The following is a 43901-nucleotide window of genomic DNA, read 5'->3' as shown; positions in this document are numbered from 1 at the left end:
TATGCGGAAGTAGTTCAGTGGTAGAACATCACCTTGCCATGGTGGGGGTCGCGGGTTCGAATCCCGTCTTCCGCTTTGCCAGTTCTATAATGCCGGGGTGGCGGAATTGGCAGACGCACGGGACTTAAAATCCCGCGGTTAGTGATAACCGTACCGGTTCGATCCCGGTCCTCGGCACTTTTTGCACCCATAGCGCAATTGGATAGAGTGTCTGACTACGAATCAGAAGGTTGAAGGTTCGACTCCTTCTGGGTGCATTTTTTCGGGAAATAGCTCAGCTTGGTAGAGCACCTGGTTTGGAACCAGGGGGTCGCAGGTTCGAATCCTGTTTTCCCGATTCTAATATAAATATATTAGCATTCGCGGTGTAGCTCAGCTGGCTAGAGCGTCCGGTTCATACCCGGGAGGTCGAGGGTTCGATCCCCCCCGCCGCGATTTGGCTGGCTGTTTTGGACCTTTAGCTCAGTTGGTTAGAGCAAGCGGCTCATAACCGCCCGGTCGTAGGTTCGAGTCCTACAAGGTCCATCGGGCATTAGCTCTGATGAATCTATACATTTTTATTATGGAGGATTACCCAAGTGGCTGAAGGGGGCGGTCTTGAAAACCGCTAGGCCGTGAGAGCGACGCGAGGGTTCGAATCCCTCATCCTCCTTTTATTATCGCGGGGTAGAGCAGTCTGGTAGCTCGTCGGGCTCATAACCCGGAGGTCGTTGGTTCAAATCCAGCCCCCGCAATTTGGTCCGTTGGTCTAGTTGGTTTAGGACGCATCCCTGTCACGGATGAGATCACGAGTTCGAGTCTCGTACGGACCGTATTTGGCTCGGTAGCTCAGTTGGTAGAGCAACGGATTGAAGCTCCGTGTGTCGGCGGTTCGATTCCGTCCCGCGCCATTGGCATATAATGCGGGTATAGTTTAGTGGTAAAACCACAGCCTTCCAAGCTGTTGTCGCGAGTTCGATTCTCGTTACCCGCTTTATAGTTTTATGGGCCTATAGCTCAGTTGGTTTAGAGCGCACGCCTGATAAGCGTGAGGTCGATGGTTCAAGTCCATTTAGGCCCATTGGAGAATTACTCAAGTTGGCTGAAGAGGCGCCCCTGCTAAGGGTGTAGGTCGCGAAAGCGGCGCGAGGGTTCGAATCCCTCATTCTCCGTTATGACCCGTTAGTCAAGTGGTTAAGACACCAGCCTTTCACGCTGGTATCGTGGGTTCAAATCCCGCACGGGTCATCTTATTATCGCGGGGTAGAGCAGTCCGGTAGCTCGTCGGGCTCATAACCCGGAGGTCGTTGGTTCAAATCCAGCCCCCGCAATTTTGGTCCGTTGGTCTAGTTGGTTTAGGACGCATCCCTGTCACGGATGAGATCACGAGTTCGAGTCTCGTACGGACCGTTGTTAAGGCATTACTGTTGGTAATGTCTTTTTTGTTTGGCTAAAGATCATGTTTCAAACTTAAAAAGGGACGGTGGCAAAATATCTTGCCATCATCCCTTTTACGTTTGAAATTAGTACCAGTTTTAGGTAAGCAGTCAATAACGATACGTATTGAAAATAAATGAAAGGGCGTGAGCCGCGGCTTTTTACGGTTCACGCCCTTTCTCTAGTTATGACATACTTGTTGCACTTCTTCTGCCCACGGTAAAAAAGCCTCAATGTCGCTCCTTTTCTGGTTGGGTAGTCGATCAAACAGGTATTTGAAATACTTATATACATTTAGTTTATTAATTTTTGCTGTTGCAACTAACGTGTAATAAATCGCATTGGCTTCAGCTCCACGAACGCTTTTCGCAAACAAGCAGTTCTTACGAACCAAGGTTGTAAAACGGATCTCTCCTTCTAGCGAGTTATTGCTTAGGGGGATTTGTCCATTTTAAAAAATCCGATATACTCTTGTCCGAAGCTTTAAGGCATTCTTGATGGCTGCACACAGCCGGCACTGTGGTGAAGTGATACTTCCCAAGTACTGGTAAAACCTATCAAGCAACGGCTTCACATGAGTAATTCTTTGCTGCCGCTTTTCCTTTTCAGTTTGATATACTAATTCGTTTTCCTTATGGAAAACGGCCCCGAGTAGTTTTACCGCATGGAGAGCTTTCGAATACTTTAATTGCTTCTTACTCAGTAATTTAGTGATTCGAATAAACTCCCGACGAATATGAACTAAGCACGAGCCAAATCGGGCATTGGGATATAAACGATTACTGTAACCGCCATAGCCATCACACATGATAAAGCCCGGATAGCCCTGTCCGATAATATCGCCAATTACTTTTCCTGAGCGTGTATTACGATAGTGAAAAATCACCATCTGATGACGACTAAATTCGCTCGTGGTCTTGGTTGCCCAAAAATAGCTGGTATTTTTAGCTTCGTCAATGACCTTAAATGGCGTTTCATCCATTTAAATTACGTTTTCACCTTGCATTAATTGGGTTAACCGTTCATACAGTGGCTTCAAGTATGTTTGACTAACTGTAATGATATTAGTGGCGAGTTGACGACCGCTAACTGGCAAGCCAACGGCTTGCCAAAGCTTTACTTGTCGATGAAAGGGTAAAGCTAAGGCAAATTTATATTCAGCTACTTTAGCCAAAACACTACTGGAAACATAACTGTGAGGCAATAATGATTGTGGCATCTGGCTACTAATGATCATATCTTTACCATCTTCGTCACAGTCATTACATTTATAGCTTTCTTGGTATAAATTCACACAGTACAACTCGGCAGGCTTTAGCCGGACTTCACGGCTATACAAATGATTACCAATCTTTTTCATCTGTTCATGGCACTTTGGACAATCCGTATTAGTTAAATGAATCGTCTTATCCACTTGAGGTAAACCATCCAAAAAAGCGGTCCGCTGACCAGAAGACTTGGCTTTCCGGTGACGCACCACTTGTTTTGTCTGCTTTTCAATCACTTCCGTGATTGAAACATTAGAATCTTGCAGCTGAGCTAGTTCATCATCACTAAACAATGATTGCTGACCATCAACTACGGACTCAATTACTTCAGTTTTTTCCCCAAACATTTGGTTTTGTTGAAGCTTAATAATCGCTGTCAACTTATTAACCTGATCCTTCAAGGCTTTGATCTGCTGCTTAAGCTCTCGATTCTCTTCTACTAAGCTCTTACTCATAGTACGTCACCTCCCTTTAAATTATTCTTCGGTAATTATATCAAAGAACAACGGTTTTAAACAGAGGTAATTCAATAAAGGGTACCTGGTTGGGCAGCTTTGATCCGACGAACTGGCAACGGGTTTAATCCTTTCAGTAACCAATCCAATTGCCTGGCTGATAATTCTTTAGCTTCACTACTATGTCTTGGCCAGCTCAAATGACCATTCTCAAAACGCTTATAGAGTAAAATAAAGCCTTCACCGTCCCAAAGTAACCCTTTGAACCGATCATTACGTGACCCGCAAAAGAGGAACAGAGAATTATCGTATAACTCTAGTCCATAGTTTTCCGCGATAACCATCGCCAGCCCATCAATTCCTTTACGTAAATCAGTTTTCCCGCAAACTAGATAAACATGGTCTGGATCGTGCCAGTTAATGAGCATAACGCACCACAGCCTTTACAATCTCGGCCGCAAGGCTGGGATTGGTGCCTTTGAAAATTGTTAATTGGATATTTCCAGCTTTCATTTTAACGACTGGTTGCGATGAAATTTTAACCTTACTAACCGGCTTACCTTTGGCTTTGAAAACGGGTGCCACAATATCATGCTTCTCTTCCATAAAGAAATCCTCCTGTACTGAATCTTATGTTTTCAGTATAGGGGGATTGGTCGACCGCGCCTAGACGTATTGTTATTGACTGCTTACAGTTTTAGTAAATTGACCGATAAACTTCATCATAGTAATAGTTATCGGAACCCATTGTTGTAAAGCTAGTTAAGTTGCTGAAAGATTCACTGTTCTTCCATGCTGTTAGGTCTTCAAAGCTATTCCATGCTGTCAGTAATACAAGCGTAGTACTTTCAGCCTTATTTGCAACAGAAGTCATCAAACCGGCATTCATATTGCCTGGCTTGTCAGCAATCACCTTTTGTAAACTATTGTATAAAACTTGTTGCCGGTCACCATTTACTTGAAATGATTGGTAATAGAATAAACCATCGTAACTACTGTTAAGTGTTTCATCTAAAACGTTTAGTACAACCGGTGTCTTAAAAATAGTATCTTGGTTTGACAGGTCAAATAGTGCGAGCTTGTTGCTATGCGTTGAAGCTTGCATTAATTTAAGCTTACGGTCAGGGTTGTTATCAATGATTCCCTGTAAAATCTGGCGTGAACCAAATGTGAAGCTAAGTTTTGTTAACACGGGAATACCTCCTCAAATAATAGTCAATTTCAATTATAGTACACTTTATCGCGGACATAGAAAATAATTATTAAGGAAAGGTAATTTTACTTACAAAAAGTCAAGGAATTTGCCGAGAACCCTTTTATCACTAGATAGAACATAGTATAATAATATCGTATTAATGAATGTCGTTGTAAGAAAGAGAAAAGGAGGCTTTTACTTAATGGTTACTCTTTATACGTCTCCAAGTTGCACCTCTTGCCGTAAAGCTCGTGCTTGGTTGCAAGAAAACAACATTCCTTTTGAAGAACGTAATATCTTTTCTGAACCCTTATCAGTTGATGAAATCAAGAACATTTTGCGGATGACTGAAGATGGTACGGAAGATATTATTTCTAAACGTTCCAAGGCATATAAGAATCTAAATGTTGATTTAAATGCAATTCCAATGAAGGCATTGTACAAGCTAATTAGTGAAAACCCCGGCTTATTGCGGCGCCCAATTATTATGGACGACAAGCGTTTACAGGTTGGTTACAATGAAGATGAAATTCGTCGTTTCCTACCACGGAAGGTCCGGGAACTCGAGCTTGCAGAGGCTCAACGAAAAGCAGACTTAATCTAAAAAATCAAATGAGACTGGGAAGACAATGAAGTTCTTCCCAGTCTCCTGTTTTTTCCAGCTTTGTTATTATTACAACGCTTTACTTTTAGATGAAAACATTTAAAATGGAAATAAGTATTTTAATTAAGGAGGTGCTGCGTTTTGGAAATGGAAAGAATCAATGAGAATACAATTCGTGTACTAATCAGTAATGATGATTTAGATGCACGAGGGATAACGATTCTGGACCTCCTTGGTGACCACCAGCAGATTGAGGATTTCTTCTACAGCATCTTACGTGAGGTGGATACGGACCACCAATTTACTGACAATGATTCAGTTACCTTCCAGGTTATGCCTACCGGAAATGGACTAGAACTTTTCATCAGTAAAAATAGTGCCAACGAAAAGCTAAATAGTGAGAACAATGAGCAGATTGCTCAGTATATCAAGCAAAATATCGCTGATGCGCGTCAAGCAGCCACTCACGACCAACAGCCTGACAAACGGCAGACAAGTATTAACAGCGATGGTGCAGCTCCGGAAGAGATTCCGGCTGCGCCCCGTTGGCGGGTTGTAATGTTTAGTTCATTTGAAGACCTAATCGACTATGCTGGGATTCAAGAAAATACGGACCTCGTCAGTGAACTCTATAAGTACAACGATCGTTATTACCTGGCTCTATGGTATTACCAGTCGGGCGACAGTGAGAACACGATTAAGGATAACTTGGCGATTGCTTACGAGTATGGTAATCCCACCGCAACATCGGTTGACTTTCTCTCAGAGCACGCCAAAAAAATTATGTCCGGCTCAGCCCTAGAAACGATCTATCATTATTTTAAATAAATTAATACCGTTGGTTTAATCTCCCGTCTTTATTAGGTGGGGGATTTTTTTGTTAGTTGCAAATGAAAATAGTCAATTAGTGATGGCAAATAAGGCACGGGTGGGCAGTGAATATACTTGTCCTACTTGTCACCAGCCAGTCCGGCTCCGTCATGGCAAGAAAATGGTGGCCCACTTTGCACATTTGCCGGGCGCCGACTGTGTAATGAATGAAGGCGAGACAGCAGAGCACTTACTTGGCAAGCAACAACTTTTTGACTGGTTAGTTCTTCACAATTTAGCGCCAGGTCTTGAAGTTTACCTACCACAAATTAACCAGCGCCCAGATATCCTTTTTAATAATGGTGGCGTCCAGACAGCCATTGAATTTCAGTGTAGTCCGCTCAGCGTGCAACGACTAAGGGAACGGAATGGTGGTTACCGGCAGCTAGAAATAATCCCGGTTTGGGTGCTAGGGAAGCCCTACCGACGACGTTTATCACGGGCAAAAATCGCTCAATTTACCCAGGTTTTCGGTGGGCAACCAGCGATCCTTTACTGGAATACACAGCAGGCCCGCTTCGAGTACCAGCAGGGTTACTACTATTGTTCTTTTAGTAAGAAACGGCTAACTGCTGAAAGAATTATTCGTCGACAATCCTTAGCGCTTTCGCGGCCAAATGTTAGGCAAGCAGCCATTAGCCACCTTGTTTTTAGTAGTAATGTTGCACTTTCCTGCTGTCCCTTGGTGTGTCATGATACGGTGCCCAGTTGGCCGGTCACCAACAGTGAACTTATTTATTGGCGGATTGCAGTTGTATTGTATTTAGGACGTCAACCATTATTTGCAATGTGGAAAGCAAGTACGTGGCAACACCTGCTAACCCAGCTTGGTCAACCTTTTTGGCTTGATTTTACCTGTCTGGATAATGGACTAAATCAATCTGCAATTAGTTGCCTAACCACTGATCTTCAGCGGGCCGGGGTGATCAAAAAGTACTCGGACCATTTAGTACTGTGCCGGCATCCAAAATGGTTTAACAGCTTGGAAGCAAAGTTGGCCGCAATCACAGACTACTATTCCGCAATGGCATAGGGTAAAATTAAGTAAAAGGAGGCATGGTGATGAACGAACACACATGTACAATGCTATTAGCAGGAAAAAATGCAACAATCGATGGGTCAACAATTGTTTGTCGGGAAGAAGACTACGGTGATGCCTTTGACCCCCAAAAGTTTGTTTACCTTACCCCAAACCAGCAGCCACATCATTACGAGAGTAAGGGGAGCAAGTTCAAGATCGAATTGCCAGTGGCCCGGTATGGCTATACATCAACACCAGATGCTGATGATAGTGCGGGGGTATTTGGTGCTGGCGGAATTAATACTGCCAATGTTTCAATGACGGCAACCGAAACGATTACCTCTAATCCGCGGATCCGGGCAATCGACCCCTACAATACGGAGGACGGGATTGGTGAAGAGGACTACCTAACCTTGGTACTGCCATATATTTCATCCGCACGTGAGGGTGTCCAGCGGCTGGGTAAGTTATTGGAGCAGCACGGAACGTATGAAGCTAACGCAATTGCTTTTGGTGACCAGCAAGAGGTTTGGTACTTTGAAACAATCGGTGGCCACCAGTGGGCAGCAGTCCGGGTGCCGGATGACTCATACGTGATTGCTCCTAACCGGTTAAATATTGCTGATTTTGACTTCGATTCACCTGATACAATGTGTTCGCCCCAGTTGCAAGAATTAATCGATGACCACCAGCTTAATCCAGGACGGCACGGTTATAACTTCCGGTTGATCTTTGGCAGCGCTACTAACCAGGACCGGGTTTACAACAATCCACGTGCTTGGTATGTCCAATCCCAGCTCGGTGGGGGACGCGCGATAAGTAAGCCAACCGATTACGACCTGCCGTTTGCTTGTGTACCGGATAATAAGCTGACGGTGGAAGTAATTAAGCAAGTGATGAGTTCGCATTACAATGGTACTTCCTATGACCCGTACCAGCAGGAAGCAGGACACCCGGCACTATTTCGTTCAATTGCGTTAAACCGGAACCTGGAATTGCACATTCTCCAGATTAGAAACGGGGTAGATAAAAAGATTGCCGGCGTTCATTGGCTTGCATTTGGTCCTAATACTTTCAACGCTCTTGTGCCATTTTATGCTAACGTCAATGACACACCTGCAGCATACCGTGATACCAAAGCGCAATACACGCCGGATAATATGTACTGGCTGGTTCATACTTTAGCAGCACTTGGTGATCGTGATTACCGCCGGGCCCAACCATTAGCTGAACAGTGCAGTGAAGATGTGCTGGCACTTACCCGTCAGTTACAAGTTAAAACTGACAAGACCATTAGTAGTGATAATTGCCAAGCGGAACTAACTGCGGTTAACCAACAAATGGCTTCTATCGCCATGCAGAAGCTGACGGACCTGCTTGGTAAGTTTGTTGCGCAGGCATTCCATGATGAACGACTACAATTTTAAAAGAAAGAGCTCGTGACAAAACTAAGCTTTATCACGGGCTCTTTCTTTTAGCTCCGAATATTACAGAGATATTGCGTGCCACAAGCCAGGACCTCGGTGTGTCTAGTTACGGACGATTGCTAGGCGTCCTATGCTAGACATACCAGATAGGCTAACTGCGTGTTGCAGGCCCTAACCGAGTTGTGTCACAGCTCCTTATTCATAATTTAATTACTTTTAATAATTCTAAGTGTATGTGGGTGGTATTGTTTGGCGAAATCCTGAACAGATTGGTGGGGGTTGAAAGTATGGTTGCGGTAAGACTCAATCAGGGTCTCATAGTCAAAATGGGGCATGAGATAGCCGTAGTCTGGCTCCTTTGAATCATAAACGATTGCCGTTGCAGTCCTGGTAATACCAAGTGAGTTGGTCATTGCCTGGTCCTTTTTAAATGCTTCTTTGGCAATCTTCGAGTGGCGATCTTCCATAAACATTTCAAGATCAAGACCGCTTTTATCAGCAACGGTGCGTGCTAACTCGTCGGAATAATGCCAGCCCTTCTTGACCATCTCGTTTTGGAGAAGAAGGAGGTAGCGCCGACCACGCCGACCACCCTGGAAGAGGGCCGCCTTGTAGTCCATGATTACCTGGTGTAATGTATCAGCAACTTCTTGCCGGACTGTTAAACTACAGCGGTCCAACTTGTATAACTCAATCGTATCCGTAATGGTCTGCATGTTAAACATTGGGATAAACTGGTAGGAGATCTTAGTATTCAAATTTTTGTCCACCCGGAGAACGTCATTTTCGCACCGAAAACACCGCATTCCTAGTGGGTTCACGAATAAGTGAATCTCAAGCATTACTGCCCCTCCGATCGTTATAAGTAACGTTAACACCTGTTATTGTGACAAATCCCCCCTCTTTTGTAAAGTAATTTGTTTTGGCTGAAATTCTCTGTCCTTAAGCGAAAGTATGCTAAAATAGGATCGAGATTTAACGGGAGGCTAGATTATGATTGAAAACTGGCAGCACTTTTTATTGCCATATCAACAGGCCGTCAATGAATTAAAGGTTAAGCTACGGGGGATGCGGAAACAGTACCAGGATGAAGAACAGCATTCACCCATTGAGTTTGTCACCGGGCGGGTAAAACCGGTCGATAGTATCAAGGAGAAAATGATCCGGCGTCACGTTCAAGAAGACCGCCTGGAACAGGATATGCAAGATATTGCTGGCCTGCGGATTATGTGCCAGTTCGTTGAGGACATTTACGAAGTCGTTGACCTTTTGCGCCAACGGAGTGATATGACGATCCTTGAAGAACGGGATTACATCTCAAACGTTAAGCCAAGTGGTTACCGTTCCTACCACATTGTCATTGAGTACCCAGTACAGTTGATCACTGGTGAAAAACGGATCCTCGCAGAGATTCAAATTCGGACGTTAGCAATGAATTTCTGGGCAACCATTGAGCACTCTCTGAACTACAAGTATAAGGGGGCCTTCCCGGAGGATTTATCGGCCCGCTTGCAACGGTCAGCAGAAGCTGCTTTCCGCCTGGATGAAGAGATGTCTGAAATTCGGGAAGAAATTCAAGAAGCACAAACGCTGTTTTCGTATAAGAAGTCTACACAAAACCAGGATGATGATGGTGGTCAGGACCACCAAAAGGAGTAACAAATGAAAATCGGGATTTACAATAATGAATCAGCTGAGTCACAACGGGTAACCAAGCTTCTCCGTGACGAAATTGAGCGGACGGGGCTGGACCATGATGAAAAACAGCCTGACGTAGTAATTACGATTGGTGGGGATGGAACGCTCTTGTCTGCTTTTCACCACTACATTGACCAGTTAGATCGGATTCGCTTTGTCGGGATCCACACCGGACACCTAGGATTTTATACTGACTGGCGGAACTTTGAAATTGATGACCTGGTTGATAGTTTGGTACAGGATAGTGGTCAGTCGGTTTCCTACCCGCTACTTGATATGCATGCGGTTTATTCTGATGGAACGGTTGAGAGTTTTATTGCATTAAACGAGTCAACAATTCGAAACATCACTAAGACAATGGTCTGTGATGTCTACATCAATAACCAGCTATTTGAAAACTTCCGGGGAGATGGCTTGTGTATTTCCACCCCAACTGGTTCGACCGCTTATAACAAGTCTGTTGGTGGGGCGATCATGGATCCTAATAGCATTGGCTTCCAACTTGCCGAAATGGCATCTTTGAACAACCGTGTATTTAGAACGCTGGGTTCCCCAATTATTTTTGGTGCAGACACCAAGCTGATGCTTCGCCTACGTGACGCAAACGATCACGTGATGACCTGTGACCGTGACCAAATGCGGTTGAAGAATGCGGAAGGTAAGCGGCACTTATTAGAAGTTTCCTACCAGGTTTCCAAAAAGCGGATTTACTTTGCTCGCTACCGTCACACCAACTTCTGGAACCGGGTAAAGGATTCCTTTATTGGCGGTGCCAAGTAATGGAGTTTACATGGCAATATGACCACCAAACACCCCGGAAGTTAAGGTCGGCGTTGCGGATGAGCGGGGTTACTAGTTCGCTGATGAAGGTGGCAATTTTCCATGGCGGTCGGATGCTGATCAATGGTGAACCGAAGTGGGCAATTGACATGGTCCACCAGGGTGACAAGTATTCAATCGTGATTCCACCGGAAGAAGCGAACGATCACGTTGATGAATCGTCGGCGCCAATTGAGATTGCTTATGAAGACCGTGACTTCTTAGTTTTAAATAAGCCGGCAGGGGTGGCGACGGTTCCTGCGCACAATGTTGCGGTAGCTGACAGTCTGGTTAACCGGGTAAAGTATTATTACCGCCAGCAAAATTATGAGAATCGCGTTACCCACGTGGCCACTAGGTTAGATAAGGATACCAGTGGTTTGGTAGTGTTCCCGAAGCACCGGTTTGCCCATGCTGTTTTGGACCGGCAATTGAAGAAACACCAGGTAAAGAAAAATTACTATGCATTAGTTACCGGGCAATTGCATACTAGCCATGGCTACATTGATGCGCCTATCCGTCGTGACCCTGATTCCTTTGTCAAACGCCAGGTTGCGCCGGATGGGAAGCCCTCGGTCACTGAATACTGGTTGGAAGAGGCTGGCGACAACCAGTCCCTGGTTAAAATCCGTTTACACACGGGGCGAACCCACCAGATCAGGGTTCATTTTAGTTTCCTCGGCCACCCCTTGGTAGGGGATGAGATGTACGGAGCACCAGCGGCAAAGGGATTAATTAACCGGCAGGCCCTTCATTGTTACTGGATGCAGTTTTATAGTCCCTTTAAGCAGGACTGGATTACAGTGGAGGCACCGGTTCCGGCCGATTTTAAACGAGCACTTAGAAAAGAATAACCATGCTTTTCCGCGATATTTTTGTAATATTTGGAGCAAAAACAAGGACCCGTGACAAATGAGTTTTGTCATGGGTCCTCTTATTTTTAATCGATTATGACTTAGTTGAAGCGTTGAACACAAACCGGTTCAGGGCAAGCAACATCCTTTTGGAGGAGGGTTAACTTACCGCTGTTTGCATCACGCTTGTAGAGGGTAAGGTTGTCAGTGTTCTGGTTAGAGGCAACCAAGTAGGATTCATCGCTGCTAAGGTTGAAGTCCCGTGGGAAGTCACCTTCAGTGGAGATAGATTGAATGTGCTTAACGGTGAAGTCGGGTTGGACTTCAAAGACAGCGATCGTGTTTTCACCACGGTTGGAAGTGTAGATGAACTTCCCATCCTTTGACATCCGAATGGCTGCAGCACCGTTATGTGCAGTCCAGTCAGCCGGAATCGTCTTGATTGTTTGCAGGTGTTCAAAGCTGGCATCGTTAGCATTGTACTTTAGAACCGCGAGCTTACTGGACAATTCACCAAGGACGTAAACATACTTACCGTTTGGGTGGAAGATCAGGTGACGGGTACCGAAACCAGGTTCAAACTTAAACCGGGAAACAGCAGTCAGCTTGCCATCATCAGCAACGTCATAAACAACAATTAAGTCCATTCCCAAGTCGCAGACGATCAGGCGTTGATCCGGTGTCAGGTCGGCGTAGTGAACGTGGGGAGCTTCTTGCTCTGGTTCAGGACCGGTCTCACCTTGGTGGGTAACGGTGTCAAGGAGTGTCAGCTTGCCATCTTCAGCAATTTTGAAAACTTCAACCTTGGCAGTATGGTAGTTAGCGCTGTAAAGCAGGTGCCGTTTTTCATCAAGGCCAACGTAAGCAGGTGCTGGACCTTCTTCTAAGACCGTGCTGATGGTTTCTGACTGACCGTTTGCTAAGGAATAAGAAGCAACACCGGCTTGGTCATCGACCTGCTTAACGGCGTAAACCCGTTGCATAGGGCCAACCTGCAAGTAAGCTGGCTTTTGAGATGGGATTGCTAACTTAACATCAGTGAGTTCGCCCTTATCGGTATCCAGGGTAACCATGTAGGCGCCCTTACTGTCCTTCTTTGTATATGTACCAATTAAAAATTGTTCGCTCAAAATCAATTCCTCCTTTAAAAATGCTACCTCAATAATACCAATTCATGTTGATTAATTCTAGCTTGTGCTAAACTATTATGGAAGGATTGAGGAGAATAAATTTTATGAAGAAAAGTGAACGCCAAAAGAAGTTTGTCCAAGAAAATATTAATCTTTTTCGCTGTCCAACCTGCCAGGCGCCAATGGCCAGGGTAGTAGACAACAGCATTGTTTGCCAGAATGGTCATCAGATTGACTTTAACCGCCATGGCTACCTCCATTTTTTAACTGGGGCGGCAGAAACGGAATATGGTCGAGAAATGTTTTGTGCCCGGCGGCAGTTGCTGGAAAGCGGCCTCTTTACGCCAATTATTAAGGAGGTAGCAGGGGTGCTTCCTGATAAACCGTTACGACTTTTAGATGTTGGAACTGGTGAGGGAACGCCACTGAAGCAACTAGTGTCCCTCCGCAAGAATGACCGTGACGTAATGGTTGGTTTTGATATTTCAAAACCAGGGATTACCCTTGCAACTCAGTTGGGGCTACGGGCATTCTTCTGTGTTGCTGATTTACGGAAACTTCCGTTCAACGACCAGCGCTTCGACGCACTGGTCGAGTTATTCTCGCCGTCTGACTACCGCGAGTTTAACCGGGTACTGGCACCGGGTGGCTGCTTGATTAAGGTTGTTCCCAATTCAGGTTACCTGGCGGAGCTTCGGCAATTACTTTATGGTAAGAACCAGGCAAAGTCACACTATGATAACCAGCGGGTAGTCAACCTGTTTAAACAGCATTATCCAAATTGTCAGCTTAAACAGGTGAAGTACCAGTTCACAATCCCAAGCGGTCAGCAGGAGGCGTTGGTAGAGATGACGCCTCTGCACTGGGGAAAAGGAGCAAGGCAGCTAACTGCTAAAGAATTAATGACGCTAACTAGGGTAACGGTTGACGTGAGCTTATTGATTGCTAAAAAAGGCGAATAATATTTGCACAATGCATTAAATCGTGTTAAATTATTAGTCAGAAATCGTTTAGCAATTGATATCGAACAGATTCGTTAGTAATTGCTAAGGAGTACTTCATTAAAGCAGCGTTTCGCCGTGCCCACACCGAGACCCTGCTTTTTTTATTTTCTTGAGGAGATTTACTATGACTAACCACATTGTCTTGTTTGAACCACTTTTTCCGGCTAACACGGGGAACATTGCCCGCACCTGTGCCGGGACTAATACTGAACTACACTTGATCAAACCGCTGGGCTTCTCGACTGATGATAAGCATATGAAGCGGGCCGGGCTTGATTACTGGGATAAGGTCAAAATTACTTACCATGATGATCTTCCTTCATTTATTGCGACGGTTCCGGACCTGAATAAGCTATATATCGTATCAAAATTTGCCAATCATGACTACACCGATGTTGATTACACAAGTGATGGTGACCACTACTTCCTTTTTGGTAAAGAAACCACTGGTCTGCCAGAGCAGTTTATGCGTAAGTATCCGGATAACGCAATTCGGATTCCACAAAATGATAACAACATCCGGGCGTTAAACCTTTCAAATAGTGCAGCAATTGTTATTTATGAAGCTTTACGTCAGCAAAACTTTCCTCAGCTGGCCCGGGTACATACCTACCATTTTGATAAGCTGAAGTAAGGAGGGGGGATAATGGCGAGAAAAAGACGCTCATCGTCACGTCGTTCATCCAGTCGCAAGCCGCGGAAAACAAGTAGTAAGAAAGAAGCACGACTAGTCAATAACTTGGTCGGGTTAATTGTTACCCTGTTAATGGTGCTGGGATTAACCAGCTTAGGGGCACTAGGCACCGTAATTGCCAACTGCTTCCGGGTACTTTTTGGCGTAAGCTATCCCGTCGCGATTATTACCGTCATGCTATTTTCACTATCATTTACTTTTTACGCCAAGTGGCCGCGTTTGCGGGCCCGGTGGATAATCGGTTACCTAGTTACTTATCTCGGGCTCCTTTTATGGCTTCACGTCCTAATGGTGAACCAAGTTAACATTCATTCCAATTTTGTAGCGGTAACGTGGAGCAACATTGGTCGGGTTATCTTTAATGGCGACACAACCGTCCCAACTGGTGGTGGGATGATCGGTGCCTACCTTTACACATTAAGTGAGCTATTAATTGCCCGGGTGGGGACCGCCGTTCTTGCCTGGCTCCTCATGATTTTAGGGGTTGTTATTTTATTTGCTTTGCCATGGCGGAAATTCTTAAACCTCGTCGGACTAGCAATCAAGAAGGCTGGCCTGGGCATTCAAAAAGCGGGACGTTCAGTTCGTGATTATGCTGACCAACCGGCAGTTGATCCCAACGTAACAACCGCTGGTAAAGCAGCAACGGATGAGAAGCCGCTTCCTGAACCGGTTGCCGACCGAAAGAAGGCCGTTGAAGTAACGGTGGAAAAGCCGACGCCCGCACCGAAGATCACCGTTGCCAGCACTAACCAGGAAGATACGCCGACTGACGTTACGGATAAACCAGCGGCCGACGATTTACCGATGACGGGGGTAACAGCACAAGAGGACAAGGATTACCAGCTGCCACCATTGGACTTATTGAGCAAGGTAAAGGCGGCAGACCAGCAGTCTGACCTTAAGGACATCAAAAAGAATACCCGCACGTTGCAAACGACGCTCCAATCATTTGGGGTGGATGCAACCGTTGAAAATGTTAACCTGGGGCCGTCGGTGACAAAATATGAACTCCGGCCGGCAGTCGGGGTGAAGGTTAGCCGAATTACCCACTTGGCCGATGACCTTGCATTAGCATTAGCGGCAAAGGATATCCGGATTGAGGCACCGATTCCTGGTAAGTCACTGATTGGGATCGAGGTGCCGAATAAGCAGGTTGCAACGGTCGGCTTCTGTGATATGTTTGAGGCAGCGCCACAAGATGACCACCCATTAAATGTTCCGCTAGGACGGACAGTAACTGGGAATGTTGAAATGGCAGATTTAACGAAGATGCCGCACTTGCTGATTGCTGGTGCAACCGGGAGTGGTAAGTCAGTAGCCATTAATGTTATCCTGACGAGTATCCTACTTAAGGCAAAACCACACCAAGTTAAGCTCTTATTGATTGACCCTAAGAAAGTAGAACTAAGTGTTTATAATGGTATCCCCCACCTGCTGAGCCCGGTTGTTTCCGAGCCAAAGAAGGCGGCCCGGGCGCTGGGAAAAGTTGTTGGGGAAATGGAACGCCGTTACGAGCTCTTTGCTAAGTTTGGTGTACGGAACCTAGCTGGTTATAACAAATTAGTTCGTGATAATAATGACCAGGAAGAAAGCACCGCTCAGCCAACGCTGCCGTTAATCCTAGTAGTAGTTGATGAATTGGCTGACTTGATGATGACCGTTTCTAATGATGTTGAAGATGCAATTGTCCGGATTGCCCAGATGGGGCGGGCGGCAGGAATCCACATGATTCTTGCTACCCAGCGGCCATCTGTTGACGTTATTACGGGATTGATTAAGGCAAATGTGCCATCACGAATTGCATTCGCGGTTTCCAGCGGAATTGATTCACGGACGATTTTAGATACCAATGGGGCTGAAAAGTTACTTGGCCGTGGGGATATGCTATTTGAACCGATTGACCAGAATAAGCCGACGCGGGTCCAGGGGGCCTTTATCTCGGACCATGATGTAGAAGCAGTAGTTGATTTCATTAAGAAGGAACAGCCGGCAGAATATGATGAAAGCATGGTTGTTACGGACCAAGAAATGGCGACTGAGGAGCAAAAGGAGGACGAAGATGAGCTGTTCCCCGAAGCACTGAAATTTGTGGTCAGTGAACAGAAGGCATCGACTTCGTTAATCCAGCGACGGTTCAGAATTGGCTATAACCGTGCTGCCCGGATTATTGATGACATGGAGCAACGCGGCTATATCGGACCAGCTAATGGCTCAAAGCCACGGGAGGTATTTAAGCAACCAGATTCGGAACAAGAAAAAGATGATTAATAAGAACAAGGGCCCGTGACAAAACCAAATTTTGTCATGAGCCCTTGTTCTTATTATTGGATAGATTTAAACGGCTTATTTTGATGTAATGATAAACTTCCTGCTATTTAAAATTTTGACCAGCCGTTCTTCCTGGATGTTTTAGAAGGCACCTAGTGAAGCAACCGCACCGAAAATCAATGAGCCAAGCATGGCAATCAACATTAGCCAAATAGCGACCATTGTAATCTTCTGAAAACGGGTTTTCTTCTTATGTTGCATTAATATCCCTGCCTTTCAGCTTTGTTAACTCCTAGTAGTTTACCGCAAGTTACTATCTGATTTCAAACAGTGAGGAAAGTTTATGGTAAACTAAAGGAAATTAATTTGGGGAAGGAAATAAAGCGTGTCTATTAATTATCAACGAATTCTCCTACAGTTACTAGTTATTTTGATTTATGTGGGAATCAGGTATATCGTCAGCCGGCTCTTTCACGGTAAAAGAAAATTAATTATTTGGCGGATACTAACCACCTTTTTATTCTTTGCCTTAGCGTTTTGGAACTTTGGCTGGTACTGGATTGCCTATCCGGTTGCTATCTGGATGGTACTGGCACTGATCTTGATTGCGGTTCAGGTGGCCCACAACCATGAGTTCTTATACCGGCGTTATTGGCCAGTTTTCTGGCACTATTCAATGTTCATTGCGGTACTGTCATTTGTGGCATCACTTTTTTCCGGATTTCTTCCATTAATTTAATAATAAAAATAATTTAAAGCGATAGTTAAATTTCAATTTGATTATCGCTTTTTTGTTGTAATGCCATGGTGAGAAGTGGGGGAATGTGGTAGACTAGTCCTATGAAGTGGTAAAAGGGGGTGTTAGCATGCTAATGGGTGAATACAAACACGTGATTGACTCTAAAGGCAGGCTAATCATCCCCGCAAAATTTCGCGGACAACTTGGTGAAACATTCGTCATCACCCGGGGACTTGATGGCTGCCTTTTTGGTTACCCCCAAAATGAATGGCAGACACTAGAGGAAAAGCTGAAGACGCTCCCCCTAACAAAACGTGACGCACGGGCCTTTGTCCGTTTTCTTTATTCTGCGGCCACTGAGTGTGAACTTGATAAGCAGGGGCGGGTTAATATTCCTCCCGTTTTGCGCCAGCATGCCTCCTTGAAGAAGGACTGTGTGATTATTGGCGTTTCAAACCGCTTTGAAATTTGGAGCGGTGAACGGTGGTCTGACTACTCAGCTGACACTGCTGATAATTTTGACGAAATTGCAGAAGACTTACAGATTGACTTTTAATGAAGGGAGGGTCCATCGTGGCCTCATTTAACCATGTAACAGTATTATTAAATGAAGCAGTTGCCGGTTTAAACATTAAGCCGACGGGAACGTATGTCGATGGGACCCTTGGCGGTGGTGGACACACTAGTAAAATTCTGGGCGAGCTCACCACCGGCCACCTGTATTCTTTTGACCAGGATGAGACGGCTATTTCTTATAATAAGGAACAGTTAAAAGGTGAGATTGCGGCGGGTAAGTTAACACTAGTGGAGGACAACTTCCGCCACCTGCAAGCAGCCTTACAAAAGCAAGGCATTACAAAAGTTGATGGGGTTTTATACGACCTTGGCGTTTCCTCACCGCAATTTGATGATGCGCGGCGGGGCTTTAGCTATAAGCTGGATGCACCGTTGGATATGCGGATGAACCAAGAACAATCTCTTTCGGCAATGGAAGTTGTTAATGAATGGCCATATGAGCGGTTAGTGAAAATCCTTTACCGTTATGGAGAAGAACGTTTTGCTAAACAGATTGCCCGAAAAATAGAACAACGCCGGCAGGAGCACCCAATTAAGACCACGTTTGAACTAGTTGACGTGATTAAAGAGGCAATTCCGGCGGCCGCCCGACGCCATGGTGGTCATCCCGCAAAGAAAAGTTTCCAGGCGATTCGCATTGCAGTTAATGATGAGTTGGGTGCACTTGAAGAATCGCTAGAACAAGCTTTTACGATGCTGAATGTTGGGGGACGGATCAGTGTAATTACCTTCCAGTCACTAGAAGACCGGTTAGTAAAGACAATGTTCCGTGAACAATCATCAGTTAGTGATGACCTTCCCCAGGGGTTACCAGTCATTCCCACTGAGATGAGCCCCAATTTTAAATTAATAAATAAGAAGCCAATTTTACCGAGTGAGCAGGAATTGGCAAATAATCACCGTGCCCATAGTGCAAAGTTGCGAGTTATTGAGAAGATTAAATAGTAAGGATAGTGTTAAAAATGGGTTCTAATGCAGCGAGAAAGTATGAAGAAGAGGAAACACCGAAAAGAGCGACGCAGGTAACGCCCGCCAACCAACCAGTTCGTTGGAACCGTTTTGAACGGCTACTAATGGTAGTTGGTAGTGCGATTACCCTCCTATTGATTATTACCTTACTTTCTACTAAAATCTCTATTAATACTCGCCAGCACGACCTGCAAGATTTGCAAGCAAAGATAACACAGGTTAAAAATAATAATGCAAGTGACCAGCAAGAAATTGCTGAGTTGACGAGCCAGTCGAATTTGAAGCGTGCTGCCCACAAGTATGGTCTTACTGACAAAAATTCAAACGTAAGGAACGTTAATCGATAATGAATAAAGAACCTCAACGAGCGAAAACTAAGAGAAATAATAATCGGGGAAATTTTGGGAAATGGCTGTTTCTCATTACGATTGGATTGTTTTTCTTATTTTTCGTTCGTTTTGCGTATATTGCAATTAATCGTGACGTGCAGCACGTAAATTTGCAGTCACAAGCAGAACAAATTTATACTCAGCGGCGGACCATCCAAGCTAAACGGGGAAATATTTACGATAGCAAGGGTAGTGCAATTGCAACCGACACCAGTAAATATACCGTTTATGCTGTGTTGGACCATAATCAGCGGTCGACCAGTGGAAAGCCAATGTACGTTGAAAACAAGGAAAAAACGGCCCGGGTATTGGCAAAGTATATAAATATGCCGTATTCAAAGATTCTCAAACGGCTCAATACGAAGAACCAGGCATTTCAGGTTGAATTTGGTACGGCTGGCAGCAACCTGTCAGTTGCAACAATGCAAAAGATAAAGAAGGAAAACCTTCAGGGAATTGATTTCATTGCGACGCCCGCCCGCCAGTATCCAGAAGGAGAATTTGCTTCACAGATCCTGGGGATTGCTTCACCAAAGACCAACTCCAATGGTCAAACAACACTAGTGGGGCAAATTGGCCTTGAAGGGTACTTTAATAAGCAGCTAACCGGTACTAATGGGATGCGGAAAGATAAGCAGGATATCTATGGTTACCGGATTGCTAATTCCAAAGAGGTCACTAAGCAGGCGGTTAATGGGGATGATATATACACAACCATTGACCCTAAGACACAGCACATGCTAGAGACAAAAGTGGGCAAGGTCTACAAAAACGGGCAGCCCAATGCGGTTACCGCAATTGTAATGGATGCTAAGACTGGTCGGATTGTGGCTGCAACCCAACGGCCGACCCTTAATTCTAAAGAACCAGTTTGGCGGAACATGTTTGTTCAGGATGCATACGAGCCTGGATCAACCATGAAAATTCTCGCATTAAGTGCTGCAATTGATTCGGGCCACTTTGACCCCAATGCAACCTTCCAATCTGGTACTTGGGCCATGGGCGGTGGAAAAATCGTCGATTGGTCAAGTGGTGGTTGGGGAACAATCACCTACAAGGATGCGTTTGATATGTCGAGTAACGTCGGCTTTGCTCACGTTGAACAAAACATGGGTGCAAAGACATGGATGAAATATATCCGGCGGTTTGGCCTGTTAAAGAAGGTCAACGTCAATGGTATGGGTAATGAAGTATCCGGCTTCACCCAGTTCAAGGGAATCCTTGAACAAGCTAACACCGCGTTTGGCCAGGGGATCACGGTCAACCAGATGCAGATGTTACGGGCATTTGGTGCGGTTGCGAATAACGGGAAGATGATGCAGCCATACATTGTCAAAAAGATTGTCAATGATAATGGCAAGGTTGTTCAGCAGACAAAGCCAAAAGAAGTCAGTCAGCCAATTAAGGCATCAACTGCCAAGCAGGTTCGAAAGTACATGCAAGGAGTTGTTTACGATAAGAAGGGTCTTGGTCACGACTTCCAAATCAAGGGGCACCGCGTTGCCGGTAAAACGGGGACGGCCCAAATTGGGGGTGCAAATGGTTATAGTAAGGGTGATACGAACTACCTTTACTCCTTTGCCGGAATGGCCCCGGCCAAGAACCCGCGCTATGTAATGTACATTACTCTGCGGCAACCGAAGAACCTAAGCACCTCGGCCACTAAGCAAATGGCTTCAATCTTCAACCCCGTGATGAAGATGTTACTGGAGAAGAATAAGTCAACCAACGCAAGTGTTGTAAAAATGCCAAACGTGGTTGGCAAGAGTACTGATGATGCCAATAAAGCCTTATCCGGTGCTAATATTCAGCCAGTAGTGATTGGCAGTGGCAAGACTGTCCGCAGCCAGTCGGTTACGGCGGGAACAAAATTACTGAAAAACCAGCGGATAATTCTTGATACTGGTGGTCAGTACCGGATGCCGGACATCAGTGGCTGGAGTTCTGCTGACGTCCAACAGCTTGCTAACAAGCTCAACCTTAAATTAAAGGAAAAAGGTAGCGGCTACGTAAGCAAGCAAAGTATTAAAGCAAATGATAAAGTTACCAAGGATCAAACATTAACAGTCACTTATAAGACACAACAATAATTCAGGAGGATTGTAATGAATATATTATCGATTGTACTAACGTTAATTAGTTCATTCTTAATTACCTTTCTTTTAATGCCTTCGTTAATTCGCTATTTCCGGGCAAAAAAGGAAGGACAGCAGATTCGCAAAGAAGGGCCCAAGTGGCACGCAAAAAAAGCTGGAACCCCGACAATGGGGGGCTTGCTCTTCATCATTTCAGCAGTGATTACCGTTTTATGGGTTGCTGCATGGCAAGGATTAATTGATAACACCCTGTGGGCACTGCTCTTTACCTTAGTCGTTTATGGACTAATTGGGATGTGGGATGACAGTATTAAAATCTTCCACCACCAAAATGAGGGCTTTAAGGCATGGCAAAAAGCACTTTGTCAGGTGGTTGCCGCAATGGTCTTTACGGTAATTTACCAGCACGAAGGTTTTCAAATGGGTTTTTGTAACGGTCAATATGGATGGCTTTACGGCTTATTCATCATCTTCTGGATGGTTGGTTTTTCAAATGCGGTTAACCTGACTGACGGTCTTGATGGACTGGTTAGTGGGTTAAGTATTATCTCCTTTATTGCCTACTTAATTATTGCCCTCGTAGGAATCAACAACCCCGGCTATCCGGAAATTGCACTATTCTGCCTAGCCATGATTGGTACCTTGGCCGGCTTTTTCCCGTTCAACCATAAGCCCGCTAAAATCTTTATGGGTGATATGGGTTCGTTGGCAATTGGTGCTTCGCTTGCAGCTGTTTCGCTGCTCTTACACCACGAATGGTCACTGTTAGTGATTGGGATTGTGTATGTTTGTGAAACGGCAAGTGTCATGTTACAGGTCGCATCATTTAAGTTAACGGGTAAGCGGCTGTTTAAGATGAGCCCAATCCACCACCACTTTGAAATGTGTGGTTGGAGCGAATGGAAGATTGACATTGTCTTCTGGATCGTTGGCTTGATCGGTGCAATTATTGCGGTTGCAACAATCTTATTTGCATAAGTTAGTTGAAGGGAAGAATTGGTAAGATGAAAAAAGTCACGAAGTATCAAGGTAAAAATGTTTTAGTCATGGGGTTTGGTATTAGCGGACTCAATGCAGCGCACTTGCTGGTCAAGCTAGGTGCAAACGTTACTGCTAATGATATGAAAACGCCGAAAGACCCGGCCATTATTGATGGACTGGAAAAGGACGGAATTAAGGTCATTACCGGCAGCAACCCATTGAGCTTAGCTGATGATAATTTTGCCGTAGTGGTTAAAAATCCCGGAATTCCGTACGATAACCCGCTAGTTGCTAAGTTTGTGGAAAAAGGGACCCCGATTATTACCGAAGCAGAGCTTGGCTGGGAAATTTTTGCGGGGCACCTGGTAAGTGTTACTGGTAGCAACGGTAAGACAACGACGACGACGCTGACCCAGTTGATGCTGGCAAAGAGTTCGACTCATAATGTCAAATATGCTGGTAACATTGGTGTTTCTTTTAGCAAAGTTGCCGAAGAAATGGGCCCCGATGACACATTGGTCACTGAACTCTCTAGTTTCCAGTTACTTGGTGCGCCAACCATTCACCCCCACATTGCGATCATTACCAACATCTTTTCAAATCACTTGGATTATCACAAAACACGTGAAAACTATATCAATGCCAAGCTAAACATTACCCGCAACCAGACGAAAGATGACTTCTTAATTATGAATTGGGACCGTGATGAATGGCAGGAGATTGCTCGCCGCAGTCAGGCAACGATCGTTCCGTTCTCCCGGCAAAACAAGAGTCACGAAGGTTCTTATGAAGAAAATGGTGATATTTACTGGCGTGGTGAAAAAATCATGGCGGCAAAAGACATCCGCCTGATCGGTCCACAAAATGTTGAGAACGCATTGGCTGCTATAGCGGCGGCAAAGTTAAGCGGCGTTTCCAATGAAGATATTATTAACGTACTGACTACCTTTGGTGGGGTTCGTCACCGTCTTCAATACGTTCTAGACTACCAGGGACGGCGCTTCTACAACGATTCCAAGTCAACCGATATTGAAGCTACCGAGGTTGCACTGCAGGGGTTTGAACAACCCGTCATCTTACTAGCTGGTGGCCTCGACCGGGGTTACACCTTTGAACGGCTGGTGCCTTATTTCAAGAAGCACGTTAAGGGAATTATCGTCTTTGGTCAATGCAAGGACAAGATGAAGGATGCCGCTGAACAGGCGGGCATCCCAACCATCTTGGAAAGTGAAAATGCCATTACAGCGGTTCCGGAAGCATGGAAGATTAGTGACCCTGGTGATGTCATTTTACTTTCACCAGCGAATGCAAGTTGGGACCAGTTCCCAAGCTTTGAAGTGCGCGGTGATAAGTTCATTGAAGCAGTTGAAAAATTAACAGGCGAAAAGGAGAATAATTAATGCGGTTATTAGTTTCTGGTGGTGGGACTGGTGGTCATATTTATCCCGCCCTGGCCTTAATTGAACGGCTAAAGCAAGTGGAACCAGACACGGAAGTCCTTTATGTTGGAACTACCCGCGGACTGGAAAACAAAATTGTCCCGGATGCGGGAATTAAGCTTGAGACAATGCAAATGCAGGGATTTAAACGGTCACTTTCCCTGGAAAATTTTAAGACGGTTTACCTCTTCTTAAAGTCGGTTCACCATGCGAACAAGATTATTCGTGACTTTAAGCCCGACGTTGTCTTAGGAACGGGTGGCTATGTCAGTGGTGCCGTTTTGTATGCTGCAGCCAAGCACCATGTGCCAACCGTTATCCATGAACAAAACAGCGTGGTTGGTGTGACTAATAAGTTTCTTAGCCGCTATGTTGACCAGATAGCAATTGCCTTTGAGGCAGCACGTAGCCAGTTTCCGGCAGACAAGGTCACCATGGTTGGTAATCCGCGTGCACAACAAGTGGCATCACAGGTTGACAGTGATTTTTCCTGGACAAGCTATGGCTTAAAGGATGATGTCCCAACCCTAATGATTTTTGGTGGGAGCCAAGGTGCGCCAAAGATTAACCAAACGGTGGTTGATGCGATTCCTGAATTTAACCAACGGGATTACCAGGTGATTTTTGCAACTGGTCAAAAACGGTATGACCACGTCAAGGAGCAGTTAAAAAACGTAAGGATTGGTTCTAATATTAAGGTTGTTCCTTACATTAAGGATATGCCAGCAAAGATGCCGCGGGTAGCAGCCCTGGTTTCACGGGCTGGTGCGACGACAATCGCGGAAGTGACGGCACTGGGGGTACCGACGATTCTTATCCCGAGTCCTTACGTCACCGCTAACCACCAGGTAAAGAACGCACAGGCATTAGTAAAGAAAAATGCTGGTGTAATGATTACTGAAGACCAGCTTGATGCACGGTCGCTGCTGGTTCAAGCTGATAAAATAATGCAAAACAAAGAACTGCGTGAAGAGATGGCCGCCGCAGCAAAGAAAATGGGGAAGCCTGACGCAGCAGATCACCTGATCAAGGTACTGCACCGGGCAATTGACGAACACCAATAAAATGGAAAGGAGGACTGGACTTGGATAAGGATAAAGTAATTCCAGAGCACCAGCGCTATTCGCAGCTGCTGACAGAACTTGAACAACGAAGTACCAAAAACCTAGAAGCAGCTAAGCCAAAAGAGCGGATTGGCCATAAGGTCCGTGGAATTAAGCTTTACCGTTATTTCACAAATGGTGAACGGGTCCTCAAGTTAATTCTCCTTTTTGGTATCGTTTTGTTGTTGATGTTGTATGTTATTTCTCCCTTGAGTAAGGTTCGAACCATTACGGTGACCGGCAATAGCGAGTTGAGCCAGAAACAGGTGGAAGATGCAACACAGGTTCGCCCGGGACGCTATATTTGGGGTGTCGCCGCTAGTAAGAAGTCGATCAGTCGTCAAGCTCACCAACGTAATCCACAAGTGAAAAGTGTTGCGGTTAAAGTTACTGGTGCCCAGTCACTTCAATTAACGGTAACGGAAAATCCAGTTGTGGGCACGGTTGAAATTGGCCAACGGGATTATAATGTTTTAGCCAATGGTCAGTTGCAATTAGCTAAGAGCGATAAAAGCAAGATCCGCTACCAGCATTTTGCGGGCAACCGTCAAAAGCTGACCAAGACGGCTGTTCAAATTGGCCAATTAAAGCCGGTTATCAGGAATGCAATTTCTTCAGTCAATTATCAGCCAGCTAAGGATGCACCAAATCGGTTGATAATTTACATGCGTGATGGCAATACCGTATATGCAAACATGAACACCGTGGGGAAGAAGATGGCCTACTATCCAGCAATTGCAGCAACAATGAAGCAGGCAGGAGTGGTCGACCTTCAGGTAGGTGCTTATTCTTACAGTTATGGATCACGTGACAAGTGATTTTTCAGAAAACATCACATAAAGCATTTTTGAACTTAGAAATATGTGGTAAAATCAAACATGAATAAAATTAAAATACAAATTTTTTAATTGAGTATAATTTGTTGTTTTAGGAGGGTGCCGTTCAGATGGATAATTCAGAGGTATTTGTTGGATTGGATATTGGAACTACCTCGATTAAGGCACTAGTTTGTGAAAATGTGAAGGGGCAGCTAAAGGTCATTGGCGTAGGGATAGCACCCTCTACCGGACTAAATCATGGTGTAATCGTTGACATTGATAAAACTGCCCAAGCAATTTCACAAGCTGTTGCTAAAGCTGAGGAAAAATCTAATCTAAGCATTAAAAAACTAATCGTGGGCTTACCAGCCAACTATTTACAAATGCAAAAAGTTCATGGAATGATTACGGTTGCTTCGCAAGGACAGTCGCGAGAAATTGTCAACCAGGACGTAATTGATGTCGCAAAGGAGACATTGACACAGAATATACCACCTGAGCGGGCAGTCTTAGACTTGATTCCAACTGAATTTTCCGTTGATGGCTTTGGTGGAATCAAAGACCCACGGGGGATGGTCAGTGTCCGTCTTGAGATGAAGGCAACCCTGTATACTGGTCCTAAGACAATTCTTCACAATACCAAGAAGGCTGTCCAGCGTGCTGGTTACGTGATCAAGGACTTTGTGATTTCACCGATCGCGACTGATTTCAACCTGCTAAATGATGGCGAACAGGATTTCGGTACGGTGGTAATTGATCTTGGCGGTGGTCAAACGACGACTTCAATTGTTCATGACCATCAACTGAAATATACCTTTGTTGACCCTGAAGGTGGTCAGTATGTAACAAAGGATATTTCGACCGTTCTTAATACTTCCCTGAAGAATGCGGAACGCCTAAAGCTTAATCATGGTTACGCCGACCAAAGCTTAGCTGACCCAGAGGCACAGGTTAATGTTAACGTTGTCGGCAAGAATGAACCAGTTCAGTTTACCGAAGAATACTTGTCAGAAGTAATTGAGGCACGGATGCGCCAAATCTTTGAACGGATTCACCAACGCCTACAATCAATTCATGCACCGGAATTACCTGGCGGTGTCACTATTATTGGTGGCGGGGCAGCAATGCCTGGTGTTAAAGAGTTAGCTGAACAGTATTTTGCTGGCAACATTAAGGTATACGTACCCGAACAAATGGGAATTAGGCACCCTGGCTACGCAACTAGTCTGGCTTTATCAATGTATGAAAGTCAGCTTTCCGATGTTGATAAGTTAATAAAGCAAACTATTCAGCAACCTGATATAATAGAAAGCCCAAGGGAAGAAGAACAGCAGCCAGCTACTAATGGTGGACGGCAGCTGGTTCACCAGTGGTCAAATGAGGAGCCCCAGCCAACGCGTTCAGAAAAGAGCCGTTCCAAGGAGAGAAAACGGTCAGAGCCAAAGAAGAGCAAACACTCATTTGGTAGCAAATTAAAGGGCATGTTTGATAACCTATTTGATTAATTCACGGAGGAAAGATTTCTATGGATAACGAGACAAGCACGATGGATAACGAATTTGCTGGCGCACGGATTAAGGTAATCGGTGTCGGCGGTGGTGGCGGTAATGCCGTTAACCGGATGATTACAGAGAAGGTAAAGGGTGTTGACTTTATCGTTGCCAATACTGACCGGCAAGCATTGAACAGCTCAAAGGCTTCAACTAAGATTCAGCTTGGTCCTAAATTGACCAAGGGACTTGGTGCGGGTTCAAAGCCAGAAGTTGGTGAAAAGGCAGCACAAGAAAGTGAAGAAGCAATCAAGAAGGTACTGGAAGGCGCAGACATGGTCTTCATTACTGCCGGAATGGGTGGTGGTACCGGTACTGGTGCTGCTCCAGTTGTTGCTAAGTTAGCTAAGGATAGTGGGGCTTTAACTGTGGGGGTAGTTACGCGCCCATTCTCATTCGAAGGCCCACGCCGGGGAAAGTATGCCGTTGAAGGGCTTGAGAAGTTAAAGTCCAACGTTGATACCCTAATCATCGTTGCCAACAACCGTTTGCTGGAAATGATTGATAAAAAGACCCCAATGATGGAAGCATTTAAGGAAGCTGATAATGTTTTGCGTCAAGGTGTTCAAGGGATTTCTGACTTAATTGTTACCCCTGGTTACATTAACCTTGACTTTGCCGACATCAAGACGCTGATGTCTAACCAAGGTGCGGCCTTGATGGGTGTTGGTTCTTCTACTGGCGAAAACCGGGCTACTGAAGCTACCAAGAAGGCTATTTCATCACCACTGCTTGAACTGTCAATTGACGGTGCCCAACACGTGTTGATGGATATTACTGGTAGTGAAGATATGGCAATGTATGAAGCCCAGGAAGCATCTGATGTAATTAAGCAGGCTGCTGGGACCAATGTTGATATTTCGTTTGGGATGTCACTGGATAAGAACATGGGTGACGAAGTACGGGTTACTGTTATTGCAACGGGAATTGACAAGCCAAAGAAGACTCGTCCAGCCCGGCAGCAACCACAGGCTTCCCGTCCAGCTCAACAACCGGCCCAGGGCAATGATGCTGCACCACAAGGTAACGATAACGCAGCAGCCGACCCCTTCGATGGTTGGAATGACCCAACTGCAGAAGTTAATTCAAATACCAACGAGAAGATTGATGACCAGTTTTCCCATGTTGATAAGCCAGAATTTAATGTTTTCAATGATGACACGGCTAACTCAGATGATGGTGATGATGATAACCTGTCGACGCCACCATTCTTTAAGAATCGTCGTAAATAATTAATGTAAAAGGGGGAGTAGTTTAACAAGCGGGTTAGATTACACCTCTTTTTCATAACTAGCAGAGAAAGGAGAAGAAAAATGGCAGCTAATTTTTTGAAGAGCTTGTTTGGCGATGATGAAGTTGAACAAGATGAATATTATGAAAATAACCAGCCGGCCCAACGGAATAGTGGGTCGAATAAGGTAGTTTCTTTTAGTGAAGGACAAGCCCATGCGGGACAAAAAGTTAGTCAAATCTCACTGTATGAGCCACGGATGTATGCGGACGTTAAGCAAATTGCCTCGCAGCTGTTAGCTGACCGGGCAATTGTGGTTAATTTTACCCAGATGGATAGTAAGTCTGCTGCACGGATGGTTGATTTTCTAAATGGGACTGTTTACGCAATTAATGGTGAAATGAAACGGATCGGCAAGGAAATTTTCCTCTGCGCACCGAATAATTTTGAAGTATCAGGCAATCTTTCAAGTAGTTTGAAGGCTGAATCTGATCACTTTAACGACTAAGGAGGACAACATGGCTTTCCTAGTAGGGCTATTAAATACCCTGATCAATGCCTATATCTGGGTGATCGTTATTTGGTGCCTGCTATCGTGGTTTCCCAACGCACGAAGCACCCGTTTAGGCGAGATCATTAACCGGTTGGTTGAACCCTATATGCACTGGTTTGATTTTATTCCACCACTTGGCGGGATTAGTTTTTCACCGGTAGTTGCAATTTTTGTTTTATACATGGTTCAAAATGGTTTAACAGCATTGACACATTTTATCGGATAGCGATGAAACTATGGAAGAAAATATTAAACAGCACTTTCGGCCTAATGAAGCAGGATTGATTGACCAGGTTGCTGATTGGATTAGTACGGCAATAACGCAATACCGGCCAGTTTTAACGTATTTTCTTAACCCACGGCAGCGGTATATTGCGCAAACGCTAGCTAACCGGGAAGATGAAGTGAAAATGGCGAGCAGTGGTGCCTGGACAGGTGCCGAGATGCAACGCTTACTCTTTTATCCAACTTACTATCAGCCACAGCAAGATGACTTTGAACTAGCTGTTCTGGAGGTTAACTACCCCGTCAAATTTACTGAGCTGCACCACCGCCAAATCATGGGAACCCTCATTGGTGAAGGGTTAGAGCGAAACGCCTTTGGTGATATCTTAGGCGATGGTGAACGCTGGCAGGTAGTCGTTACCAAAACGATGGCGAAGTACCTGCGGACTAATGTGCACCACATTGGTCGTGCCAAGATTAAGTGGGAATTAGTTGATGAAGATGAAGTCTTGCACCCCGTCGAGGACTGGGAAGAAGTTAGCACTACTGTAACGTCACTCCGGTTGGATAGCATCGTTGCAGCTGGGTTTAATTACTCCCGGAACCGGGCAAAACAGCTAGTAGAGCACGGTCAAGTTCGCCTAAATTGGGAAGAAGTTAACCGTCCGGACGAAACGGTCGTTGTTCATGACTTGATTTCAGTCCGTCATGGTGGCCGGATTAGGATCGATAGTGATAACGGAATGACGCGAAAGAACAAGGAAAAAGTAGTATTATCTGTGGTACATGCATAAATTGGAGGAATAATAATGGGGTTAACGGTAAAAGATATTAATGAGCAACAATTTTCAACTAAGATGCGGGGCTTTAACCAGGATGAAGTTCGTCGGTTTATTGAACAGGTTTCGCAAACCGTTCAAGAACTGACGGAAGAAAATCATGCCCTCAAGGAAACGATTAAGGCCGATGAAGGTAAGCTGAAGTACTTTAGTGAATTGAAGGATTCACTGAACAAGTCAATCCTGGTTGCACAAGAGGCTGCTGATAAGGTTAAGAACAATGCAAAACGGGAAGCCGATATTATGGTGCGGGAAGCACAAAAACAGGCAACTGACATTGTTTCCGAAGCCAATGAAAAGGCTAACCAGGTAATTGAACAAAGTACCCAAGAAACGCGGAAGCTGACGACTGAGACCAATGACTTGAAGAAGCAAACACGGATCTTCCGTCAACGTCTCCAGGTAATGCTGGAATCACAGTTAGAAGTTGTTAAGAGTGACGAATGGGACAAGCTGCTGGCTGATGATGATTTAGCTCAGTATAATGAAATCCAAAAGATCTTGGGAAAGAACCTTGACAACGAATCAGCAGAAAGTGTAGAATCTACAACAATTAGTTCCGATCCTGCAGAGGACGATGAAAGCATTAACCGTCCTGCAGTTGAACCTGCTCCGGCAGTGCCAGATCCGGCACCAAGTGTTGCACCACAAGATAATAGTGAACCAGCGCCAGCATCTGCTGACTCTGGTGAAACAGTGGTTGTCTTCCCTGATAGTGACCAGGATAAGAACTAGGATAAATAATTACTACAATTACCCTAATAAAATGTTGAAGAGAATTGAAATCAGCAGTTAATACCCAAGCGAGTCGGCGATTGGTGGGAGGCTGATGGTATTGCTGGTTTCTGATCATCTCGGAGTGTCATGCTGAAGGTTAGTAAGTGTGGCCGGCTCATTACCGTTAACCAATGACCAAAGGAGATCCAACTGGGTCTTGAAATTGGGTGGTACCACGAAAAAAGCTTCGTCCCTGTAATGGGATGGAGCTTTTTTATTAGGGTAAGTAATCAAGAGAAAGGAGTCGTTTGCCATGCGGGTTAAGGATACATTAAACCTGGGCCGGACTAAGTTCCCAATGCGGGGAAAGTTACCGGTTACCGAAGCAAAACGTGAACAGCTTTGGGAAGAAAACAAAGTATACCAATTACGACAAAAATTAAATGAGGGTAAGCCAACATTTGTCTTACATGATGGCCCTCCATATGCCAATGGTAACATTCACATTGGTCATGCCATGAATAAGATTTCCAAGGACTTCATTGTCCGCTATAAGTCAATGACTGGCTTCCGGGCACCATACGTTCCTGGTTGGGATACTCACGGTTTACCAATTGAACACCAATTGACTAAGTCTGGCTATGACCGGAAGAAGATGTCGACGTCAGAATTCCGTGACCTTTGTCGTAAATATGCCTTAGAGCAAGTCGATAAGCAACGGACGGACTTTAAGCGCCTCGGGGTCAGTGGTGAATGGGACCATCCTTACTTAACACTGAATAAGGAATTTGAAGCAGCCCAGGTACGGGTCTTTGGTGAATTTGCCAAGAAGGGCCTGCTTTACCAAGCCAAGAAGCCTGTTTACTGGTCATGGTCATCTGAATCAGCCCTGGCCGAAGCCGAAGTTGAATACCATGACGTAGTTGCTAAGACCGCCTTCTTTGCCGAGCAAGTAAAGGATGGCAAGGGGATTTTAGATGACAACACGTACCTGGTTGTCTGGACGACGACACCATGGACCGTACCAGCTTCTGAAGCCGTTGCTGTTAATGCTAAGTTTGACTACTCCGTTGTTAAGCCCGCTGATGATGACCGTCAATTTGTCATCGGGACCGAACTACTGGAAGGCGTTGCTGAAAAGCTCGGTTGGGAAAATTATGAAGTGGTTAAGCACCTGGCTGGGACCGACCTGGACGGGATGGTCACAAAGCACCCATATCTGGACCGTGATATCCTGGTTGGCACTGCCGACTACGTTACTGCCGATGCTGGTACTGGTTTAGTCCACACCGCTCCTGGCTATGGGGATGATGACTACCACTTTGGTTTGGAACACAACCTGCCAATCTTTGCACCAATCAATGATCAAGGGGTACTGACGAAGGAAAACGGGGATGACTTTGACGGCGTCTTCTACCAAGATGCGGATGATATTTCACTGAAGAAGTTGGAAGAAAACAACTCACTTCTGCTGGAAGAACCGTTGAAGCACTCCTACCCATTTGACTGGCGGACAAAGAAACCGATCATCTTCCGGGCAACTGACCAATGGTTTGTTTCCATCGATAAGATGCGGCAAGAGATCCTCAACGCCTTAGAAGATGTTGACTACAAACCATCCTGGGGGAAGGTTCGTCTGCGCAACATGATCAAGGACCGTGGCGACTGGGTAATTTCCCGGCAACGGGTTTGGGGGGTACCACTCCCAATCTTCTACGCTGAAGATGGCACACCAATCATGGAAGAAGAAACCATTAACCATGTCGCTGACTTGTTTGCAAAGTACGGTTCTAACGTCTGGTTTGACCGTGATGCTAAGGACCTCCTGCCAGATGGCTACACTAACGAACACTCCCCACACGGTAAGTTCACGAAGGAAACTGACATCATGGATGTTTGGTTTGACTCTGGTTCTTCCCACCAGGGTGTCCTGGCAGAACGTGACTACCTAACTTACCCGGCTGACCTTTACCTCGAAGGTTCAGACCAGTACCGTGGTTGGTTCAACTCCAGTCTGATTACCAGTGTTGTTTGCTCTGGCAAGGCTCCATACAAGGGCATTGTTTCCCAAGGATTTACCCTGGATAAGAAGGGCAAGAAGATGTCCAAGTCGATGGGGAACGTTATTGACCCGAACAAGGTGGTTAAGCAGATGGGGGCCGAAATCATCCGTCTGTGGGTAATGTCTGCTGATACTTCTGCGGATGTCCGGGTTTCCATGGGAACCTTCCAGCAGATTTCCGAAGCTTACCGGAAGTTGCGGAACACCTTCCGCTTCTTGCTGGCTAACACCGGTGACTTTGATCCTGCTGAAAACACTGTTTCATACGGTAAGATGGCCAGTGTTGACCAGTACATGATGGTTAAGTTAAACCACTTCTTAAAGGAAATGCGGGCTGACTTTGACGAATATGACTTCCTGGATGCTTACAAGCTCCTGATCAACTTCGTCAACAACGACCTGTCCGCCTTCTACATGAACCTCGCCAAGGATGTCCTCTACATTGAACCAGCAGATTCTGAAGCTCGTCGTTCAATGCAAACGGTCTTTTACAACATCCTGTTGACGATGGTTAAGCTCTTAACCCCAATCCTTCCGCACACGACCGAAGAAGTCTGGGAATACATGGATGAACCAGAACAATTTGCTCAGTTGACGGAAATTCCGGACCCACGGACCTTTGACAACGAAGCAGACCTGCTGGACAAGTGGGACCAGTTCATGGAAATTCGTTCACATGTATTAAAGGGCCTGGAAGAAGCACGGAATGACAAGCAGATTGGTAAGTCCCTTGAGGCCCAAGTTGACCTTTACCTCGATGACAACCAACAAAAGCTGGTTGATAGCTTGGACGAAAACGTGGCCCTCCTGTTAGGGGTATCTGCCTTGAACTTCCACCCATTGACCGAAGCACCAGCAGATGCTGACAAGTACAATGACGGGGTAGCGGTTAAGGTATCACCAGCACAAGGTGAAACCTGTGCTCGTTGCCGGATGGTCAAGGAAGATGTCGGTACTGACGATGCATACCCAATGCTTTGTGCCCGTTGTGCAAAGATTGTCTGGGAAAACTATCCAGAGACAGTTGACGAAGGGCTCGAAAAGTAAAAAATTATTATAATAACCGTTGATTAACAATGCCAATCAATGACATTCAATTTCAGGCGGTGTAAAATACCAAGTGACGCTTGTTGCTTGGTATTTTTGTTTAGTAGGTGAAAGAATGCTTAAAGGTGAAGTAAAGAGCTTTGATGAACAAAAAGGGTGGGGCTTCATTAATGTTCCCCACGAAGGAGAAATTTTTGTCCATTATAGTGGAATTGAAGGGACACACCGTCGGATCTTACACCCTGGCGAAGAGGTTTCGCTAGTGGTTGTTCAGGGGAAGAAGGGGCCCCAAGCCGCCCATGTGCGGGTAATTAAGTAAGGAGGTTGACGGAGATGCAATTTGAAGAAAAGCCGGTCAGCAGCAAAACTGTTTTTGAAGGGCATTTAATTGACGTGGAGGTTCAACAGGTGCGGACTCCCCAGGGGAATATTGCCCAGCGGGAGATCGTTCACCATGCACCAGCCGTCGCCTTATTAGCAATAACCGCTGATGATCAGATGATCCTTGAAAAGCAGTGGCGGTCACCGATTGCCAAGACAACTTTAGAAATCCCTGCTGGTAAGGTTGACTCTCGTGATGAAGATAGTGCCAAGCACGCCGCAATCCGGGAGTTAAACGAGGAGACCCGCTACCAGGCGGACCAGCTAAAGAAACTATCAAGCTTCTATACGTCGGTTGGTTGTATGGATGAGTATATGACCCTCTACTTAGCAACGGGTTTACGACCAGTCGACAAAGAATTGCCGCAGGATCAAGATGAACAATTGGTCCTCCAAACGGTAACCTTAGACCAAGCACTGGCAATGATTGACAGCGGTGAAATTGAAGATGCCAAGACAGTGATGGCAATTTACTACTGGCAAGGAATGAAGAAGAATGGACAATAAACAAGAACCAGTTAACGAAGAGAAAATGTCCCGGAAGCAATACCGGGAACAGCTTAAGCAGCAAGACCGCTACTTAGACGATGACCTGATTAGTCGTGATGACCAAAACGAGGGGAAAATCGCTGAAGGTCGGCAGCAGTTTGCCGATGAACAAAAGGCAAGGAGCGCTGAGGAAAAGACAGCGGTCTTAAAGCGAAAACTCAATATTGCAATCATTGCCCTTATTGTGGCAATTATAATTGTTTACCTGATTTTGTTTTACGTTGGATAAAGAGGAGTGGAAAAATGCGTTTCGGAATTATTTGTGCAATGCCCGAGGAAATTAAGGAACTAAAGGCACAGTTAGCGGGCGAAGAAGTTAAGGAAATCGGTGGTAAGGACTATTACTTTGGTCAGATTTCAGGACAAGAAGTCGTGCTGTGTGAATCGGGAATTGGTAAGGTTGAGGCCGGAATTACTACCGAACACCTAATTACTGATTGTGGCGCGGATGTCGTGATTAATTCTGGCTCTGCTGGTGGCATCGGCGCCGGACTCCACGTGGGAGACGTCGTTATTTCAACAGAAACGGCATACCACGATGTTGATGCCACGGCATTTGATTACCAGTACGGGCAACTACCAGGAAAAGAGCCGCGGTTTGTGGCCTCCGAAAAATGGGGAAAGGCACTGGAAAAGGCGGGTGAACAAACCGGCTTAAACATTAAGCGGGGGTTAATCGTCTCTGGTGACCAATTTATTGCCAGTCAGGATGCAATTACCACAATCCTAAAGAACTTCCCGGACGCGCTTTCTAGTGAAATGGAAGGGGCCGCCGTTGGTCAAGTTGCCACTGACCACCACGTGCCATACGTTGTGGTACGCGCAATGTCTGATACTGGTGACGAAGATGCCGGTGTCAGCTTTGATGACTTTATTATTGATGCTGGTAAGCGGTCCGCTAACATGCTTTTACAACTGTTTAGCGACCTTGCCGACTAAAGAAAGGAAGCAAGTATTTTGAAGGAAGTTTACTTGGATAACGCCGCCACCACACCGATGACTCCCGAAGTGATTGATGAAATGACAACCCAGATGAAGGATGCCTGGGGTAATGCTTCGACTGGTTATTCATATGGGCGGAATGCTAAGCTGGTCCTTGAAAACAGTCGGCATGTTTTAGCACAAAGCATTAATGCTGATGATAATGAGATTGTGATTACCAGCGGGGGAACGGAAAGTGACAACACCGCCATTATTCAAACCGCCTTTGCACGGCAAAAGTTAGGCAAACACATTATTACAACGGCAATTGAACACGAGGCCGTCTTGAAACCCCTTCACTTCTTGGAGGAGCATGGGTTTGAAGTAACCTACCTGCCCGTAGATGAAAACGGTAATATCTCACTGACTGATTTTAAGGCTGCCTTGCGTGATGATACCATCCTGGTAACGATCATGTCGGGAAATAATGAGGTTGGTAGCCGGATGCCAATTCACGAAATTGGTGAAATCTTAAAGGACCACCAGGCTTGGTTCCATACAGATGCAGTTCAGGCATATGGCCTGTTGCCAATTGACGTCAAGGCTGACCATATTGACATGCTCTCGACGTCTGCCCATAAGTTGAATGGGCCCAAGATGATTGGCTTCTTATACCGTCGTGATGGAATCAACTTCCCTAGTTTTATTAAGGGTGGCGACCAGGAGACAAAGCGGCGGGCCGGGACCGAAAATGTTCCAGCAGTGGCCGCCTTTGCCAAAGCAGTTTCAATTGATACGCCGGAAGAAAAGAAGCGGCGGCAGGAACGCTACTACCACTTTAAAAAGAAGATTGTCCAGGGCCTGCGTGACAATGGGGTTGACTTTGACGTAAACGGGGAAATCAAGCCCGATAATTTAAATCACGTCCTTAATTTATGGTTTAAGGGAATTTCGACTTACGTCATGCAAACCGATTTAGACCTAGCAGGAATTGCGGTTTCCGGTGGGTCTGCTTGCACGGCAGGAAGTATCGAACCTTCCCACGTTTTAACCGCCATGTATGGCGCCGACAGTCCGCGGATTTCACAATCAATCCGAATCAGCTTTGGAGCATTGAACACGGACGAGGATATCGATAAGCTAATTAATGCAGTCGTGAAAATCGTTAATAAGTTGAAGAAAATTAACGGGGGTGAAGAGTAATGGAATTTACGAAGAGTGTTAAACTCCCTGGGGATAAAGATACGTATACAATCAGTCCGGAACTAAAAAAATACACCCTGATTGATCTTGGCTTTGAAGAGACGCGGCGGGGCAACTTTGAGTATAAGGGAAGCCTCGATACTGATAACCCCTTTAAGCCGGTTGCCCGCTTGCGGATCCTAATTAATGCGGACCTTGACGGCTTTAAAATGGAGACCGTAACAGGGAATGGGGCCCGTAAGATTAACATCTTCAACCACCAGCGGTCGGCTGAATTTATCGAACAACTTCACTTTATTTTAAAAGAAATGATTGAAAGAAACGTATTTATTAGTAACGAGGGAAAATAAGTGCAGCCCGTTGCATACTTTGTTACAATAAACGATACTGGAAGCATGCGACCTTCAATCGTAGATTATTCCAGAATCTATTTGAAATGATGGTGATAAATAATGACTGACCACAGCCAAACGCGTGTTGTTGTCGGTATGAGTGGCGGAGTTGACTCCTCCGTTACCGCACTGCTGTTAAAGCGCCAGGGCTATGATGTCGTTGGTGTCTTCATGAAAAACTGGGATGACACTGATGAAAATGGTGTTTGTACCGCAACCGAGGACTACAAGGACGTGGCAAAGGTAGCTGCCAAGATTGGTATTCCATACTACTCGGTTAACTTTGAAAAGGAGTACTGGGACCGGGTCTTTAAGTACTTTATTGCGGAATATAAAAAGGGACGGACACCTAATCCCGACGTAATTTGTAATAAGGAAATCAAGTTCAAGGCCTTCATTGATTATGCTAACCAGCTGGGGGCGGACTACGTAGCCACTGGGCACTATGCTGACCTAAAGCGGGATGCTGATGGACGGATGCACCTGATGCGGGCGGCTGACCAGCACAAGGACCAGACCTACTTCCTCAGCCAACTTGATTACCACCAGTTGGACAAGGTAATGTTCCCGCTGGCAAAGTATACTAAGCCGCAAATTCGTGAGATTGCCAAGGAAGCAGGATTGGCTACTGCTGATAAGAAGGATTCGGTTGGAATTTGCTTTATCGGTGAAGATGGTCACTTCCGCGAGTTCTTGAGCCAGTATATTCCTGCACAACCGGGCAAGATGGAGACCGTGGATGGTAAGGTTGTTGGTAAGCACATGGGCTTGATGTACTACACCATTGGTCAACGGCGGGGCCTTGGCCTTGGCGGTAATAAAGAGAGTAACGAACCATGGTTTGTGGTTGGCAAGGACATTGAAAAGAACGTCCTTTACGTCGGCCAGGGTTACCATAACGAGCACCTTTATGCTACCCACTTGGAGGCAAGTGATATCCACTGGGTGGATGATGTCGTTAGTCGCTATGGTCGTGACTTCCACTGCACGGCAAAGTTCCGGTACCGCCAAAAGGATGTGGGGGTAACTGCCCACATCGCAGATGATGACCAAACGGTAACCGTTGAATTTGATGACCCAGCACGGGCAATTACCCCCGGGCAGGCGGTTGTCTTTTACGATGGTGAGGAATGCCTTGGTAGTGCAATCATTGACCGGGCATACAATAATGAACGGCAATTGCAGTACGTTTAATTGACATATTACAAAATCCGGACCGGGTACTGGTGCCCGGTGCCGATACATAGTTTGAAACAAGAGTGAACAATTATTATTTTTTCTGGTAAGATATTAGTTAAAAAGGTTTGCGATGAAAAATGACAAAAGTGTATTTAATCCGTCACGGAAAAACTGAATGGAATTTACAATCACGGTACCAGGGTGCCCACGGCGATTCGCCATTGCTGCCGCAAAGTTATCAAGAAATTGAACTGCTTGCGGACTCGTTACGGACCGTTGAATTTGCGCACGCGTACGCTAGCCCATTAAAGCGGGCCCGGGTTACCGCTCAAAAGCTAATCCAGCATCTTGACCAGCCAATTCGGTTGACCATTGATAGCCGGTTGATGGAGTTTAACCTTGGTCAGATGGAGGGGATGCACTTTGACGATGTTGCCAAAAAGTGGCCCGAGGAATTAAATAATTTCCGTCATCACCCAGACCGGTATGATGAAACGGCAACCGGTAGCGAAAGCTTTGCCCAGGTTATTGACCGTGTGGGGTCAGCGGTGAAGGAGTTCTGCCGGTTAAATCCAGACAGCAATATTTTAATTGTGTCGCACGGTGCCGCACTGAATGCAACAATCAATGCCTTGATCGGGACACCAATGCCCCACTTGAAAGACCGTGGCGGGTTGAGTAATACCTCGACGACGATCCTTGATACTACTGATGCAGAGCATTTTACCCTCGAACAGTGGAATGACACTTCCTACTTACACAAGACCAAAGTAGACCCTACTGATACGATTTAATGAGGTGATTGTGATGGAAAATAAAGAAGAATTTAAGGATAGTAAAAAACGGGAAACCGAAAAATTAGTTCACAAGCTGATCCGGGCCATTGATGAACATCCCGACAAAGTCAACAATTATTACGACCTGGGTTCCCTGTTAACGCGGTTAAACGACTATGAACAGGCGGAAGAGCTCTTCATGAAGGCCCTGGGAATCTTTGAAGCAAAGGGTGATCAGTCAGCGATCAACCTCCTCAATTATGGTCTTGGTAACCTTTACTACGAGGTCGGTAAGACTGATAAAGCAATTAACCTTTATAACAAGATTGAAGATAAGAAGTTAAAGGCTGACTCATACCTGATGTTGGCCCAGAGCTACATGAAGAAGGGACAGCACAAGCAAGCAGTTGCCTATGGTATTACTGCCCATGAATTGCGTGCTGAGGACCCAGAAATTAACCAGGTGCTCGGTGACTCACTGTTAGCACTAGGTGAGTTTACAACTGCTAAGAAGTATTACGATGCGATCTTAAAGCGTCACCCGGGACGGGCAGATACGCAGTTTAACCGGGGAATCGTTGCGATGGTTCTGGGTGAGCCTTACAAGGACTACCTGACCCAGGCTAAGCAGCTTAACCCTACTTACTACGAAAAGAGTGAGAAGCGGTTAGCAGAGATCGAAAAGACGCTGCGTGCTACTCAAGGTAAAAATGAATAATCAGGGAAAGGATGACTTCAATGGCAACTGAAATGGACTTATTCAAGACGCCGACGGAGCCGTCTTTTTTTATTGGCCAAGTTCAGTCGGAAATTTTTACCAGTCCTGATTCCTTTTATAAGGTCCTGGCCGTTTCGGTGGAGGAGGCTAATTTTGACTGGTCAGAAACTGAGATTACGGTGACCGGTAGCTTCGGTGACCTCAGTGATGACCAGACCTACCGCTTTGAGGGACAATTAATTGAACACCCCCGCTACGGCTGGCAGTTTCAGGCAAGTTCGTACCACGTTAACCAACCGACTAGCAAGGCAGGGTTAGTCGAGTATTTATCCGGAAAACAGTTTCCGGGCGTGGGGCAGAAAACGGCGGAGAAGGTTGTTGATGCATTAGGAACTGACGCAATTGATAAGATTAGCGCCGACCCACACGTGCTGGATGACCTTAAATTGCGCACGGCGGTAAAAAAATCAATTATTGAGAACCTACAGGCCAGCCAAGGACTAGACCAGGTAATCATTGGCCTAAATGATTACGGCTTTGGCAGTAATTTGATTAGCACAATCGTTGACCGGTATGGTGATGATGCTCTTCATATTATCAGTGAGAATCCCTACCAGTTAGCTGCGGAAATCGATGGGATTAGTTTTAAACGTGCTGACCAGGTCGCCAAGAAAATTGGAATTGCGGGTGATGACCCGCGGCGGATTACCGCGGCGATTGTCCAGTCACTTGATGACTTGACCATGGCTACCGGTGATACATATACGAGTGCTGAGCCGCTGTTGGCGAATGCCCAACGGTTACTAAATGAATCGAGTAATGGCCATGTTAATGAAACGGTGGTTGCTGACCAGATTGTTGAATTAGAGAAGAAAAAACAAATCCACTATGAAGAGAACCGGTTGTACCCCACCAATCTTTATCGAGCAGAGTACCAAATTGCTGACCACCTTAACCGCTTGATGAGCGCAAAGGAAGAGACGGTTGCTGACGAGACTATTACTAAGACCCTCGACCACGTTGAAAGCGAAACGGGGATCAAATATGACCAAGTTCAGGTATCCGCAATCAAGACCGCCCTTAATAATAAAGTAATGCTATTGACCGGTGGCCCGGGGACGGGGAAAACAACCATTATCCGCGGAATTGTTGAGTGTTATGCTAAGGTTCATCAGATTTCATTAGATATTGATGAATACAAGGAAAAGACGTTCCCGGTCCTTTTAGCAGCACCAACCGGTCGGGCTGCCAAGCGGATGAGCGAGGCGACTGACTTGCCAGCCAGCACGATCCACCGGATGTTGGGCTTAAATGGCCGGGAATTGCCAACGGATATTAATGCTCGTGACTTAAAGGGGTCGTTATTAATCGTAGATGAAATGTCGATGGTTGATACATTACTCTTTAAAACGTTAGTTCAATCAATCCCCACGGCGATGCACGTGGTCCTGGTCGGGGATAAGGACCAGCTACCGTCAGTTGGCCCGGGCCAGGTCTTCCATGACTTGTTGGAGTTCCCTGAATTACCGAAAGTAGAGCTGACCAATATCCACCGTCAGTCTGCTGATTCAACGATTATTCCGCTTGCCCACGCGGTGAAGGAAGGACGGGTACCGGCAGACCTGATGGCGAAGAAAGCTGACCGGTCATTTATCCCGTGTCAGGCTTGGCAGGTGCCAGATGTAATTGAACAAATTATTAACCTCAGCCAGCAGCGGGGCTTTAATGCAACTGATGTCCAGATCCTGGCCCCAATGTATCGCGGCGCAGCGGGTGTGGATAACTTAAATGAGCTTGCCCAACAGGTTTATAATCCGCCAACAAAGGATAAGCAGGAAGTTGAGTTTCGTGGTCAGATTTTCCGGGTTGGCGATAAGGTCTTACAACTGATTAATAGTCCAGAAAATAACGTCTTTAACGGTGATATCGGAGAAATTGAAGCAATTGAGAACCAGAAGGGCAAAAAGGGCTCATCAATGACGATCGATTTTGATGGAAATGAGGTTAATTACAGCCGGATGGAGTGGAACCAGCTTCAGTTGGCCTACGCGATTTCGATTCACAAGTCACAGGGGAGTCAGTTTAAGATGGTATTATTGCCGGTGGTCCGGCAGTTCAGTCGGATGCTTCAACGGAACTTGGTTTACACCGCAATTACCCGGGCGGCAGATAAACTAGTCCTTATTGGTGAAGCACAAGCAATGGCAATGGCCGTGAAAAATGTTGGCACTAACCGGAAGACAACCCTGCTAAACCGGCTGAATGATCGCTGGCACCGTTCTCCAGCAAAATCGACGCCGGCAGCCAGTGGAAAAGAGCCACCGGTAGAAAAGGTCGATGAAGAAGAGCCGGTCGTTTCTGCACCAATCACTAACCAGCAGGTACTTACGGCAGAATTGATTGCTAATAACAGTGTCGACCCGATGATCGGGATGGATGGGATCAGGCCGCAGGATCTGTAATAAAATAACGGTCCCTCTTGATTGCGCCGGCAAATGTTGCGATAATAAAAACAGATACTGTTTGGAAAAAAAGGGAGTACAACAATGACGCAGATAAAAAATGCTCAAAATGTTCGGCTATTTGCCTTGAACTCAAACCGACCACTTGCTGAATCAATCGCTGAAAAGATTGGTTTGCCGCTCAGTAAGGCCTCAGTAAACCACTTTGCTGATGGTGAAATTAAAATTACCATTGATGAAAGCATTCGTGGTTGTGAAGTGTATGTAATTCAGTCTGTTTCTGACCCGGTCAATACTAACCTGATGGAGTTACTGATCATGGTAGATGCGTTGCGGCGTGCTAGTGCTGCTAAGATTAACGTGGTAATGCCATACTATGGTTATGCCCGTCAAGACCGGAAGGCACGTAGCCGTGAACCAATTACTGCAAAGTTGGTTGCTAACCTCCTCGAAATGGACCAGATCAACCGGCTCGTGACGATTGACCTTCATGCCGCACAGGTACAAGGTTTCTTTGATATTCCGGTAGACCACTTGCAGACGACTAGTCTCTTTGCTGATTACTTCTACAAGCATAATTTGATTAATGATGACACCGTTGTTGTTGCTCCTGACCATGCGGGGGTTAGTTTTGCCCGTAAGTTTGCTGAGCGAATTAAGGCACCAATTGCAATTATTGATAACCGGACTGATGAGGTTCGGGAGCAAACGAAGCAGGAAGTTCCTGAATACGTGATTGGTGACGTAAAGGGAAAAACGGCACTAATTGTTGATGACATTGTCGATACCGGTGTCCGGATGAAATTATCTGCCCAGGCCTTAAATAAGTTTGGGGCTAAGAAAATTTATGGGGTTGCCACGCACCCCGTTCTTTCTGGGAACGCGGTTAATGTTCTCCAAAATTCAATGCTGGAAAAGATCGTGGTCACCAATACAATCCACTTACCAAAGGAAAAGCAATTTGGTAAACTAGTTCAGTTGTCAGTTGCAGACCTATTGGAAGAAGCAATTGTTCGCATCCATAACCACCAGTCAATTGATACTTTGTTTAACCGTTAAAAGTAAATAAAAAAAGAGCTGTGACACAACCCCGAGGGCCTGCGACGCGTAGCTAGACACTAAGGCCTTGGGTTGTGGCATGCGATATCTCTATAATATTCGGAGCTAAAAAAAGGAGGCTGGGAATTAACTATTAATTTTTGGTTCTCTAACAGTAAAATCCGGACTATGATTTTTGATTGATTCAAAAATCGTAGTCCG

The 43901-nt window shown here is 45.6% G+C and carries 43 protein-coding genes, 16 tRNA genes, 1 pseudogene and 1 other annotated feature; of the genes and pseudogenes, 53 read left to right on the top strand and 7 right to left on the bottom strand.

Annotation, left to right across the window (positions count from 1 at the left end; translation table 11 throughout):
• Window positions 1–3: 3 nt before the first annotated feature.
• From QOS07_RS05340 to QOS07_RS05265, 16 genes are all read left to right on the top strand, one after another.
• A tRNA-Gly gene (locus QOS07_RS05340) sits at window positions 4–75 on the top strand.
• A gap of 16 nt (window positions 76–91) precedes the next feature.
• Window positions 92–177: transfer RNA gene (locus QOS07_RS05335), tRNA-Leu, on the top strand.
• Window positions 178–183: 6 nt separating this feature from the next.
• Window positions 184–257: transfer RNA gene (locus QOS07_RS05330), tRNA-Arg, on the top strand.
• A gap of 6 nt (window positions 258–263) precedes the next feature.
• Window positions 264–337, top strand: a tRNA-Pro gene (locus tag QOS07_RS05325).
• Between the two features lie 24 nt (window positions 338–361).
• Window positions 362–435 (top strand) — tRNA-Met (locus QOS07_RS05320).
• A 16-nt stretch (window positions 436–451) separates the two neighbouring features.
• Window positions 452–525: transfer RNA gene (locus tag QOS07_RS05315), tRNA-Ile, on the top strand.
• 39 nt (window positions 526–564) lie between these two features.
• Window positions 565–652 (top strand) — tRNA-Ser (locus tag QOS07_RS05310).
• A gap of 8 nt (window positions 653–660) precedes the next feature.
• Window positions 661–734, top strand: a tRNA-Met gene (locus tag QOS07_RS05305).
• Between the two features lie 3 nt (window positions 735–737).
• Window positions 738–812: transfer RNA gene (locus QOS07_RS05300), tRNA-Asp, on the top strand.
• 5 nt (window positions 813–817) lie between these two features.
• Window positions 818–890 (top strand) — tRNA-Phe (locus QOS07_RS05295).
• Between the two features lie 12 nt (window positions 891–902).
• Window positions 903–973: transfer RNA gene (locus QOS07_RS05290), tRNA-Gly, on the top strand.
• 12 nt (window positions 974–985) lie between these two features.
• A tRNA-Ile gene (locus QOS07_RS05285) sits at window positions 986–1060 on the top strand.
• Between the two features lie 2 nt (window positions 1061–1062).
• A tRNA-Ser gene (locus QOS07_RS05280) sits at window positions 1063–1151 on the top strand.
• Window positions 1152–1155: 4 nt separating this feature from the next.
• A tRNA-Glu gene (locus QOS07_RS05275) sits at window positions 1156–1227 on the top strand.
• 9 nt (window positions 1228–1236) lie between these two features.
• Window positions 1237–1310: transfer RNA gene (locus QOS07_RS05270), tRNA-Met, on the top strand.
• A 4-nt stretch (window positions 1311–1314) separates the two neighbouring features.
• Window positions 1315–1389, top strand: a tRNA-Asp gene (locus QOS07_RS05265).
• Between the two features lie 208 nt (window positions 1390–1597).
• Here QOS07_RS05265 and tnpC read toward each other — a convergent pair.
• From tnpC to QOS07_RS05240, 4 genes and pseudogenes are all read right to left on the bottom strand, one after another.
• Window positions 1598–3139, bottom strand: a pseudogene (tnpC, locus tag QOS07_RS05255) (IS66 family transposase).
• Between the two features lie 71 nt (window positions 3140–3210).
• Window positions 3211–3567, bottom strand: a complete 357-nt coding sequence (gene tnpB / locus QOS07_RS05250; RefSeq protein ID WP_098045482.1) for an IS66 family insertion sequence element accessory protein TnpB — start codon at window positions 3565–3567, stop codon at window positions 3211–3213.
• Window positions 3557–3745 (bottom strand): hypothetical protein, encoded by a 189-nt coding sequence (locus tag QOS07_RS05245; RefSeq protein WP_283587950.1) that lies wholly within the window; start codon window positions 3743–3745, stop codon window positions 3557–3559. Before QOS07_RS05245 ends, tnpB begins: the two co-directional genes overlap by 11 nt.
• Window positions 3746–3836: 91 nt before the next feature.
• Window positions 3837–4331 carry a hypothetical protein gene (locus QOS07_RS05240; protein ID WP_283587949.1) on the bottom strand — a complete coding sequence of 165 codons (495 nt, stop codon included), beginning with the start codon at window positions 4329–4331 and terminating at the stop codon, window positions 3837–3839.
• Window positions 4332–4536: 205 nt separating this feature from the next.
• Here QOS07_RS05240 and spxA point away from each other — a divergent pair, with 205 nt between their 5' ends.
• The 4 genes from spxA to QOS07_RS05220 all read left to right on the top strand — a co-directional run bounded on the left by spxA (window position 4537) and on the right by QOS07_RS05220 (window position 8256).
• A complete protein-coding gene (gene spxA, locus QOS07_RS05235; protein ID WP_283587948.1) occupies window positions 4537–4938 on the top strand; it encodes a transcriptional regulator SpxA in 402 nt (133 codons plus the stop codon).
• Between the two features lie 141 nt (window positions 4939–5079).
• Window positions 5080–5766 carry an adaptor protein MecA gene (locus QOS07_RS05230; RefSeq protein WP_283587947.1) on the top strand — a complete coding sequence of 229 codons (687 nt, stop codon included), beginning with the start codon at window positions 5080–5082 and terminating at the stop codon, window positions 5764–5766.
• A gap of 49 nt (window positions 5767–5815) precedes the next feature.
• Window positions 5816–6841: a competence protein CoiA gene (locus tag QOS07_RS05225; protein WP_283587946.1), complete on the top strand. Its 1026-nt coding sequence runs from the start codon at window positions 5816–5818 to the stop codon at window positions 6839–6841.
• A gap of 29 nt (window positions 6842–6870) precedes the next feature.
• Entirely contained in the window at window positions 6871–8256 is a 1386-nt protein-coding gene (locus tag QOS07_RS05220; protein ID WP_283587945.1) for a C69 family dipeptidase, read from the top strand.
• A gap of 206 nt (window positions 8257–8462) precedes the next feature.
• On the opposite strand, the gene QOS07_RS05215 is transcribed toward QOS07_RS05220, so the two are convergent.
• Entirely contained in the window at window positions 8463–9098 is a 636-nt protein-coding gene (locus tag QOS07_RS05215; RefSeq protein WP_283587944.1) for a DsbA family protein, read from the bottom strand.
• A 151-nt stretch (window positions 9099–9249) separates the two neighbouring features.
• Here QOS07_RS05215 and QOS07_RS05210 point away from each other — a divergent pair, with 151 nt between their 5' ends.
• Genes QOS07_RS05210 through QOS07_RS05200 form a run of 3 tightly spaced genes read left to right on the top strand, consistent with a single transcriptional unit; the run spans window position 9250 to window position 11627 of the window.
• Window positions 9250–9915: a GTP pyrophosphokinase gene (locus tag QOS07_RS05210; protein ID WP_283587943.1), complete on the top strand. Its 666-nt coding sequence runs from the start codon at window positions 9250–9252 to the stop codon at window positions 9913–9915.
• Between the two features lie 3 nt (window positions 9916–9918).
• Entirely contained in the window at window positions 9919–10734 is an 816-nt protein-coding gene (locus QOS07_RS05205) for an NAD kinase (RefSeq protein ID WP_283587942.1), read from the top strand.
• On the top strand, window positions 10734–11627 hold the full coding sequence (locus QOS07_RS05200; protein ID WP_283587941.1) for an RluA family pseudouridine synthase: 894 nt from the start codon (window positions 10734–10736) through the stop codon (window positions 11625–11627). Before QOS07_RS05205 ends, QOS07_RS05200 begins: the two co-directional genes overlap by 1 nt.
• 101 nt (window positions 11628–11728) lie before the next feature.
• Here QOS07_RS05200 and QOS07_RS05195 read toward each other — a convergent pair whose 3' ends face one another.
• A complete protein-coding gene (locus QOS07_RS05195) occupies window positions 11729–12757 on the bottom strand; it encodes a lactonase family protein (protein ID WP_283587940.1) in 1029 nt (342 codons plus the stop codon).
• Window positions 12758–12861: 104 nt separating this feature from the next.
• Here QOS07_RS05195 and QOS07_RS05190 point away from each other — a divergent pair, with 104 nt between their 5' ends.
• From QOS07_RS05190 to QOS07_RS05180, 3 genes are all read left to right on the top strand, one after another.
• On the top strand, window positions 12862–13719 hold the full coding sequence (locus QOS07_RS05190) for a methyltransferase domain-containing protein (RefSeq protein ID WP_283587939.1): 858 nt from the start codon (window positions 12862–12864) through the stop codon (window positions 13717–13719).
• 166 nt (window positions 13720–13885) lie between these two features.
• Entirely contained in the window at window positions 13886–14395 is a 510-nt protein-coding gene (locus QOS07_RS05185; protein WP_283587938.1) for a tRNA (cytidine(34)-2'-O)-methyltransferase, read from the top strand.
• A gap of 12 nt (window positions 14396–14407) precedes the next feature.
• Window positions 14408–16726 carry an FtsK/SpoIIIE family DNA translocase gene (locus QOS07_RS05180; RefSeq protein WP_283587937.1) on the top strand — a complete coding sequence of 773 codons (2319 nt, stop codon included), beginning with the start codon at window positions 14408–14410 and terminating at the stop codon, window positions 16724–16726.
• 141 nt (window positions 16727–16867) lie between these two features.
• Here the strand turns inward: QOS07_RS05180 and QOS07_RS05175 are convergent, their stop codons facing one another.
• Window positions 16868–16987: a DUF4044 domain-containing protein gene (locus QOS07_RS05175; RefSeq protein WP_283587936.1), complete on the bottom strand. Its 120-nt coding sequence runs from the start codon at window positions 16985–16987 to the stop codon at window positions 16868–16870.
• Between the two features lie 124 nt (window positions 16988–17111).
• Here QOS07_RS05175 and QOS07_RS05170 point away from each other — a divergent pair, with 124 nt between their 5' ends.
• The 27 genes from QOS07_RS05170 (at window position 17112) to QOS07_RS05040 (ending at window position 43700) form a co-directional block, all read left to right on the top strand.
• Window positions 17112–17465 (top strand): hypothetical protein, encoded by a 354-nt coding sequence (locus tag QOS07_RS05170; RefSeq protein ID WP_283587935.1) that lies wholly within the window; start codon window positions 17112–17114, stop codon window positions 17463–17465.
• A gap of 127 nt (window positions 17466–17592) precedes the next feature.
• The gene (gene mraZ, locus QOS07_RS05165) at window positions 17593–18021 is read left to right on the top strand and encodes a division/cell wall cluster transcriptional repressor MraZ (RefSeq protein WP_283587934.1); all 429 of its coding nucleotides are present in this window, start codon (window positions 17593–17595) and stop codon (window positions 18019–18021) included.
• 17 nt (window positions 18022–18038) lie between these two features.
• Window positions 18039–18986, top strand: a complete 948-nt coding sequence (rsmH, locus tag QOS07_RS05160) for a 16S rRNA (cytosine(1402)-N(4))-methyltransferase RsmH (protein ID WP_283587933.1) — start codon at window positions 18039–18041, stop codon at window positions 18984–18986.
• A 17-nt stretch (window positions 18987–19003) separates the two neighbouring features.
• The gene (locus QOS07_RS05155; protein ID WP_283587932.1) at window positions 19004–19357 is read left to right on the top strand and encodes a septum formation initiator family protein; all 354 of its coding nucleotides are present in this window, start codon (window positions 19004–19006) and stop codon (window positions 19355–19357) included.
• On the top strand, window positions 19357–21489 hold the full coding sequence (locus tag QOS07_RS05150) for a penicillin-binding transpeptidase domain-containing protein (protein ID WP_283587931.1): 2133 nt from the start codon (window positions 19357–19359) through the stop codon (window positions 21487–21489). The genes QOS07_RS05155 and QOS07_RS05150 overlap by 1 nt, the downstream gene beginning before the upstream one ends.
• 15 nt (window positions 21490–21504) lie before the next feature.
• A complete protein-coding gene (gene mraY / locus QOS07_RS05145; protein ID WP_283587930.1) occupies window positions 21505–22473 on the top strand; it encodes a phospho-N-acetylmuramoyl-pentapeptide-transferase in 969 nt (322 codons plus the stop codon).
• Between the two features lie 26 nt (window positions 22474–22499).
• Window positions 22500–23876 carry a UDP-N-acetylmuramoyl-L-alanine--D-glutamate ligase gene (gene murD, locus QOS07_RS05140; protein WP_283587929.1) on the top strand — a complete coding sequence of 459 codons (1377 nt, stop codon included), beginning with the start codon at window positions 22500–22502 and terminating at the stop codon, window positions 23874–23876.
• Complete coding sequence (murG, locus tag QOS07_RS05135; protein WP_283587928.1) at window positions 23876–24979, top strand: undecaprenyldiphospho-muramoylpentapeptide beta-N-acetylglucosaminyltransferase; 1104 nt, start codon at window positions 23876–23878, stop codon at window positions 24977–24979. Before murD ends, murG begins: the two co-directional genes overlap by 1 nt.
• 20 nt (window positions 24980–24999) lie before the next feature.
• On the top strand, window positions 25000–25836 hold the full coding sequence (locus QOS07_RS05130) for a cell division protein FtsQ/DivIB (protein ID WP_283587927.1): 837 nt from the start codon (window positions 25000–25002) through the stop codon (window positions 25834–25836).
• Between the two features lie 128 nt (window positions 25837–25964).
• Entirely contained in the window at window positions 25965–27341 is a 1377-nt protein-coding gene (gene ftsA / locus QOS07_RS05125; RefSeq protein ID WP_283587926.1) for a cell division protein FtsA, read from the top strand.
• 20 nt (window positions 27342–27361) lie between these two features.
• Window positions 27362–28618, top strand: coding sequence for a cell division protein FtsZ (ftsZ, locus tag QOS07_RS05120; protein WP_283587925.1), 1257 nt, complete (start codon window positions 27362–27364; stop codon window positions 28616–28618).
• A gap of 81 nt (window positions 28619–28699) precedes the next feature.
• On the top strand, window positions 28700–29125 hold the full coding sequence (locus QOS07_RS05115) for a cell division protein SepF (protein WP_283587924.1): 426 nt from the start codon (window positions 28700–28702) through the stop codon (window positions 29123–29125).
• 10 nt (window positions 29126–29135) lie between these two features.
• Window positions 29136–29396, top strand: coding sequence for a YggT family protein (locus QOS07_RS05110; protein ID WP_283587923.1), 261 nt, complete (start codon window positions 29136–29138; stop codon window positions 29394–29396).
• Between the two features lie 10 nt (window positions 29397–29406).
• Window positions 29407–30189 carry a YlmH family RNA-binding protein gene (locus QOS07_RS05105; protein ID WP_283587922.1) on the top strand — a complete coding sequence of 261 codons (783 nt, stop codon included), beginning with the start codon at window positions 29407–29409 and terminating at the stop codon, window positions 30187–30189.
• Between the two features lie 15 nt (window positions 30190–30204).
• Window positions 30205–30969 carry a DivIVA domain-containing protein gene (locus QOS07_RS05100; RefSeq protein ID WP_283587921.1) on the top strand — a complete coding sequence of 255 codons (765 nt, stop codon included), beginning with the start codon at window positions 30205–30207 and terminating at the stop codon, window positions 30967–30969.
• 25 nt (window positions 30970–30994) lie between these two features.
• Window positions 30995–31209, top strand: a binding site (T-box leader).
• Window positions 31210–31264: 55 nt separating this feature from the next.
• Window positions 31265–34060 carry an isoleucine--tRNA ligase gene (ileS, locus tag QOS07_RS05095; protein ID WP_283587920.1) on the top strand — a complete coding sequence of 932 codons (2796 nt, stop codon included), beginning with the start codon at window positions 31265–31267 and terminating at the stop codon, window positions 34058–34060.
• Between the two features lie 115 nt (window positions 34061–34175).
• A complete protein-coding gene (locus tag QOS07_RS05090; RefSeq protein WP_283587919.1) occupies window positions 34176–34379 on the top strand; it encodes a cold-shock protein in 204 nt (67 codons plus the stop codon).
• A gap of 14 nt (window positions 34380–34393) precedes the next feature.
• Window positions 34394–34948, top strand: coding sequence for an NUDIX hydrolase (locus QOS07_RS05085; RefSeq protein WP_283587918.1), 555 nt, complete (start codon window positions 34394–34396; stop codon window positions 34946–34948).
• Window positions 34938–35219, top strand: a complete 282-nt coding sequence (locus QOS07_RS05080; protein WP_283587917.1) for a hypothetical protein — start codon at window positions 34938–34940, stop codon at window positions 35217–35219. The genes QOS07_RS05085 and QOS07_RS05080 overlap by 11 nt, the downstream gene beginning before the upstream one ends.
• Window positions 35220–35233: 14 nt before the next feature.
• A complete protein-coding gene (locus tag QOS07_RS05075; RefSeq protein WP_283587916.1) occupies window positions 35234–35929 on the top strand; it encodes a 5'-methylthioadenosine/adenosylhomocysteine nucleosidase in 696 nt (231 codons plus the stop codon).
• A gap of 18 nt (window positions 35930–35947) precedes the next feature.
• Window positions 35948–37114: a cysteine desulfurase family protein gene (locus QOS07_RS05070; RefSeq protein WP_283587915.1), complete on the top strand. Its 1167-nt coding sequence runs from the start codon at window positions 35948–35950 to the stop codon at window positions 37112–37114.
• Window positions 37114–37464 carry a DUF1831 domain-containing protein gene (locus QOS07_RS05065; RefSeq protein ID WP_283587914.1) on the top strand — a complete coding sequence of 117 codons (351 nt, stop codon included), beginning with the start codon at window positions 37114–37116 and terminating at the stop codon, window positions 37462–37464. Before QOS07_RS05070 ends, QOS07_RS05065 begins: the two co-directional genes overlap by 1 nt.
• Before the next feature lie 102 nt (window positions 37465–37566).
• Window positions 37567–38700 carry a tRNA 2-thiouridine(34) synthase MnmA gene (gene mnmA / locus QOS07_RS05060; RefSeq protein ID WP_283587913.1) on the top strand — a complete coding sequence of 378 codons (1134 nt, stop codon included), beginning with the start codon at window positions 37567–37569 and terminating at the stop codon, window positions 38698–38700.
• Between the two features lie 122 nt (window positions 38701–38822).
• Window positions 38823–39479 carry a histidine phosphatase family protein gene (locus QOS07_RS05055; protein WP_283587912.1) on the top strand — a complete coding sequence of 219 codons (657 nt, stop codon included), beginning with the start codon at window positions 38823–38825 and terminating at the stop codon, window positions 39477–39479.
• Window positions 39480–39492: 13 nt separating this feature from the next.
• Entirely contained in the window at window positions 39493–40179 is a 687-nt protein-coding gene (locus QOS07_RS05050; protein WP_283587911.1) for a tetratricopeptide repeat protein, read from the top strand.
• A 20-nt stretch (window positions 40180–40199) separates the two neighbouring features.
• Entirely contained in the window at window positions 40200–42641 is a 2442-nt protein-coding gene (gene recD2 / locus QOS07_RS05045) for an SF1B family DNA helicase RecD2 (RefSeq protein WP_283587910.1), read from the top strand.
• 84 nt (window positions 42642–42725) lie between these two features.
• Window positions 42726–43700 carry a ribose-phosphate diphosphokinase gene (locus QOS07_RS05040; protein ID WP_283587909.1) on the top strand — a complete coding sequence of 325 codons (975 nt, stop codon included), beginning with the start codon at window positions 42726–42728 and terminating at the stop codon, window positions 43698–43700.
• Window positions 43701–43901: the final 201 nt, after the last annotated feature.

It is taken from the genome of Limosilactobacillus viscerum, from assembly GCF_947387525.1.
In the GTDB taxonomy this organism is placed as follows: Bacteria; Bacillota; Bacilli; order Lactobacillales; family Lactobacillaceae; genus Limosilactobacillus; species Limosilactobacillus viscerum.
Note: the sequence above shows the minus strand (reverse complement) of the source record. Positions and strands in the feature narration are given on the sequence as shown.

Coding starts and splice junctions, on each gene's coding strand:
- spxA (WP_283587948.1), top strand. CDS start 4,537: ATGGTTACTCTTTATACGTCTCCAAGTTGCACCTCTTGCCGTAAAGCT.
- mraZ (WP_283587934.1), top strand. CDS start 17,593: ATGCTAATGGGTGAATACAAACACGTGATTGACTCTAAAGGCAGGCTA.
- murG (WP_283587928.1), top strand. CDS start 23,876: ATGCGGTTATTAGTTTCTGGTGGTGGGACTGGTGGTCATATTTATCCC.
- QOS07_RS05190 (WP_283587939.1), top strand. CDS start 12,862: ATGAAGAAAAGTGAACGCCAAAAGAAGTTTGTCCAAGAAAATATTAAT.
- QOS07_RS05105 (WP_283587922.1), top strand. CDS start 29,407: ATGGAAGAAAATATTAAACAGCACTTTCGGCCTAATGAAGCAGGATTG.
- QOS07_RS05115 (WP_283587924.1), top strand. CDS start 28,700: ATGGCAGCTAATTTTTTGAAGAGCTTGTTTGGCGATGATGAAGTTGAA.
- tnpB (WP_098045482.1), bottom strand. CDS start 3,567: ATGCTCATTAACTGGCACGATCCAGACCATGTTTATCTAGTTTGCGGG.
- QOS07_RS05220 (WP_283587945.1), top strand. CDS start 6,871: ATGAACGAACACACATGTACAATGCTATTAGCAGGAAAAAATGCAACA.
- QOS07_RS05215 (WP_283587944.1), bottom strand. CDS start 9,098: ATGCTTGAGATTCACTTATTCGTGAACCCACTAGGAATGCGGTGTTTT.
- QOS07_RS05180 (WP_283587937.1), top strand. CDS start 14,408: ATGGCGAGAAAAAGACGCTCATCGTCACGTCGTTCATCCAGTCGCAAG.
- QOS07_RS05055 (WP_283587912.1), top strand. CDS start 38,823: ATGACAAAAGTGTATTTAATCCGTCACGGAAAAACTGAATGGAATTTA.
- QOS07_RS05040 (WP_283587909.1), top strand. CDS start 42,726: ATGACGCAGATAAAAAATGCTCAAAATGTTCGGCTATTTGCCTTGAAC.
- QOS07_RS05050 (WP_283587911.1), top strand. CDS start 39,493: ATGGAAAATAAAGAAGAATTTAAGGATAGTAAAAAACGGGAAACCGAA.
- QOS07_RS05200 (WP_283587941.1), top strand. CDS start 10,734: ATGGAGTTTACATGGCAATATGACCACCAAACACCCCGGAAGTTAAGG.
- QOS07_RS05185 (WP_283587938.1), top strand. CDS start 13,886: ATGACTAACCACATTGTCTTGTTTGAACCACTTTTTCCGGCTAACACG.
- QOS07_RS05205 (WP_283587942.1), top strand. CDS start 9,919: ATGAAAATCGGGATTTACAATAATGAATCAGCTGAGTCACAACGGGTA.
- QOS07_RS05110 (WP_283587923.1), top strand. CDS start 29,136: ATGGCTTTCCTAGTAGGGCTATTAAATACCCTGATCAATGCCTATATC.
- ileS (WP_283587920.1), top strand. CDS start 31,265: ATGCGGGTTAAGGATACATTAAACCTGGGCCGGACTAAGTTCCCAATG.
- QOS07_RS05090 (WP_283587919.1), top strand. CDS start 34,176: ATGCTTAAAGGTGAAGTAAAGAGCTTTGATGAACAAAAAGGGTGGGGC.
- QOS07_RS05210 (WP_283587943.1), top strand. CDS start 9,250: ATGATTGAAAACTGGCAGCACTTTTTATTGCCATATCAACAGGCCGTC.
- QOS07_RS05175 (WP_283587936.1), bottom strand. CDS start 16,987: ATGCAACATAAGAAGAAAACCCGTTTTCAGAAGATTACAATGGTCGCT.
- ftsA (WP_283587926.1), top strand. CDS start 25,965: ATGGATAATTCAGAGGTATTTGTTGGATTGGATATTGGAACTACCTCG.
- QOS07_RS05245 (WP_283587950.1), bottom strand. CDS start 3,745: ATGGAAGAGAAGCATGATATTGTGGCACCCGTTTTCAAAGCCAAAGGT.
- mraY (WP_283587930.1), top strand. CDS start 21,505: ATGAATATATTATCGATTGTACTAACGTTAATTAGTTCATTCTTAATT.
- mnmA (WP_283587913.1), top strand. CDS start 37,567: ATGACTGACCACAGCCAAACGCGTGTTGTTGTCGGTATGAGTGGCGGA.
- QOS07_RS05080 (WP_283587917.1), top strand. CDS start 34,938: ATGGACAATAAACAAGAACCAGTTAACGAAGAGAAAATGTCCCGGAAG.
- QOS07_RS05065 (WP_283587914.1), top strand. CDS start 37,114: ATGGAATTTACGAAGAGTGTTAAACTCCCTGGGGATAAAGATACGTAT.
- QOS07_RS05150 (WP_283587931.1), top strand. CDS start 19,357: ATGAATAAAGAACCTCAACGAGCGAAAACTAAGAGAAATAATAATCGG.
- QOS07_RS05100 (WP_283587921.1), top strand. CDS start 30,205: ATGGGGTTAACGGTAAAAGATATTAATGAGCAACAATTTTCAACTAAG.
- QOS07_RS05075 (WP_283587916.1), top strand. CDS start 35,234: ATGCGTTTCGGAATTATTTGTGCAATGCCCGAGGAAATTAAGGAACTA.
- recD2 (WP_283587910.1), top strand. CDS start 40,200: ATGGCAACTGAAATGGACTTATTCAAGACGCCGACGGAGCCGTCTTTT.
- QOS07_RS05155 (WP_283587932.1), top strand. CDS start 19,004: ATGGGTTCTAATGCAGCGAGAAAGTATGAAGAAGAGGAAACACCGAAA.
- QOS07_RS05085 (WP_283587918.1), top strand. CDS start 34,394: ATGCAATTTGAAGAAAAGCCGGTCAGCAGCAAAACTGTTTTTGAAGGG.
- murD (WP_283587929.1), top strand. CDS start 22,500: ATGAAAAAAGTCACGAAGTATCAAGGTAAAAATGTTTTAGTCATGGGG.
- ftsZ (WP_283587925.1), top strand. CDS start 27,362: ATGGATAACGAGACAAGCACGATGGATAACGAATTTGCTGGCGCACGG.